This is a genomic window from Nocardia sp. PLKS1-43 (assembly GCF_059510335.1).
The window spans coordinates 227,813-282,695 of record NZ_JCAJZQ010000004.1; the positions used below are offsets into that span (position 1 = coordinate 227,813).

General features: G+C 68.2%; 57 protein-coding genes and 1 pseudogene (2 of these 58 cut by a window edge). 28 read left to right on the top strand and 30 right to left on the bottom strand.

Features of this window, described 5'->3' with window-relative positions; genetic code table 11:
• Window positions 1-1,227: the 3' portion of a phytoene desaturase family protein gene (gene crtI / locus AC5WS7_RS16580; protein ID WP_495955389.1), read on the top strand. The gene continues 312 nt to the left of window position 1, outside the view; only the last 1,227 of its 1,539 coding nucleotides appear in the window; its start codon lies beyond the left edge, outside the window; its stop codon occupies window positions 1,225-1,227.
• A gap of 10 nt (window positions 1,228-1,237) precedes the next feature.
• Window positions 1,238-2,176 carry a phytoene/squalene synthase family protein gene (locus AC5WS7_RS16585; RefSeq protein ID WP_495955390.1) on the top strand — a complete coding sequence of 313 codons (939 nt, stop codon included), beginning with the start codon at window positions 1,238-1,240 and terminating at the stop codon, window positions 2,174-2,176.
• On the opposite strand, the gene AC5WS7_RS16590 is transcribed toward AC5WS7_RS16585, so the two are convergent.
• A complete protein-coding gene (locus AC5WS7_RS16590) occupies window positions 2,166-3,638 on the bottom strand; it encodes an SDR family oxidoreductase (protein WP_495955391.1) in 1,473 nt (490 codons plus the stop codon). The genes AC5WS7_RS16585 and AC5WS7_RS16590 overlap by 11 nt on opposite strands.
• A 329-nt stretch (window positions 3,639-3,967) precedes the next feature.
• Here AC5WS7_RS16590 and AC5WS7_RS16595 point away from each other — a divergent pair, with 329 nt between their 5' ends.
• The gene (locus AC5WS7_RS16595; protein WP_495955392.1) at window positions 3,968-4,849 is read left to right on the top strand and encodes a MerR family transcriptional regulator; all 882 of its coding nucleotides are present in this window, start codon (window positions 3,968-3,970) and stop codon (window positions 4,847-4,849) included.
• Between the two features lie 607 nt (window positions 4,850-5,456).
• Here the strand turns inward: AC5WS7_RS16595 and AC5WS7_RS16600 are convergent.
• Both AC5WS7_RS16600 and AC5WS7_RS16605 read right to left on the bottom strand, forming a co-directional pair.
• Window positions 5,457-5,987, bottom strand: a complete 531-nt coding sequence (locus AC5WS7_RS16600; protein ID WP_495955393.1) for a hypothetical protein — start codon at window positions 5,985-5,987, stop codon at window positions 5,457-5,459.
• Window positions 5,988-6,626, bottom strand: coding sequence for a TetR/AcrR family transcriptional regulator (locus AC5WS7_RS16605; protein WP_495955394.1), 639 nt, complete (start codon window positions 6,624-6,626; stop codon window positions 5,988-5,990).
• Window positions 6,627-6,778: 152 nt separating this feature from the next.
• Here AC5WS7_RS16605 and AC5WS7_RS16610 point away from each other — a divergent pair, with 152 nt between their 5' ends.
• Both AC5WS7_RS16610 and AC5WS7_RS16615 read left to right on the top strand, forming a co-directional pair.
• Window positions 6,779-7,273 carry a nitroreductase family deazaflavin-dependent oxidoreductase gene (locus AC5WS7_RS16610; RefSeq protein ID WP_495955395.1) on the top strand — a complete coding sequence of 165 codons (495 nt, stop codon included), beginning with the start codon at window positions 6,779-6,781 and terminating at the stop codon, window positions 7,271-7,273.
• A 151-nt stretch (window positions 7,274-7,424) separates the two neighbouring features.
• On the top strand, window positions 7,425-7,598 hold the full coding sequence (locus AC5WS7_RS16615) for a nuclear transport factor 2 family protein (RefSeq protein WP_495955396.1): 174 nt from the start codon (window positions 7,425-7,427) through the stop codon (window positions 7,596-7,598).
• Between the two features lie 21 nt (window positions 7,599-7,619).
• On the opposite strand, the gene AC5WS7_RS16620 is transcribed toward AC5WS7_RS16615, so the two are convergent.
• Complete coding sequence (locus tag AC5WS7_RS16620; protein WP_495955397.1) at window positions 7,620-8,846, bottom strand: NAD(P)/FAD-dependent oxidoreductase; 1,227 nt, start codon at window positions 8,844-8,846, stop codon at window positions 7,620-7,622.
• A 20-nt stretch (window positions 8,847-8,866) separates the two neighbouring features.
• Window positions 8,867-9,340: an RrF2 family transcriptional regulator gene (locus tag AC5WS7_RS16625; RefSeq protein ID WP_495955922.1), complete on the bottom strand. Its 474-nt coding sequence runs from the start codon at window positions 9,338-9,340 to the stop codon at window positions 8,867-8,869.
• Window positions 9,341-9,584: 244 nt separating this feature from the next.
• On the opposite strand from AC5WS7_RS16625, the gene AC5WS7_RS16630 reads away from it, so the two are divergent.
• Both AC5WS7_RS16630 and AC5WS7_RS16635 read left to right on the top strand, forming a co-directional pair.
• On the top strand, window positions 9,585-9,902 hold the full coding sequence (locus tag AC5WS7_RS16630) for a DUF222 domain-containing protein (protein ID WP_495955398.1): 318 nt from the start codon (window positions 9,585-9,587) through the stop codon (window positions 9,900-9,902).
• Between the two features lie 156 nt (window positions 9,903-10,058).
• Entirely contained in the window at window positions 10,059-10,457 is a 399-nt protein-coding gene (locus AC5WS7_RS16635; protein ID WP_495955399.1) for a DUF4870 domain-containing protein, read from the top strand.
• Window positions 10,458-10,668: 211 nt separating this feature from the next.
• Here the strand turns inward: AC5WS7_RS16635 and AC5WS7_RS16640 are convergent, their stop codons facing one another.
• Complete coding sequence (locus tag AC5WS7_RS16640; RefSeq protein ID WP_495955400.1) at window positions 10,669-11,856, bottom strand: epoxide hydrolase family protein; 1,188 nt, start codon at window positions 11,854-11,856, stop codon at window positions 10,669-10,671.
• 103 nt (window positions 11,857-11,959) lie between these two features.
• Between AC5WS7_RS16640 and AC5WS7_RS16645 the strand changes: the two genes are divergently transcribed.
• Window positions 11,960-12,553: a CGNR zinc finger domain-containing protein gene (locus AC5WS7_RS16645; protein ID WP_495955401.1), complete on the top strand. Its 594-nt coding sequence runs from the start codon at window positions 11,960-11,962 to the stop codon at window positions 12,551-12,553.
• Between the two features lie 381 nt (window positions 12,554-12,934).
• Here the strand turns inward: AC5WS7_RS16645 and AC5WS7_RS16650 are convergent, their stop codons facing one another.
• The 3 genes from AC5WS7_RS16650 to AC5WS7_RS16660 all read right to left on the bottom strand — a co-directional run bounded on the left by AC5WS7_RS16650 (window position 12,935) and on the right by AC5WS7_RS16660 (window position 15,148).
• Window positions 12,935-13,333 (bottom strand): PPOX class F420-dependent oxidoreductase, encoded by a 399-nt coding sequence (locus tag AC5WS7_RS16650; protein ID WP_495955402.1) that lies wholly within the window; start codon window positions 13,331-13,333, stop codon window positions 12,935-12,937.
• Between the two features lie 91 nt (window positions 13,334-13,424).
• The gene (locus tag AC5WS7_RS16655) at window positions 13,425-13,901 is read right to left on the bottom strand and encodes a DUF1772 domain-containing protein (RefSeq protein ID WP_495955403.1); all 477 of its coding nucleotides are present in this window, start codon (window positions 13,899-13,901) and stop codon (window positions 13,425-13,427) included.
• A gap of 731 nt (window positions 13,902-14,632) precedes the next feature.
• Window positions 14,633-15,148, bottom strand: coding sequence for a nuclear transport factor 2 family protein (locus tag AC5WS7_RS16660; protein ID WP_495955404.1), 516 nt, complete (start codon window positions 15,146-15,148; stop codon window positions 14,633-14,635).
• Window positions 15,149-15,200: 52 nt separating this feature from the next.
• On the opposite strand from AC5WS7_RS16660, the gene AC5WS7_RS16665 reads away from it, so the two are divergent.
• Both AC5WS7_RS16665 and AC5WS7_RS16670 read left to right on the top strand, forming a co-directional pair.
• Complete coding sequence (locus AC5WS7_RS16665; RefSeq protein ID WP_495955405.1) at window positions 15,201-15,848, top strand: winged helix-turn-helix transcriptional regulator; 648 nt, start codon at window positions 15,201-15,203, stop codon at window positions 15,846-15,848.
• Window positions 15,845-16,576, top strand: a complete 732-nt coding sequence (locus AC5WS7_RS16670; RefSeq protein ID WP_495955406.1) for a hypothetical protein — start codon at window positions 15,845-15,847, stop codon at window positions 16,574-16,576. The genes AC5WS7_RS16665 and AC5WS7_RS16670 overlap by 4 nt, the downstream gene beginning before the upstream one ends.
• 25 nt (window positions 16,577-16,601) lie before the next feature.
• Here the strand turns inward: AC5WS7_RS16670 and AC5WS7_RS16675 are convergent, their stop codons facing one another.
• The 4 genes from AC5WS7_RS16675 to AC5WS7_RS16690 all read right to left on the bottom strand — a co-directional run bounded on the left by AC5WS7_RS16675 (window position 16,602) and on the right by AC5WS7_RS16690 (window position 18,870).
• Window positions 16,602-17,114, bottom strand: a complete 513-nt coding sequence (locus AC5WS7_RS16675; RefSeq protein ID WP_495955407.1) for a hypothetical protein — start codon at window positions 17,112-17,114, stop codon at window positions 16,602-16,604.
• Window positions 17,114-17,644, bottom strand: coding sequence for a GNAT family N-acetyltransferase (locus AC5WS7_RS16680; RefSeq protein ID WP_495955408.1), 531 nt, complete (start codon window positions 17,642-17,644; stop codon window positions 17,114-17,116). The genes AC5WS7_RS16675 and AC5WS7_RS16680 overlap by 1 nt, the downstream gene beginning before the upstream one ends.
• A gap of 211 nt (window positions 17,645-17,855) precedes the next feature.
• Window positions 17,856-18,071, bottom strand: coding sequence for a hypothetical protein (locus AC5WS7_RS16685; protein WP_495955409.1), 216 nt, complete (start codon window positions 18,069-18,071; stop codon window positions 17,856-17,858).
• A 454-nt stretch (window positions 18,072-18,525) separates the two neighbouring features.
• Window positions 18,526-18,870 carry a hypothetical protein gene (locus AC5WS7_RS16690; protein WP_495955410.1) on the bottom strand — a complete coding sequence of 115 codons (345 nt, stop codon included), beginning with the start codon at window positions 18,868-18,870 and terminating at the stop codon, window positions 18,526-18,528.
• A 285-nt stretch (window positions 18,871-19,155) separates the two neighbouring features.
• Here AC5WS7_RS16690 and AC5WS7_RS16695 point away from each other — a divergent pair, with 285 nt between their 5' ends.
• Window positions 19,156-20,028, top strand: coding sequence for a helix-turn-helix domain-containing protein (locus AC5WS7_RS16695; protein ID WP_495955411.1), 873 nt, complete (start codon window positions 19,156-19,158; stop codon window positions 20,026-20,028).
• Window positions 20,025-20,228: a DUF397 domain-containing protein gene (locus AC5WS7_RS16700; protein ID WP_495955412.1), complete on the top strand. Its 204-nt coding sequence runs from the start codon at window positions 20,025-20,027 to the stop codon at window positions 20,226-20,228. The genes AC5WS7_RS16695 and AC5WS7_RS16700 overlap by 4 nt, the downstream gene beginning before the upstream one ends.
• A gap of 303 nt (window positions 20,229-20,531) precedes the next feature.
• Here AC5WS7_RS16700 and AC5WS7_RS16705 read toward each other — a convergent pair whose 3' ends face one another.
• The gene (locus AC5WS7_RS16705; protein ID WP_495955923.1) at window positions 20,532-20,885 is read right to left on the bottom strand and encodes an SMI1/KNR4 family protein; all 354 of its coding nucleotides are present in this window, start codon (window positions 20,883-20,885) and stop codon (window positions 20,532-20,534) included.
• 231 nt (window positions 20,886-21,116) lie between these two features.
• On the opposite strand from AC5WS7_RS16705, the gene ispG reads away from it, so the two are divergent.
• The 3 genes from ispG (at window position 21,117) to AC5WS7_RS16720 (ending at window position 25,097) form a co-directional block, all read left to right on the top strand.
• The gene (gene ispG / locus AC5WS7_RS16710; RefSeq protein ID WP_495955413.1) at window positions 21,117-22,274 is read left to right on the top strand and encodes a flavodoxin-dependent (E)-4-hydroxy-3-methylbut-2-enyl-diphosphate synthase; all 1,158 of its coding nucleotides are present in this window, start codon (window positions 21,117-21,119) and stop codon (window positions 22,272-22,274) included.
• Window positions 22,275-22,325: 51 nt separating this feature from the next.
• Window positions 22,326-23,189 (top strand): GNAT family N-acetyltransferase, encoded by an 864-nt coding sequence (locus AC5WS7_RS16715; protein WP_495955414.1) that lies wholly within the window; start codon window positions 22,326-22,328, stop codon window positions 23,187-23,189.
• A 72-nt stretch (window positions 23,190-23,261) separates the two neighbouring features.
• Window positions 23,262-25,097, top strand: coding sequence for a penicillin-binding transpeptidase domain-containing protein (locus tag AC5WS7_RS16720; protein WP_495955415.1), 1,836 nt, complete (start codon window positions 23,262-23,264; stop codon window positions 25,095-25,097).
• A 130-nt stretch (window positions 25,098-25,227) separates the two neighbouring features.
• On the opposite strand, the gene AC5WS7_RS16725 is transcribed toward AC5WS7_RS16720, so the two are convergent.
• From AC5WS7_RS16725 to AC5WS7_RS16735, 3 genes are all read right to left on the bottom strand, one after another.
• Window positions 25,228-25,389, bottom strand: a complete 162-nt coding sequence (locus AC5WS7_RS16725; protein ID WP_495955416.1) for a hypothetical protein — start codon at window positions 25,387-25,389, stop codon at window positions 25,228-25,230.
• A gap of 205 nt (window positions 25,390-25,594) precedes the next feature.
• Window positions 25,595-26,107, bottom strand: coding sequence for a peroxynitrite isomerase (locus tag AC5WS7_RS16730; RefSeq protein WP_495955417.1), 513 nt, complete (start codon window positions 26,105-26,107; stop codon window positions 25,595-25,597).
• 140 nt (window positions 26,108-26,247) lie between these two features.
• The gene (locus AC5WS7_RS16735; protein ID WP_495955418.1) at window positions 26,248-26,706 is read right to left on the bottom strand and encodes an AMP-binding protein; all 459 of its coding nucleotides are present in this window, start codon (window positions 26,704-26,706) and stop codon (window positions 26,248-26,250) included.
• Window positions 26,707-27,268: 562 nt separating this feature from the next.
• On the opposite strand from AC5WS7_RS16735, the gene AC5WS7_RS16740 reads away from it, so the two are divergent.
• Entirely contained in the window at window positions 27,269-28,084 is an 816-nt protein-coding gene (locus AC5WS7_RS16740; RefSeq protein WP_495955419.1) for an ABC transporter permease, read from the top strand.
• Window positions 28,081-28,893 carry an ABC transporter permease gene (locus AC5WS7_RS16745; protein WP_495955420.1) on the top strand — a complete coding sequence of 271 codons (813 nt, stop codon included), beginning with the start codon at window positions 28,081-28,083 and terminating at the stop codon, window positions 28,891-28,893. Before AC5WS7_RS16740 ends, AC5WS7_RS16745 begins: the two co-directional genes overlap by 4 nt.
• A gap of 6 nt (window positions 28,894-28,899) precedes the next feature.
• Here AC5WS7_RS16745 and AC5WS7_RS16750 read toward each other — a convergent pair whose 3' ends face one another.
• On the bottom strand, window positions 28,900-29,763 hold the full coding sequence (locus AC5WS7_RS16750) for a helix-turn-helix domain-containing protein (RefSeq protein WP_495955421.1): 864 nt from the start codon (window positions 29,761-29,763) through the stop codon (window positions 28,900-28,902).
• A gap of 899 nt (window positions 29,764-30,662) precedes the next feature.
• Here AC5WS7_RS16750 and AC5WS7_RS16755 point away from each other — a divergent pair.
• Window positions 30,663-31,022 (top strand): DUF4254 domain-containing protein, encoded by a 360-nt coding sequence (locus tag AC5WS7_RS16755; RefSeq protein WP_495955924.1) that lies wholly within the window; start codon window positions 30,663-30,665, stop codon window positions 31,020-31,022.
• Between the two features lie 36 nt (window positions 31,023-31,058).
• On the opposite strand, the gene AC5WS7_RS16760 is transcribed toward AC5WS7_RS16755, so the two are convergent.
• The 6 genes from AC5WS7_RS16760 to AC5WS7_RS16785 form a co-directional block, all read right to left on the bottom strand.
• A complete protein-coding gene (locus AC5WS7_RS16760) occupies window positions 31,059-31,856 on the bottom strand; it encodes an ABC transporter permease (protein ID WP_495955422.1) in 798 nt (265 codons plus the stop codon).
• 2 nt (window positions 31,857-31,858) lie between these two features.
• On the bottom strand, window positions 31,859-32,749 hold the full coding sequence (locus AC5WS7_RS16765) for a 2-aminoethylphosphonate ABC transporter permease subunit (protein ID WP_495955423.1): 891 nt from the start codon (window positions 32,747-32,749) through the stop codon (window positions 31,859-31,861).
• Window positions 32,750-33,404: 655 nt separating this feature from the next.
• Window positions 33,405-34,583 carry an ABC transporter ATP-binding protein gene (locus AC5WS7_RS16770; RefSeq protein WP_495955424.1) on the bottom strand — a complete coding sequence of 393 codons (1,179 nt, stop codon included), beginning with the start codon at window positions 34,581-34,583 and terminating at the stop codon, window positions 33,405-33,407.
• A 23-nt stretch (window positions 34,584-34,606) separates the two neighbouring features.
• Window positions 34,607-35,659 (bottom strand): 2-aminoethylphosphonate ABC transporter substrate-binding protein, encoded by a 1,053-nt coding sequence (locus AC5WS7_RS16775; protein ID WP_495955425.1) that lies wholly within the window; start codon window positions 35,657-35,659, stop codon window positions 34,607-34,609.
• A gap of 45 nt (window positions 35,660-35,704) precedes the next feature.
• A complete protein-coding gene (locus AC5WS7_RS16780; RefSeq protein ID WP_495955925.1) occupies window positions 35,705-36,352 on the bottom strand; it encodes an HAD-IA family hydrolase in 648 nt (215 codons plus the stop codon).
• Between the two features lie 65 nt (window positions 36,353-36,417).
• Entirely contained in the window at window positions 36,418-37,533 is a 1,116-nt protein-coding gene (locus tag AC5WS7_RS16785; protein ID WP_495955426.1) for a TIGR03364 family FAD-dependent oxidoreductase, read from the bottom strand.
• Between the two features lie 273 nt (window positions 37,534-37,806).
• Between AC5WS7_RS16785 and AC5WS7_RS16790 the strand changes: the two genes are divergently transcribed.
• On the top strand, window positions 37,807-38,517 hold the full coding sequence (locus AC5WS7_RS16790; RefSeq protein ID WP_495955926.1) for a GntR family transcriptional regulator: 711 nt from the start codon (window positions 37,807-37,809) through the stop codon (window positions 38,515-38,517).
• Window positions 38,518-38,549: 32 nt separating this feature from the next.
• On the opposite strand, the gene AC5WS7_RS16795 is transcribed toward AC5WS7_RS16790, so the two are convergent.
• Window positions 38,550-39,557, bottom strand: a complete 1,008-nt coding sequence (locus AC5WS7_RS16795; protein ID WP_495955427.1) for an LLM class flavin-dependent oxidoreductase — start codon at window positions 39,555-39,557, stop codon at window positions 38,550-38,552.
• Window positions 39,558-39,680: 123 nt separating this feature from the next.
• On the opposite strand from AC5WS7_RS16795, the gene map reads away from it, so the two are divergent.
• From map to AC5WS7_RS16810, 3 genes are all read left to right on the top strand, one after another.
• Entirely contained in the window at window positions 39,681-40,544 is an 864-nt protein-coding gene (gene map / locus AC5WS7_RS16800) for a type I methionyl aminopeptidase (protein WP_495955428.1), read from the top strand.
• A 109-nt stretch (window positions 40,545-40,653) separates the two neighbouring features.
• Window positions 40,654-42,189 (top strand): cobyric acid synthase, encoded by a 1,536-nt coding sequence (locus AC5WS7_RS16805; protein ID WP_495955429.1) that lies wholly within the window; start codon window positions 40,654-40,656, stop codon window positions 42,187-42,189.
• A 343-nt stretch (window positions 42,190-42,532) separates the two neighbouring features.
• Window positions 42,533-43,096: an alpha/beta hydrolase gene (locus tag AC5WS7_RS16810; protein ID WP_495955430.1), complete on the top strand. Its 564-nt coding sequence runs from the start codon at window positions 42,533-42,535 to the stop codon at window positions 43,094-43,096.
• A gap of 240 nt (window positions 43,097-43,336) precedes the next feature.
• Here AC5WS7_RS16810 and AC5WS7_RS16815 read toward each other — a convergent pair whose 3' ends face one another.
• Window positions 43,337-44,353 (bottom strand): alpha/beta hydrolase, encoded by a 1,017-nt coding sequence (locus AC5WS7_RS16815; protein ID WP_495955431.1) that lies wholly within the window; start codon window positions 44,351-44,353, stop codon window positions 43,337-43,339.
• Window positions 44,354-44,599: 246 nt separating this feature from the next.
• Between AC5WS7_RS16815 and mqo the strand changes: the two genes are divergently transcribed.
• Together mqo and AC5WS7_RS16825 are read left to right on the top strand one after the other, a co-directional pair.
• Window positions 44,600-46,099, top strand: coding sequence for a malate dehydrogenase (quinone) (gene mqo / locus AC5WS7_RS16820; RefSeq protein ID WP_495955432.1), 1,500 nt, complete (start codon window positions 44,600-44,602; stop codon window positions 46,097-46,099).
• A 21-nt stretch (window positions 46,100-46,120) separates the two neighbouring features.
• A complete protein-coding gene (locus tag AC5WS7_RS16825) occupies window positions 46,121-46,570 on the top strand; it encodes a GNAT family N-acetyltransferase (protein WP_495955433.1) in 450 nt (149 codons plus the stop codon).
• A 42-nt stretch (window positions 46,571-46,612) separates the two neighbouring features.
• On the opposite strand, the gene AC5WS7_RS16830 is transcribed toward AC5WS7_RS16825, so the two are convergent.
• Window positions 46,613-47,362 carry an EI24 domain-containing protein gene (locus AC5WS7_RS16830; protein WP_495955434.1) on the bottom strand — a complete coding sequence of 250 codons (750 nt, stop codon included), beginning with the start codon at window positions 47,360-47,362 and terminating at the stop codon, window positions 46,613-46,615.
• Window positions 47,363-47,678: 316 nt separating this feature from the next.
• On the opposite strand from AC5WS7_RS16830, the gene AC5WS7_RS16835 reads away from it, so the two are divergent.
• The gene (locus AC5WS7_RS16835) at window positions 47,679-49,664 is read left to right on the top strand and encodes a magnesium chelatase subunit D family protein (protein ID WP_495955435.1); all 1,986 of its coding nucleotides are present in this window, start codon (window positions 47,679-47,681) and stop codon (window positions 49,662-49,664) included.
• A 400-nt stretch (window positions 49,665-50,064) separates the two neighbouring features.
• On the opposite strand, the gene AC5WS7_RS16840 is transcribed toward AC5WS7_RS16835, so the two are convergent.
• Window positions 50,065-50,913, bottom strand: a complete 849-nt coding sequence (locus AC5WS7_RS16840; protein ID WP_495955436.1) for an NAD-dependent protein deacetylase — start codon at window positions 50,911-50,913, stop codon at window positions 50,065-50,067.
• Window positions 50,914-51,167: 254 nt separating this feature from the next.
• Window positions 51,168-51,329, bottom strand: a pseudogene (locus tag AC5WS7_RS16845) (NAD(P)(+) transhydrogenase (Re/Si-specific) subunit beta); the annotation flags it as partial.
• Between the two features lie 326 nt (window positions 51,330-51,655).
• Here AC5WS7_RS16845 and cobO point away from each other — a divergent pair.
• Genes cobO through AC5WS7_RS16860 form a run of 3 tightly spaced genes read left to right on the top strand, consistent with a single transcriptional unit; the run spans window position 51,656 to window position 54,052 of the window.
• Window positions 51,656-52,270, top strand: a complete 615-nt coding sequence (gene cobO / locus AC5WS7_RS16850) for a cob(I)yrinic acid a,c-diamide adenosyltransferase (RefSeq protein ID WP_495955437.1) — start codon at window positions 51,656-51,658, stop codon at window positions 52,268-52,270.
• On the top strand, window positions 52,264-53,661 hold the full coding sequence (locus AC5WS7_RS16855) for a cobyrinic acid a,c-diamide synthase CobB (RefSeq protein WP_495955438.1): 1,398 nt from the start codon (window positions 52,264-52,266) through the stop codon (window positions 53,659-53,661). The genes cobO and AC5WS7_RS16855 overlap by 7 nt, the downstream gene beginning before the upstream one ends.
• Window positions 53,654-54,052: a cobalamin biosynthesis protein gene (locus tag AC5WS7_RS16860; RefSeq protein ID WP_495955439.1), complete on the top strand. Its 399-nt coding sequence runs from the start codon at window positions 53,654-53,656 to the stop codon at window positions 54,050-54,052. The genes AC5WS7_RS16855 and AC5WS7_RS16860 overlap by 8 nt, the downstream gene beginning before the upstream one ends.
• 48 nt (window positions 54,053-54,100) lie before the next feature.
• Here AC5WS7_RS16860 and AC5WS7_RS16865 read toward each other — a convergent pair whose 3' ends face one another.
• Window positions 54,101-54,883 carry the 3' portion of a DUF2293 domain-containing protein gene (locus AC5WS7_RS16865; protein ID WP_495955440.1) on the bottom strand. The gene runs 252 nt beyond the window's last position, so 783 of the gene's 1,035 nt are visible here — the last part of the coding sequence; its start codon lies off the right edge, out of view; the stop codon is at window positions 54,101-54,103.

Genomic DNA, 54,883 nt, shown 5'->3' on the forward strand with positions numbered 1-54,883 from the left:
GAGGTCCACAGCGACGGCGATCGGATGGCCGCCGCGATCACCGATTTCGCCGGGGCCGGACAAGCTGCGGGATACCGGCGCCTTCGCGCCTGGCTCACCCGGCTCTACCACGCCGAATTCGACTCGTTCATCGCCGCGAATTTCGATTCACCCCTCTCGGCGCTGAGTCCTGCGTTGGCCAAGCTCGCGACGATGGGTGGATTCCGTCGCTGGGACCGTGCCGTCGCCGCCCATATCACTGATCCGGATCTGCGCCGCCTGTTCACCTTTCAATCCCTCTACGCGGGCGTCGCGCCCAGCCGGGCGATCGCGGCCTATGCGGTGATCGCCTATATGGACACGATCGCCGGCGTCTGGTTTCCGCGCGGCGGCATGCGCGCGCTGCCCGACGCGCTCGCGTCCGCCGCGCGGGACGCCGGAGTGGTCATGCGCTACGGCGCCGCCACGGCGAGCCTGGAACGCACCGGGTCCCGGGTCAGCTCGGTCGTCACCGTGACCGGTGAGCGGATCCCGTGCGATGCGGTCGTGCTCACCACCGAGTTGTCCGAGAGCTACCGGCTTGCGGGCCACTCTCCGCGCCGTCCGTTGCGTCCCACCGCGGCGCCGTCCGCGGTCGTTCTGCACGTGGGCTGCGCGGCGATGCCGGGGGCGGCACATCACCATCTGCTGTTCGGGCGGGCTTGGGAGGATGCGTTCGCCGACATCATCAGCCGCGGACGCGTCATGGCCGATCCCTCACTGCTGCTCACCCGGCCCACCGCGGGGGATCCTGCCCTTGCCCCACCCGGCCGCGATCTGCTGTACATTCTCGCGCCGGTACCGAACCTCGTCCGAGGACAAATCAATTGGGACCGCTTCGGCCCTCGCTACGCTGCGGAGATACTGGACACCGTCCGCGATCGTCTGCCGGTTCCGCTGTCCGACCACCGGCTGCTCCACATCACCACTCCCGCCGACTGGGCCCGGCGCGGGATGCTGGCCGGAAGCCCGTTCGCGTTGGCGCACACCGTGACTCAGACCGGTCCCTTCCGTCCGGCCAATATGATCCGCGGACTGGCGAACGTGGTGCTGGCGGGCGGCAGCACCGTCCCCGGCGTGGGTATCCCGCCCGTGCTGCTGTCGGGTCGGCTCGCCGCCGACCGAATCACCGGGCCGGTCCCGTCTGCCCGTCCCGCGCACCGAACCGTGTCCGCCCTCGCGGCGTCGCCCGCCGCGACCATCCGCTGATCGGAAGCCCATGTCTCCCATCGCATTCGTCGATGCCACCCGCACCGACCCGCAGCTGCACCGGTCCTATCGCGCGTGCCGGGAACTCAACGCCCGCCACGGTAAAACCTTCTTCCTGGCCACCCGGCTGCTGGCTCCGGAACAACGCCCGGCGATCCATGCGCTCTACGGCTTCGCGCGCCGCGCCGACGACATCCTCGACGACATCGACCCGGCCCGCCCGGCCGCCGAACGCGCGGCGCGGCTGCACGCGCTGGCCGAGCAATTCGCCGCCGAGGACACCGCCGCCGACGCCGTCCTCCCGGCCGTCTCGCACACCGCTCGCGCCTACCGGATCCCCGCGGCACTGTTCGACTCGTTCCTGGACGCGATGCGGATGGATCTCATCGTCACCGACTATCCGAATCGACGGGCCCTGGACTGCTACGTCTACGGTTCCGCCGAAGTCATCGGTTTACAGGTGCTGCCGGTCCTGGGTACGGTGTGCCCCCGCGAGGAGGCCGAGCCCTACGCCGCTGCGCTGGGAAAAGCGTTCCAGCTCACCAACTTCCTGCGCGACGTCGACGAGGACCTGTTCCGGGACCGGGTATATCTGCCGGCCGACGAACTGGCCGTGCACGGCGTCGACCGAGATCTGCTGCAGTGGTGTCAGGCGCACCGCCGCACCGACCCCCGCGTGCGTCGCGCGCTGATCGCCCAGCACGCGTACACCCGCGACATCTACGACTACGCCCGCACGGGCATCGCCCTGCTCGCGCCGCGATCGCGGCCCTGCGTGGCCGCCGCGCTCACTCTCTACTCGGAGATACTGGATCGAATCGAATGTCTGGATTTCGATATTTTCGTTCATCGCGCCCGGGTGGGAATACCGCGGCGTGCCGCGGTGGGGAGTCGCGGTCTCGCTCGCGCCCTCTGGGCCCGGTGTGCCGTGCCTAGAGTCACGAGATGAGCTGAGCCGCAGCCTCTTCCGCGGCTCCGGTGATGTTGCGAGTCATCCCGCCGAAGATGAGGGCGTGGAAGGGAGCGATGGCCTTCCAGTACAGATGTCCGGCCAAACCGTGCGGTTCGAACACGGCACGCTGCCGGTAGATCGTGCCACGCGAGTCCGTATCGACGCTCAGCTCCAGCCACGCCCGGCCGGGCAGCCGCATCTCCGCGCGCAGCACCAGGGTATTCGGCCGTTCGATGCGTTCCACGCGCCACCAGTCGAGCGCCTCGCCGGCGTGCAGCCGATGCGGGTCGCGTCTGCCGCGGCGCAGTCCGGCGCCTCCGGCCAGGCGGTCGATCCAACCGCGCAGCGACCATGCCAGCGGGAAGGAGTACCAGCCGTGTTCACCGCCGATGGACTCGATCACCGCCCACAGTGTCGCCGGATCGGCCCGGGTGGGCCGTTCCCGTTGGTCGACGTAGAGGGACCCGCCCGACCATGCGGGATCGGTCGGCAGGGGAGAGGACGGTTCGCGACCGAGCTGGTCGGCATCGGACCAGCGGGTGGGCACGCTCGAGTCCCGGATGCGCGCCAACGCCAGTTCGACGGCCGTGCGGTAACCGGTGAGTCCGCCCGGCGGATCGGGGATATGCCGCGCGATCGCGTGGTCCGCGCAGATCACGTCGTTGACCAAGGACTCCATCAGCGGTACCGCGATCGCCTTGGGGACCGGGGTGACGAGATTGACCCATTGTGCCGACAGCCACGGGGTGAGCACCGGGACCAGGATGATCGCCCGCCGCGGCAGCCTCGCCACTGCCGCGTAATCGCGCATCATCTGCCGGTAGGTGAGTAAGTCCGGGCCGCCGATGTCGAAGGCGTCCCGCACATCCGGCGGTAGTTCGGCCGCCCGGGTCAGGTAGTACAGCACGTCTCGCACCGCGATCGGCTGGATGCGGTTGCGCACCCAACGCGGGGTGACCATCACCGGCAGCCGCTCGGTGAGATAACGGAGCATCTCGAAACTGGCCGAGCCCGACCCGATGATCACCGCGGCCTGCATCGCTATGGCCGGTACCGGCCCGCCGAGCAGGATTCTGCCGACCTCGGCGCGGGAGGACAGGTGCCGGGACAGCCGTTGCCCGGGCGGAACGATGCCGCCCAGATACACGATCCGGCGCACTCCGGCCTCGGCCGCCTGCTCGGCCACCAGTGCCGCCGCGCGCCGGTCGACATCGTCGAAATCCGTGCGTGTCAGCGAATGCACGAGGTAATAGAGCACGTCCGCGTCGGCGCAAGCCGCGGCCACATCGTCGGCGCGCAGTACGTCACCGCGGCGGACCTGCACGCTGTTGCGCCAGCGGGCCTCGTCGAGTTTGGCCGGTGTGCGGGCCAGAACCCGCACCTGGTGGCCCGCGGCCAGTAGCTCGGGTACGAGCCGGCCACCGATATAGCCGGTGGCACCGAAAACCGCACATCGCATACCGTCTCCTGATCGCCGAATCGGTTATCTGCCGGGCATTTTCACGATCGATACGGGACAGCTCGCACGATCGACGTCCGCACGCCACTGCCGGTGTATCGCCGAGCCGCCCCGACCGACGCCGCCGGGCCCATCCCTCCGCGAACGAGATTCGGGCATCCGGGGCCTGCGTTCGATGCATCCGTATTCGGCGACACGGCCATTCTATCAGCTATCGATGCGCAATCGATGCATAATGAGAGGGGCACCCCGCTTCGTCCCGCGCAGCGCGGGCGCCGTAGCGCTGTGATGTTGCGGCGCTCGCGTCCGCGAAAGGCAGAATGATCGCCATGTCCGATGACTCGCTACCCGACAACGACGCGACCGGATTCTCGGTGCGCACCGTCGCGGAGCGCATCGGCGTTCCCACCGCGACGCTGCGCAGCTGGAATCAGCGCTACGGCATCGGCCCGTCCCAGCATCAGCGCGGGCGCCACCGCCTCTACTCGGAGGCCGACATCGTTCGGCTCGAGCGTATGGTCCTTCTCGTACGTCGCGGCTCGAGCCCGGCGCGAGCGGCCGAGTCCGTGCGCGGCCCGGCTCCGGTCGCCGGTGATCAGGCCGCACTCCTCGACGCCGCCTTCGCCTCCGACCCCACCGGCCTGCAGTCGTTGCTGCTGGCCCATATTCACGCGTTCGGCGTCGTGGACACCTGGGAGCGGTTGTGCCGCCCGGCATTCGCCGAAATCGTCCAGCGGCAGGGGGCGGGCGAGGGCTGCATCGACGTCGAACATCTACTGTCCTGGTGCATTACGGCCGCACTGCATCGCGCCATCTCACCCCCGGCCGGCGCCGCCGCGGCCCCGGTACTGCTCGCCTGCACCAGCGGCGAGGCGCACTCTCTGCCACTCGAGGTGCTGCGCGCGGCACTCGCCGAGCGCGACGTGCCGGCACATATGCTCGGCCCCAACGTCCCGACACCCGCCCTGGGCGACGCCCTCGACCGCGGCGGATCGGGCTCGGCCGCTGTGCTGTGGTCACAGCAGGAATCGACCGCCCTCCTCTCGGCCGTGCGCACCTGTGCCGAGCGCGGCGCCCGAGTCCTGCTGGCAGGCCCCGGCTGGCAGGACGTACCCGTGCCGGACACCGCGGAAGTCGTTGCCGACCTCGGATCCGCACTTGCGGAGTTGCCCGGCGCCCACGCATCCTGGGGGAGCGAGCACCGGGTGTGATCGGTCGCTCGGAACGCGAAGGTCCGCAACGGTATCGTCCGCCTCGAACGCTCGTGCATAGCGGTGGTCACTGCGCGCACCTCGGACTCGTCCGGTTCGGTGGCGAGTTCCACGCCGGGCGCATCGGCCAGGGCGGCCCGCGCTCGCCGTAGTGTGCTGTTCACGGCCGCGACCGTGGTATCCGGTTGTCCGGCAACCTCGGCGGCACTGAAGTCCAGCATCTCGCGCAGGATGAGTACGCCCGCGGCGTAGCGGTAGCAGTGCATCGCCGCTGGGGGCTCAGCTGCCGGATGCTCAGAATCTGCGCCTGCGGTGCGACACCGGGGAATCCGTCGTCCGCGCTGAGCTGTCCGGCGATGATGCCCGCGACGATGGTTTCCGTGACCCTCACAGTCGGAGGTGCCGTCGGAGTTGGAGACGTAATCGCCGCCTGGCTGGCCAATCGCAGATCGTCTCTTGCCGCGGTGTCGAAACGACAGTGCACCGCATCTTCGGCCTCGTGCATCGAGCCCGACATCCGATAGCAATTCGCCTCGATGGGTTCGAGTTCGACCGGCCTGCGCTTGCGGCGTGCACGCGAGTTGTCCTGCGGGCCGGTGTTTCCCGGTCAGGGACGAGGTGCCTTCGGTCCGTGCACTGCGAGGTATTCGGCGGCGAGCCACGGCCCGAGTTCGTCGAGCAGCATGTCCAGAGCGTCCGGATCGGCGGTGGGCGTCCGGGCGATGGCGGCCGCGGTGCGCATCTGACCGGCTCGGTCGGGGTGGTAGTGGCCGAACACTTCCGCCGATCGGGCCAGGTCACTGGTCCAGCCACCCCATCGGGGCATCACCAGGGTCGGTCCCGTGCGCACGATTCGACGGGATACTCTGCGGGACAGCCGGATTCGTGACAGTTCGCGAGTATCTGCCACCCATTGCGACCGCCACCGCGGCAGTTGCGGCATCAGGTCTCCGTTGGTCTCCCGGGCCAACAGCGAACTCGGCCGGTAGCGCGGCAGGTCGGCGGCCAGGTCGTCACCCAGTAGCGGCGTCGTGATGTAGCGCGGGTCCGGCAGTCGCTCCCACGGCGACCGCGTGCGGCATGACCAACTTGTCGTGATAGCCGCATACCGAGCGAAAGCTGTTGCGGGGGCGGTCATTCACTCACGACGATGAGCGCGCTTCTGGCAGGCTGCCTTCCGTGAGGTCCCGGCGAGTGCCGGGGCAACCCAAGTGTCGAGGTAAGCGCGCAGCTCTCGGCCGCCACGCGGTGGCCGGCCGGGGTCGATGACGAAGGACTGGACGATGCGGAGCATGTGTTCGACGAGTTGATCCAGCTCGGCGCCGGTGATTCCGGCCGCGGTCCAGTCGACGGAGAAGCGTTGCAGATTCGAGCGGCCGAATGTGAGCGCGATATCGGACGTCACACCGGCTGAGAAGGCGCTTGCGCGACCGGGGGTGAGCAGCAGGTTCAGGTATTTCTCGTGGGGTAGGCGTTCGAGGGTGTAGGCAATGCCTTCCACCACGGCCGTGGCGGGGTCACGGATATCGCTCAGGTGCTCGGCCAGGACGTCGAGGAAGGCTCCGGTCTGTGCGACAGCGGTCGCGGTCAGCAATGCTTCGGCGCTGGGAAAGTAGCGGTACACGGTCTGGCGGGTGACGCCGAGGCCGCGTGCGATCTCCGCGATGGTGAACTCGTCACCGGATCGATCGATCGCCGCACGGGCGGCGCCCAAGATCCGGCCGACAGCTTCCTCGTCGTCGATCGGCGTGGCCCCTGACCAGCCATGTGTGCGCACCGAACAGTTCACCCCTTCAGCGGCGCCGTGTCGCGTCGAGGGTACCGGTGGACGCGGGCTGCGTCCGGGCACCGGTGGTATGCGACAAGTCTTGACCATACATATCATGTCAGTTGTATGGTCCAGGTAGCCCGCCGGACGGAAGGAACACCATGACCAGCGCACCCCCGCGCCCGAAACAGCTCGACTCCCCGATGCTGCCGAAGATCTTCAAATACGCAGGTGCAGTGCAGGTTTGGATCTACCGGCGCACCGGCGGACGCGTCGGCGGAAAGTGGCGTGTCGGTGCCGGATTCCGCAAACCGGTGGCGACCCTGCTGCTGGAACACCGGGGCCGCAAATCCGGAAAGTCGTACACCACGCCCCTGCTCTACATCACCGACGGTGCCGATACGGTCATCGTCGCCTCACAGGGCGGGCTTCCCAAACACCCGCAGTGGTACCACAACCTGCGTGCCGACCCGGACGTCCACATCCAGATCGGCCGTGATCGCCGCCCCGTGCACGCCATCACCGCCGACCCGCACCAACGCGCTCGCCTCTGGCCGATGCTCGTCGAGGCCTACGCGGACTTCGATACCTACCAGGCATGGGCGGATCGCGAAATTCCGGTGGTCGTCCTCCGGCCCCGCACGGCGCACGACTGAATCCGATCGACGGAGATCCGCCACCCCTCACGAAGCGGTGACCGATGCGAATTGTCTTCGGTTACACCGACTTCGATTGCAAGCCCGTAAGGGCCGCTCTGCCAACGGTTCACGTGACAGTGCGAGAGACCGGGTGATCGTCGAGGAGACGATGAGCGCGCGGCTCGCGAACGGCAACACCTACCGCAACGACTACTGCTTCGTCTTCGAGCTGCGCGACGGCCGCATCCACCGGGTTCGCGAATACATGGACACCGCGCGCGGACATCGCGATGTCTTGCAGACCGACGACCCGATTCGAACCGTGGCTTCGTCGAGCCGGTGAGTGGTTGAGCGGCTGGGGATTTCAGCCGATCGGCGACGGGGCGAGCTGTCGCACCGAGAAGCGGTAGTCGGCCTGGCGCAGCAGTTCGTCGGGGTCGTCGGTGGGCGGATAGATGAACTGCTCGTTGACCCTGCGCTTGCGTGCCTTGGCGACCGCGCCCGTGGCGACCACCCGGCGGTCCCAGCCTTTGCTGAACATGGCCTCGGTGGAACCCAGATCCAGGCAGGTGACGTACGGTTCGGCCACGAACGGGACGAGCGGAAGGCCGAGCAGCTCGGCGACGGCGTTGTGCCCGGCATATTTGCCCAGTTGCAGGGCGTGCTGGCAGCACTGCAGAACCCGGGTGCGATCGTCGGCGGCGGTCGCGGCGGTGTCTCCGGCCGCGTAAACGCCCGGAGCGTCCAGCGCTCGCAGGTAATCGTCGACACGAATGCGCCCCAGCCGATCGCGAGCACCCGGAATATCGCCGGTGAGCGGGCCGGCTTGCACTCCGGCGGTCCAGACCACGGTGGCAGCGGCGATCCTGCTGCCGTCGGACAGGGTGACCCCGTGTGGATCCACGGCAACTGCGCTCACCCCGAGACGTTGTGCCACACCGAGTTTCGCGAGAACCGCCAGAATGTGCGGGCGGGGGCCGGGACCGAGTTCGGGACCGATCTCGTCGCTTCGCTCGACCAACACGATGCGGGGAACCTCGCCCGGCGCGCGCTCGGCGATCGGCCGCAGCCGGTCCACCAGTTCGGTGGCGATCTCCAGGCCGGTGAAGCCCGCGCCGATGACGACCACGGTGAAACGCCCTTCGCCGGGCGGGATCTCCGGCAACCGGTGCAGGTGCGCGTCGAGCGCCGCCGCGGCGGGCAATGTGTCCACGTCGTGCACCAGTTCGGCGCCCGGCAGCCGCGGACGCAACAGCCTGCTTCCGGTGGCGAGAATCAGTCTGTCGTAACCCGTTTGGATGCTGCGGCCGTCTGTTCCGACGCCGGTGACCGTTCGCCGATCGGTGTCGATGCCGGTGACGATCGCGGGTATCCGGCGCACGCCGACGGGGCCCAGGATTCGGTCCAGCGGCACGCGCATGCGGTCCGGATCGGCCTCGTACAGCCGCGGGCGGATCACCAGGTCGTCACCGGGGGTGAGCATCGTGATCGACACGTCTTGCCGGACACCGTGCGCGCGGGCCAGCCGTACCGCGCTCGCCGCGCTCCAGACGCCGGCGAAACCGCCGCCCACCACGAGAATCTTCGACACCATATCTTCCTTCCGCTCGGCTAGCGGTCCATGTTTTCGAAGCCGCGCCGGGTGCGCGCCACCGAACTCGCGGGCGCGCCCGCCATCAGATCGGCGATGGTCTGTGCGGCGAGTTCGCGCCGCCAGGCGAGTTCCGCGCGACGCATCGCCACCGCGATACCGCACGCGTGGGCGAACTCGTCGACCGCCGTCGCGCCGCTGACCCCACGTCGGCGAATTTCGTTGCAGCGGAACGGATCCACACCACCTTCGACAGCAGTCACCACGTCGAGGAGGGTGATCCGCTCGGGCGGGCGCGCCAGGCTCAAGCCGCCCCGAACCCCCGGGGCCGAGGTCAGAATCCCGGCCCGAACCAAGGCCTGCAATCGCTTCTTCAGATATTCCACCGGCAGGTCGAACCAGGTCGCCAGCCGCGTGACCGACACCGGGCACTGCTCCTGCACCCAGGCCAGCGTCACACAGCAGTGCAAGCTCCACTCGACGCCCTCGCCCATCTTCACAATAGGGATATTAGATGTCCCGGTTCAATAAGGGAAGGGGAAGCGGACCGGATCGCCCGCCGCCTGATCGATTCCTTCGCGCCGACCAGCAAGGGGCACGACTGGGGTGGCGGTGATGTACGCACCGCGCATCACCACCTGAGCGGTTCCCGTCGCCCATGGCTTCGCTGTCCGAACGCGTCATATTCGCCGAACCGAATGTCGAACACTTGTTCGATGATGAGGTAGGGTGACCCGCGTGAACACACATTCGACTGCACTGGCATCGGATGCTCCGGCACGGAGATGGTCGGAACTGGCCGATGTCGATCTGCTGCGCACCCTCGTCGAAACCGAACGCCGCCGGCGTCGACTGGGTGCGGCCATGGTCGCGGCCGTCGCCGAGGCCGAGCGCCGAGGCCTCGCCGCCGACACCGGCTACCGGGATACAGCGGAGCTATTGAGTGATCTGTTGCGGATCAGTGCCTCCGAGGCGCGTCGGCGTATCCAATACGCCGCCCCGCAGGCCCGTTCACGTGCCAGAAAGGCGTGGCGGGCGGTGACGGCGGCGGGTTGAGCCGACCGCCGGCACGGTCCGCGCTCGGAGACCGGTTCGCTACTGCGCGGGTGAGAAGCGCGTCCGGCATCCCGGGGCGACTGGCCGGACCGCGACCAGTGGGTTCGGGTTGAAAGTTGGGATCGGTAGGAGGCGCGCGCGCCGTCTACTCACCCCATGACATATTCACAACCTCCCGCGAACCAACCGCAGTCCGCCGGCTTGGACAAGAAGACCAGCGCGATCCTGTCGTACGCGCTGGGGTGGCTCACCGGAATCATCTTCCTGTTCGTGGGGAAGCACGATGCCGATGTGAAATTCCATGCCTCGCAATCGATCGTCTTCTTCGGGGCGGTCTCGATGATCAATATCGTCCTGAGTATCGTCGGCTCGTTCCTCGGGGTCCTGGGGATCATCTCCAGCCTCGCCGGACTCGCGGTCGCGGTCTTCGCGGTCGTCGTCTGGATCATGGCCATGGTCCGGGCGAACAACACCGGCGGCGTCCGCGCGGAGCTTCCCATCGTCGGAAAACTCACCGCCCCTTACGCCGATCGGTTGGCCAACTCGATCGAGTAGCGGCGTATCCGAAGTCCCAGCCGCGTTCCGTCATCGATGATGCTGTCGGCCCGGTGCGTGCCGGCCGGATGCGGCAGTCCGAAGATCAACGGCCCGAGGGCATCTCGGGCCGTTGGCGTCCGCGTGGAAGATCCGGCACTGCCGATTCGGCACCCCGGTCAGGCCGGGCATTGGGCGGGCGGCTCGGCCCGAATCTCGCACCCGGCCGCGTTCACCGATCAGCGGCCAGCACTGCTGTGAGACCTTCCCGCAGGTCCTGGACGAAATACTCCGGCACCTCCAGCGACGGGAAATGCCCGCCGGTTTCGGGTGTCCGCCACCGGACGATCCGTCGGTACCGCTGCTGTGCCCAAGGGCGCGGGCACTTCTCGATGTCGCGGGGATACATGGTGATTGCCGAGGGGACGTCGACTCGAAGGTCGGGGTCGAGCGAGTTGTGGCTCTCGTAGTAGATCCGGGCCGCCGACGCGCCGGTCCGCGTCAGCCAGTACAGGGTGACGTCGTCGAGAATGCGGTCTCTGGAAATCGTTTCGAACGGGCTGTCTTCGGTATCGCTCCACTCGGCGAACTTGTCGAGGATCCAGGCGAGCAGTCCGACCGGTGAGTCGACGAGCGAGTAGCCGATGGTCTGCGGTCGGGTCGCCTGCTGCTTCGCGTACGCCGCGCGGTGGCGTCGGCCGGTGCCATGCCAGAAATCCCGGGTTTCCTCGGTCCATTTGCGTTCGGTCGCCGTCAGCACATCTGTCGTCATCCCGGGCGGTGCTTCCGCGAACAGTGTGTGGATGCCGAGCACATGCGCCGGGAACCTGCCGCCGAGCACCGTGGTGATATTGCCTCCCCAGTCGCCGCCGTGGGCGACGAACTCGCGGTAGCCGAGGCGGCCCATCAGTTCCACCCACGCGGCCGCGATCTTTTCGGTTCCCCAGCCGGTGGTGGCCGGTTTGTCGCTGTAGCCGAAGCCCGGCAACGACGGGACCACGACGTGAAACGCCGGTGTGGCAGCGTCTTTCGGATCGGCCAGCTCGTCCACCACATCGATGAACTCGGCAATGCTGCCCGGCCAGCCGTGCGTCAGGACCAGGGGAGTGGCATCGGCACGCGCCGACCGACGGTGCAGGAAATGGATTCCCAGATCGTCGATTGTCGTGCGGAACTGGCCGATTCGGTCGAGGCGCTGCTCGAACGATCGCCAGTTGTATTCGGTGCGCCAGTAATTCACGACATCGACCAGGTCGGCGATCGGAACGCCCTGCTCCCATCGGCGAGGGCCGGGCGCGGCGCGATGGACCGTCTCCGCCTCCGGTAGCCGCGCGGCGGCCAGTCGTGCGCGCAGATCGTCGAGGTCGGCGTCGGTTGCGTGGGCTTCGAATGCTTGCACGTCGTTGCTCGGACGGGGCATGAGACCTCCTGGCCATCGCGGAATCGGCTACCACCTGCTGTGAACCTGCTAAGACGGTTCTAACATGCCGCGATATTCGCCGGCAACCGGCTAAGGTGGTTCCATGCCTGCTGGGTTCCCCGACTTTCGCCTCGGCAATGTGCTGGCTACCAGCTTCACGGCGACTCTGACCGAACGCTGTGGCGACGCCGTGGAACGCATTCCCACACCGCAGCGGCTCGTCGACTGGCTGGCGGTGAGCGGCCTCGCCGTGGACTCCTGCACCCCCGCCCAGCTCGAACTCGCTCGGGAACTGAGGGAATCGATCCACGCCGCCGCGACAGCGGCCGCGATCCACGACGCCCTCCCGGCGGCCGCGGTCCGAATCATCAACGAGCGCAGCATTCAGGGTCGCGCCGCGGCCGTGCTGACTCCCGAGGGCAATCGGCGATGGCGACTCGGTTCGGCGTCCCGCGTGGAGGATGCCCTGGGCGTGATCGCCGCCGACGCGGTCAGCATCATCGCGGGTGAACGAGACGGAAAGCTGGCCTTGTGCGCATCGCCGACCTGCCGAGCGGCCTTCTTCGATACCAGCCAGAGTCGCACCCGCAAATGGTGCGATATGAACACCTGCGGAAATCGTCAGAAGAAGGCGCGCTTCAACGCCAACCAGCGCAAGAACGCCAGAGGGCGATCACATCCGACGGGTACCCGATAATGCGCTGGCCGACCGAAAACTGCTGCCCAGGGCGAATATTCGTTCGTACTGATGGGTGCGTCCGCAGCGGCGGGCCCATTCCGGCAGCACTCGCGGGTGGTTGTCGTCGGCGGCGACAGCTCGAAAAACCTGAGGGGGCAGCGTGATCCAGGTGCAGATGATCGGTCCGGACGATTGGGCGATGTGGCGTCGGCTCCGGCGGGACGCGCTGACGGACGCACCGGCAGCGTTCGGATCGGCGCTCGCCGCATGGAGCGGCTCAGGCGACACCGAAATGCGATGGAACGGGCCGCGGCTCTGCCGCAGTACGAGGCATTACCGAGCCGACATCTCCCGCCGTGCGGCGGGAGATGTCGTGGCTGGTATTTCGGGTAATGCCTGCTACTCGGCGGCGCGGCTGGTGAAGTCGAAGGAGCCGCCGTCGATGCCCCAGGAGATGATCCGGTCGGGGTGGATTCGGATGACCGCGCGTTCCTGGGGCGGGAACGGCGGCTCTTCGTCGTCGAGAGCCTCGGCGGTGCCGCGCACCTCGATGCCGCGAATCACGTAGGGCTCCACGGAAACCTGCTGGTCGACGACGAACGACACTCGGCTGCCCGCTTCGACGTTGCGGTACTTCCGGCTGGCACGCATCCGCATGCCCCCGATGTCGATAGTGCCGTCGGCGTTCACCCGGTAGCTGGTCGGGTTGTTCTGCACAACGCCGTCGGGGGACACGGTGGCCAGCCGGCCGATTCCGGCCTCGGCCAGGAACTTCTGCTCGTTGGTGGTGAAGGACATGGCGGTTACTCCTCGATGGATTCGATATCGGGTGTGCTCCCGGCGGTCGGCCGGGAGTTGTCGGGTCCGGGGCCTACCTCGTGGGCCGGGATCAGAACAGGATCAGCGCGGCGCACAGTCCGGCGATGGCGATGCCCTGCAAGGTGACCCGGTACTTCAGGATGCTGTCCCACTTGTCCTGCAGTGCACGGGCATCGGCCGGAATGATGCCGCTCTGCGCGGCGGCGGTCTGCTGGGTGTTGATCGGCTTGGCGACGCGGACGTAGAAGCCGAGCCAGGTCAGCAGTGCCGCCACCGTGATCGCCGCCGCGACGGCCGCGCCGATCTGCCCGGCCAACAGCGCGATGACCAGCGTGAGCACGGCCGTGACCACGCCGCCCGCGCCGAAGACCGGCATACGCTTATCGCCGTAGTAGTGACCCCATCCCGCACTGATGGTCACGGTCGCGTCGTCGAGCTTGCGGTACACGGACCGGGTGATCACGGCACAGGAGATATCGGTGCCGTAGACGACGGCATTGGCGAGAACGGCTACGGCGGCGATGACCTGGCCGGTGACGATGAGCATTTCGGCTCCCTTTCTTGAGAGCTAGCATCGCTAGCAACTGGAGCAACGGTAACACCGGGTCGCTATCTTGTCTAGCTCTGCTAGTTTTTCAAGCGCTGCCACCATAGGCGGCGTGATCGACGCACGGGCAGGGGATTCTGCGGGCGTCCCCGCGCGACTCGACCCCGAGGGTGAATCGCTTGCGAGAGTTGGAAATCCGCGTCCGCGCGGCCGGAACGCCGCACTGACGGCGAACGCCACAACTGTTCCGCGAAAACTCCGGATTCTCGCAGCCGGGAGCAGTCTGCCGGACACGCATGCCGATGCCGTTCCCGACCACCATCAGCGTTTTCGGCATGCCTGGGTCTCAGGCCGTAGTCGTTCATCGCCGCGGCGACGTCCGCGGGCTCGCCGTCGAACGGATTCTCCCTGGGGCGCATCACCATCGGTCGCTGGGACTCGGGCGTCGGTTACGCACCCGCTGGACAGGAAGCGCTGGCGACGTCACGGAAGACGCACCTGTCGAGCGGTAGTAAAACCGGGGTCCGCGGATGTCCGGGATTCCGAAACAGATCCCCGGCACTCGGTGTTCGACCAAGCCGACGCCGAATCGGTTGCCGCCCAAATGCGAGCCGATGCTCAACGCGCCGGCCGAGAAGTTCCCGAAGGTGGCAGATCATCTAGCCGCCGCACGAGCGGAGCTGTCAGTCGTAAACCAGGTTCCCCGAACAGATTGGGCGTCGGAGGGTCGATCAGAGAAAGGCGGGTACCACGCGGTCCGCGGTGCGCACCGCGAAGGCGAGGGGCCGCGCGGCCAGTCCCGCGATCGTGCCTCTCGTGCGCCCGCGGCGCCTGGTCGAAACCCGCGGCGGCAGTACCGCGAACAGCGTCGCGAGCGCCGGAAGCGGGCGGATGAAGACCGTGTAGTCGACGATCTGTCCTTGTTCGTCGCAGCGCACCGAGTTCATGGCTTCCAGTTCCACTCCGCGCACACGGGCGCGGAACGCGAACGACCCGGTATCTCCGGCCGCGATCGGTTCGGTGGTGGTGAGGTCGTCGAGGACGGCGAAGATGTCGCGGTGCAGCTCGGTGACCTCCTGCCGGCCCTCGAACCGCACTCGCGCCGTCATCGGGGAGTGAAAGACCACGTCGGGCGCCAGGAACTCGGCGAGCGCATCGGCGTCGCCGCTCTCTCCGGCGGTGCGCAGGGCCGCGAGCGCCGCCCGGACCGGCGAGGTGGAAACGTCAGCGGGACCGGAGGCAGACATGCGAACCCTCTCCTGGAGGACTATTCGAGGAAGCTTGATAAAATCAAGTCTCATGGAGGAAGTCAAGCAAAAGTCGGTGCGTTCCTATGGGCAGTTCTGCGGTCTGGCGCGCGCACTCGATGTGGTCGGCGACCGCTGGAGTCTGCTGATCGTGCGCGAACTTCTGCCCGGCCCCAGGCGCTACGGCGAACTGGCGGCGTCGCTGGGCGGGGTCGCCACCAACCTGCTCGCCGACCGCCTGCGAAACCTGGAGTCCTGCGGGGTGATCGAGCGGCGCCCCGGCCCCACGAGGGGTGTCGTCTACGCGCTGACACCGTGGGGCGGTGAGCTGCGTGAACCGCTGGAGGCGCTGGTGCGCTGGAGCGCCCCGCTGATGATCACCGGCCGGGGCGGCGACACCTTCGAACCTCGCTGGCTCGCCGTCGCACTCCCGGCGCTGCTGCGCGAGAAGACTGCGGAACCCCCGGCCGAGGTCGGCATCGAGGTGGGTGGCTCGGTCATGATCCTGCGGATCGACGCGCACGGCCCGCACGTGGCCGTCCAGCCCGACCGACGCCCCGACACGATTCTCGAGGCGGAGCCGGAGGTGGTTCTCGCGCTGGCCGCCGGGGCGATCACGGTCGAGCAAGCGCTGGCCCAGGCGAACGTGCACGGCGATCGGCGCGTGCTCAGCACGGTGCTGGCGGGAGCGCGGGAATGAGCGGACTGCTCGACGAGGTCCTCACCGCCCACGGCGGCCTCGAACGATGGCGGGCCGTCACGGCCCTGACCGCGCACGGCAGATTCGGCGGTCTCCTGCGCTCGCGCTTCCCCGGAAACCGACTGGCCGAGGTGGAGGTGCGGGTGCGATTGGCGCAGCAGCACGCGGTTTTCCGCGGCTTCCCGCAGGCCGACCGGCAAACGGTATTCGATCGAGGCGACGTCCGAATCGAGACTCGCGATGGTGAACCGATCAGCGCCCGGCGCAACGCCCGCGCCTCGTTCACCGGCCTCACCGGACTCCGCCGCAACCTCCGCTGGGACGCTCTCGATGCCACCTACTTCGCCGGATACGCGTTCTGGAACTATCTGTCGCTACCCCTGCTGCTGACCCGCGACGGCATCACCCTCACCGAGGGCGACATCCGGTCGGAAGGCGGCGAGCGGTGGCGACGTCTCGAAGTCGCCTTCGCGCCGCATGTGCATACCCATTCCGCACGACAGACCTTGTATATCGACACCGGCGGCCTCGTCCGTCGGCACGACTACGTTGCCGAGCGCGTCGGCCGGTGGGCGCGCGCCGCGCACTATTGCGGCGAGCACCGACGGTTTGCCGGACTCACCTTTCCCACACGGCGACGGGTGTACCCGCGAGGTCCGGGCGATCGGGCTCTGGGGCATCCGATCCTCGTCGCGCTCGACATCGACGACATCGAGGTCGAGACCTGACGCAATTCATGCGGGTCGGAGCTGGTCAACCCATCCGAGGGGGTACCGCGGGCCCGACATCCCCGGCGTTTCCGCTCGCGGTCTGCTCGATGCCGTCGATCGTGCGAGTCAGGCGCGGCACAGCCTCGTCGAGGTCGTGCGCGGACAAGGCCTGGTTGATGATCAGCCAGTCCGCGATGTCGTCCCCGCGGACGTATTTGCGAAAGCAGTTGTAGATCGCGTAATAGGCGAACTCGACCGGGTCGGGGAAGGCCAAGTCGTCGTCTTGCATCGCGGTGATCGGCTCGCTGTAGCGGCTGTTGACATCCGCGAGATCCGCACCGGCCCGGGCGGAGCGAAGGGCATCGGCCGGAAGCTCGACGTCCACGTGGTGCCGCAACCCCACAATCGAATCGAGGTAGCGAAGCGAAGCGGGTTCTCCCTGGGCGTAACTGGTCCAGGTCGGCAGGGCATCCTCGCACAGTGATAGGTGAATCTGTCGTCTGTGATCAGCTTCCAGCCGGAAGAAGCGTTCGCTCGGCGTATGAGCTGGTCGCATCAGTCGAGTTCTTTCACCAGGAAACGGTCGATCTCCACCAGGTCGTGTCCGACCCCCGATTCGTCCCACCAAGTGTATTCGGTAGTCGAGGTCAGCCCGGTGTCGTCATATCCGAGTCTTCGGTAGAGGCGCGCGGCGTCCGGATTGGCGGTGTCGACGCGCAGGCCGACACGAGATATGCCGCGAGCGATCGCGCGTTCTTCGGCGGCGGCAACGAGCGCTGTGCCGATCCCCTGGTCGCGTGCCCGAGGGGGCACTTGGAGAAAACACAATTCTGCACAGTCGGGAAATGTGGCGCGCACATCGCGCTGCGTCGGACCAGCCCAGTTGACGACACAAGTGCCGCAGGGGATTTCGTCGACCCACGCGATCAGCAGGGTCCATTGCCCGTCACGCTGGCGTTGGAAGTGTGCTGCATGCGCGTGGTTGTGACCGGTGGGCAGATGTCGTTCCAGCGACTCGATATCCTGCTCCTCGCACTCGCGTATCACCACACGATCGAGGCTATCTCGGGGCCGCCGGCTCGGCATGCCTCGTCGATACCACTCATGTCGCATGCCGCGCGAAAACAGCTGTGTAGGGCCGATATCCGTGCTGCGAGTAACCGGGTGGTCGGGTGCGCCGAGAGGGTTCGGCGTTTGCCCGGGCTGGACTTCTGCGCAGGCCGGTGTGGTGGGGCCGCGCGGCGCACGGAGTGCCGGCCGACGCGGTTCGCTGTGGTTTCCGTTGGTCGAGGGGAGGCTATGTGTCGAGCCAGGTTTCGATGTCTTCGAGGGTGTCCGCGGTGTAGACGACGGCGTTGTCGGTGAGGTCGAGTAGTTGCCATTTGTAAGGGGTCGGGTTGTTGCGGACGAGGCGATAGCCCAGGGTGGTGGCGCGGGCGGTGAGTGCTATCGCATCGAGCCAGAACGGGACGAATGCCGCCGGCGTCTCGGGGATTTCGAAGTTCTCGGTCATGACCGGCGGGGTCGGCTGGAGTCGGGGGTGATGCGTCCGGCGGCTACCAGGGCCGCGAAGGCGGCGCGTTTGCGGGCGCAGGTGTGGTCGCGGTGGAGTTGCATGTCGCGGTGGGCGTCGGCGAGGCCGAACGGTTGCGCGGGAGGGCTGCACGACGAGAGTGCGAAGGGGCCCGGCCGCGCCGCTGAGGCGAGCCCGCCGGTCGCCCCGGCAGGAAGCTGCGGAATGCAGCGGTGTGTGGTCGAAGTCCGGGATGGGTTGGGACAGCGGCAGTTCGGCATAGCGGCGCGGCTCGACGGCGCGGGCTGACGCAGTGCTCGCGCGTGCCGGGCGTACGACGGCCGGCGGTCCGGACGGGGAGTTGGCCACAGGCAGCCGACGGCGAGTACGGCTGCCGCGGACCCCGCGATGACGGTGACGATGCTGGACAGTTCATCCCACGCGGACATCGGGTTCACGGGGCATCACCGTGCCCGCGCAACTCCCGGGCGAGCCGGTCGAGACCGTCGAGGATCTTCCGAAACGGTTGCGGCTCGGTGATATTCGGTGCGCGCTGACCGGTCACCTCGGCGGGCCAGGCGAGGCCGCGGCGATGCGCTCGCTCGTGCGGACCGGTGAGCGGCGGGACGACGCGACCGTGGTGGACGAGCGTCGCGTAGGCCACCCGCTTCCAGGCGCACCTGTCGATCCGGCAGTCCAGGTGCCGCTGCATCTGCGCGTGCGCGAGGCCGAGTTCGGCGTGTTCACACACTTGCGACGGGATGACGATGGTCTCGCCGGTTCTGGTGTAGTAGAGCATGTTTCCATTTCTTCTGGTCGACGGATTGGCTGTCGGTTCGGGAATACGCAATGCGGAAAAACATTGCGGCATCGGCAAAACGGACCACCGACCGACGAGATTCGGTGGCCGCGGACGTATGCCAGTAAATCACCGAACGGGTACTGTGGGGGTCCGCCGTCGGATTTCGCCTGAAAATGAAATCGCTCCATATGGTTTGGAATGTTTGGAACATTCCAATTGAACTGGAATGCATCCGAATGCAGTACATGACGGTGGTCCCGCAAATGAAAGGTAGGTCTTTCAGTGTCCGACGAACCGCACAACAGTTCTCTGCCGCGCCGCGAACTCGGTCGCCGCCTGCGTGAGTTCCGGGAGAAGCGCAAGATGACCCGCACCACCGCCGCTCGGCGGTGCGAGATGGGCTCACAGACGTTGTGGCGGTTGGAAACCGGACGCAGTAGCACCATCAAGCGTGTGACGGTCAATCTGCTGTGTGACCTGTACGAGGTCACCGACGAGGACCGTGAGGTTCTGCTCTGGCTCGCGGCCGAGTCGCGGAAGGATGGGTGGTGGCAGTCGTTCGCTGGAGGATTTGAGCCGTGGGTTGAGCTGTATATCGGTCTCGAGGCGGCTGCCTGTAGTTACTCGACCTGGCAATCGAGCGTTTTGCCGGGACTGCTGCAGATTCCGGAGTACCGGCGACCGTTGTGGGGGCTGCGGGAGAAGCCCGGAGATGTCGATAGCGAAATCGGTTTGCTGTCTAAACGGCAAGAGCGGCTTGCTGATTCGAGCTTTATGTTGAAAGCATTCTTGAACGAGTCGGTGCTGCATCAGATTGTCGGCGGAGAGGAGGTTATGGTTCGGCAACTGCGTCATCTCCACGAGGTCAGCCAGTTGGAGAACGTTTCAGTTAAGGCAGTTCCATTCGATGCGTCGGTGCACCTCGGATTGCATAGCAAAGACTTTGTCTTCCTTGAATTCTCTGAACACCTGAACCCTGCTCTGACGGAGCCGCCGGTCATATATATCGAAAGCTCAGCTGGTGCCCTCTACCTGGATAAACCGGCTGAGATCGCGATCTATCGCACTACTTGGTCCGACCTCGAGCGAGTAGCCTTGAGCGAGAACGACACCCGCAGCCTCATCGAGGCGAGGCAGAAGGAGTTTCGATCATGATCGTCGATCTTTCGGGTGCGCGATGGTTCAAGAGTAGTCGCAGCGTTGGTGGCGGAGAATGTGTCGAGGTAGCCCATCTGCACGGAGGTGCGGTCGGTGTCCGCGACTCGAAGAATCCGTCCGGTCCGGCACTGATCTTCGGTTCGGCCGAGTGGGACGCGTTTACCGATCGACTCGCGGAGGGTGGGTTCGATCGATGAGCTGTGTTCGTCGGCCATCGGATCGACGTGGCTGATCGATCGGTCGGGCACGGCCCGTGAGTTCGCTGCGCGGGAGGTCCGGGATCGGGAATAGTGTGGGGGCGAATCGAATTCGGCGATCGTCATCCGGCCCCGTCAGCAGAACGCCCGGCAAGCAAACCCGCCGCGCGTGATCTGGAATTCCAGCGGTGCTCGGCCCGGTCGATCTTTTTACGAGCGCGGCGGCGCTGACCAGTTCGCGCAGCTCGGTATGCGGTACGAGCGGATGTCGGTCCGAGCGCCTCCCCTGCCGGGCGGCTTACCCTATTGTGACGCGCATGCGGTGCGGGCGCCGAAGTCCGCCCAGGGCGGCATGTCGGGTCCGTCGAGAGCCCTGTGGTACCAACCCGTGCCGTCGAGCCAGGCGTTCAGCCAGTCGGCGAGGCTCGGGGCGTCTACGTACCATGCGCGGTCGGGATCGCCTGCGTTCGGTTCGAAGAGCAGGACCGGGGCTCCCGGCGTCAGGCAGTCGACGCAGGCATACATCGAGCAGCCCCAGTGTGATATCGGTAGAACTCCTTCTGGCCATGGCCAGGCGGGGTCCCGTCGGGGAGGGGCGTCATCTGCTTGCGTTCGGCCGTCTGGGGGGTGAACGACGCCGAGCCGAGACTGTGTGATCGGTCACAGCAACATCGCGGTCGGGGGCCGGTCGCGCGGGCGATCCAGGTGTGAAACCTGTTGCACCCAACCACGCGTCGTCCTGCGTCGAATACCTTGTGTACGGCTCAATCCCTGCCGCAGGCCGTCCGGCCTGCCCGACATCGAGGCTCACACAGCGCCCGCCGATTCGGCGGCACTAGACTCGGCAACAGATCCGGTGGAGCAGATATGGAAAGTAGGCAGCCGAACGTGACCAGTGCCATCGCATTGGGTATGCCCGCCGCACCAGCGGCGGTCCTCGCACCGCGACGCAAAACGCGCCAGCTCATGGTCGGCACTGTGGGGGTGGGCAGCGACCACCCCATCTCGGTGCAGTCCATGACCACCACCAAAACCCACGACGTCAACGCCACTCTGCAACAGATCGCGCAGCTCACCGCCTCGGGCTGCGATATCGTGCGCGTGGCGTGCCCTCGGCAGGAAGATGCCGACGCGCTGGCCACCATCGCCGCCAAATCCAAGATCCCGGTGATCGCGGACATCCACTTCCAGCCGCGCTACATCTTCGCCGCCATCGACGCGGGATGCGCTGCGGTGCGGGTGAATCCGGGCAACATCAAGGAATTCGACGGCCGCGTCAAGGAGGTCGCGAAGGCGGCCGCCGCCGCGGGCATCCCGATCCGCATCGGCGTCAACGCCGGTTCGCTCGACAAGCGGATGCTGGAGAAGTACGGCAAGGCCACCCCCGAGGCGCTGGTCGAATCGGCGCTGTGGGAGGCGAGCCTGTTCGAGGATCACGGCTTCGGCGATATCAAGATCTCGGTCAAGCACAACGATCCGGTGGTCATGGTCGAGGCCTACCGGCAGCTGGCCGCGCAGAGCGACTATCCGCTGCATCTGGGCGTCACCGAGGCCGGTCCGGCGTTCCAGGGCACCATCAAGTCGGCGGTGGCGTTCGGCGCGCTGTTGAGCCAGGGCATCGGCGACACCATCCGCGTCTCGCTGTCCGCGCCGCCCGCCGAGGAGGTCAAGGTCGGCGACCAGATTCTGCAGTCGATGAATCTGCGGCCGCGCAAACTCGAGATCGTGTCCTGCCCGTCCTGCGGGCGCGCGCAGGTCGACGTCTACACCCTCGCCAACGAGGTCACCGCCGGGCTCGACGGGCTCGAGGTGCCGTTGCGCGTGGCCGTGATGGGTTGTGTCGTCAACGGCCCGGGTGAGGCGCGCGAGGCCGACCTGGGCGTCGCCTCGGGCAACGGCAAGGGCCAGATCTTCGTGAAGGGCCAGGTCATCAAGACCGTCCCGGAGCATCAGATCGTGGAAACCCTCATCGAGGAGGCCATGCGCATCGCCGAGGAGATGGGTGAGGGCTCCGGTTCGGGCGAGCCTGTTGTCACCGTCGGGTAATGACCGGCGTAAATCTCCGCACGGCCCGGCTGTTCGTGGCAGGCTGTGATCGTGCGGAGCGTGCTGGAACCCACTCGACGGAATCGGTTGTCCGGTGCGCGTCAGTTGGTCAATCGCGACTTGTCCCGGGTGTTGCAGGTCCTGGACGCCGATCCGGTCGCGTCCTGCATGGTCGTGGCGAGACTGCAGGAATACGGGATCGAGACCCGCAGCGGGCTCGGTGAGGTCTGGAGCCGGGGTGGCCCGGCGAAGTCGCTGTGCTTCTCCGGCGCGAACCTGATTCCGCTGCGCGGCGGTCCCGACGATCTCGAGGCGTTCGCCGATCGTGCGGCGCGCTGGCCGCGGGTGTGTTCCTCGGTGGTGGGGCGTCAGGAGTTGGCGCTGCCGCTGTGGGAGCTGCTGAGCCGCCGGTGGGGGCCGCCGCGCGAGGTGCGGCCCGAACAGCCGCTGCTGGCCCTGGAGGGGCCGTCGGCGGTACTCGCCGATCCAGCGGTGCGCCGCGTGCGCACCGATGAGATCGACCGATATCTGGTGGCCGCCGTGGCGATGTTCACCGAGGAGATCGGAGTCGATCCGCGCGCGGGGGACGGCGGGCGCGGCTACCGGCGGCGAGTGGCGAGTCTGATCCAGTCCGGCCGGGCCTGGGCGCGTTTCGAGGACGGAGAGGTCGTCTACAAGGCCGAGGTGGGGGCTATCTCCCGGCGCACCGGGCAGATTCAGGGCGTGTGGGTGCACCCCGATCGGCGCGGGCAGGGGTTCGGCACCACGGGCACCGCCACGGTGGCCAATTCGGTGGTGGCGTCCGGGCGCACCGCGAGTCTGTACGTGAACAGCTACAACGAGGCTGCCCGTCGCGCGTACGCGGCCATCGGATTCCGGCAGATCGGCACATTCGCCACAATTCTGGTGGACTGACCGGCGCGTACCGCCGGTCGGCGCCGTGTGTCGCCCGGTTGGCCGGGCATCGGCTGGATACCATTCCACCCGATGGTGAAACCGCGAATTGCGCTGTCACCGCGCAACTGTGGGCATCCGCGCCGCCGGACCGGTGTGGTGTTGACGGCCGTGGTGGTCGCGGTATCCGCGCAGGCGTGTGCCGCAGGGCCGAAGGGGCCGCTGGCCACCGCGGCCGATTTCGTCGCCGACTTCGCCCGGCACGATGTGCGAGCGGCGGCGGGCCTGACCAATCAGCCCGACCGGGCCGCCCCGGCACTGGCCGCGGCGTGGGACAACCTGGGCGCGCGGACGATGTCGGCACATACCGGATCGGCCCGGGTCAGCGGCGATACCGCCACCGTCGACTACACCTACGAATGGCATCTGGCGAAGAATCGCGTCTGGAGCTACACCGGGCAGTTGCGGATGGGGCGCGTCGACGGCGGCTGGCAGGTGCGGTGGACCGCCTCGGATATCCATCCGCAGCTCGGCGACACCCAGACGATGGCGTTGCGGGAGACGCCCGCGCCGCGCGCCCGCGTCAACGAGCGTTCCGGCACCGATGTGTTGATTCCCGGTGTGGTGCACCGGATTACGTTCACCCTGGCGCAGGCCACCGATCCTGGGTACAGCACCGGTACGCTCGCCGCGGCATTGCACCGGTTCGACGAGAGCCTCACCGCGAACGGCATCGCGGACGCCGCGCGCAAGGCCGGCGGCGCGTATACCGTCGCGCTGCTGACCGAGGTGGAGTTCAACCAGGTCAGCGGGGATCTGCTGGGACTGCCCGGGGTCACCACCGCGAAGGAGTGGGATATGGTGCCCACCGATCGCGGATTCGCCCCGGACCTGATCACGCAGGTCCACAAGACCGTCATCGACGAGGTCGACGGCAGGGACGGCTGGGACGTGGTCACCGTCAATGCCAACGGCGTGGATACCGACGTGCTGAAAGAGATTGCGCCGCAACCTGTCCCGTCGTTCGCGCTGAGTCTGGACCGGGCCGTGCAGAACGCCGCGCAGCGGGCCGTGGACGGGCGGCCGGACAAGACCGTGATGGTCGTCGTACAACCCTCCACCGGCGCGCTACTGGCTGTGGCGCAGAACGAACCGGCCGATGCGGACGGGCCGATCGCGATGTCGGGGTTGTATCCGCCCGGATCCACCTTCAAGACGGTGACCGCCGCCGCCGCGCTGGCCTCGGGGATCGCCACACCCGATACGGTGCTGCCGTGCCCGGGACGAATTGTCATCGGGGAGCGCACGATTCCGAACTACGACGAGTTCGCCCTGGGCGATGTGCCGATGACACAGGCGTACGCGCGCTCCTGCAACACCTCCTTCGCGAAACTGGCCGGCGCCCTGCCGGCCGACGCGCTCACCACGACGGCCACGAAATTCGGTGTGGGCCCGGACTATTCGATTGCCGGGCTCACCACGGTCTCCGGTTCGGTCCCGCCGACCGGCAACCTCACCCAGCGCACCGAGAACGGCATCGGCCAGGGCCGGGTCCTGGTGAGCCCGTTCGGTATGGCTCTGGTCGCCGCGACCGTGGCCCACGGCGCCGCGCCGGTGCCGTATCTGCTGTCCGGCCACCCCACCAAGGTCTCCGCCCCGCGCCCGGCCCCCGCCCCGGCGGTGATCGACGGGTTACGCCTGATGATGCGCCAGGTCGTCCTGAACGGCACCGCCACCCGCATCGCCGACCAGGGCGAGGTGTACGGCAAGACCGGTGAGGCCGAGGTCGAGGGCGGATCGCACTCGTGGTTCATCGGTTATCGCGGCGATATGGCCTGGGCGACCCTGCTCGTCGACGGCGGCAGTTCCGACAACGCCGTCGAGGTCACCCGGGATATGCTCGCCGCGCTGCCGCCCGGCGAGGCGTGAGTGCGAAACCGCTACTGGGAGAAGAATTTTCGGCAGATGTCCGCTGCTCGGGGTGTGGCACGGGTGTGCGGCGGATGGAGTTGCCGCGTGTTTGTCGTGCGTCCTGCCCGGGACGGACCGCGCCGAGGACTCAGCGCTGGGAAATGGGTTTCAGGTCGCCGTGCGCGGCCGCGGGGGCGGTGTTCTGATCGGGGGTGGGGGAGCTGACCGAATAATCGCCGAGGATTTCGACGGCGCCGGTACCTGCCAGGATCATGCCCGCCGTGATGACGGCTAATGTCGACCGCTTCATGGGCTTCTCCCTTGTCGATGAGGGTTTTTCCCGTGGGGGCGTACGAGATCGAAGAACCCGGAACTGTGATCGCCGGTTGTTAGCTGGTCACGAAACGGTAGAACGGGACGCTCCGCGCCGACAACCCCCCAATCAGGGAAAAGCCGTCGAAACTCACCCGCTGCGCAGGTCAGTGCACGGGTCTCGATTTGATCTCGCTTCGGTCCTACTCCGCGCGTCGCAGGCTGGCGGCGAGGTGATGCTGTTCCGGCTGGCCGACCGCGGCCATGCGCAGGGTGTAGTCGATCGTGTCGCCGGATACGCGGAAGGTGCGGGCCAGTGCGGTCACCATCTTGGCCGTGGTGGTCCGGCCGATCGACGTGGAGCCCATGTCCAGGTGCAGGCCGTCGTCGTCCACCGACAGCGTGCCCTCGCAGATCTCGGTGATGCCGGTCGGGTGCGCGAGGATCAGTTCGATCCGATCCGGGCCCGCGCAGCGCAGGTAGCCGGTTTCCGCGTGCAGCGAGCGGCCGTCGGTGGCGTGCCGGGTGCGCTGGCGATACGTGAGGAACGGACGGCCCACGTGCCCGAAGTGGATCTCCTCCTGATAGTCGAAGGAGTCGATGGTCGGGTACTCGCCGTGCCCGGAGCCGCGCCAGACGCCCAGCAGAGGAGCGAGCCGGGCGATGTCGGGGTGGGGCGCGACGGGGGCGTTGGGTTCGGACACGGCGGTCAGCATAGTGCGCGCCCGAGTGCCAGGTGCGCACTCACCGTGCTGATTCGTCACAAGGGCCGTTCGGGGGCTTGACAGCGCGGCGGTCGCGAGAGGCGGATCGCGGGCCGCTTGCGCGGCGGTTGCCGGGTGTGCGCGACAGGGGCTCAGCGGGCTCGGTGCCTCTCGTCGCGTTCGACGTCGGTGATCGGTGCGTCCGAACCGGTCAGGTAGCGCACCAGGGTGGCGTGATCGTCCAGCACCAGCCAGGTGATGTCCTCGGACAGCCCGGGGCGGGCGGCCTTGATCGTCACACCGAGGTGCGCGCGGCCGCGAGTGTCGGTGCACACCGCCGGGGTCGCGGTCGCGCCGATCTTGGCGATGGCGCAGCGGGTGACCGCGCGTTCGAGCGCGGGCAGGCCGGCCGTGACGATCCAGCTGCCGGGGCAGGCTCCCTGCTCGACCAGCATCCGGGCCAGCCGGTTCGACCACCGATCCAGCTCGTGCGGGTCGGGCGCGTCGACACCCGCCACCGCCGGGCGGTGCCGTTGCCCGGCGGGAGCGAAGGGGTGCTGCGGCCGGGTGGGACGGCAGCTGTCGCCGGACGGCGTGATCGGCTTCGTCATCGTCATCTCTCCTTGGGATCTGAGCACCCCCGCGTTCGCGGTATCTCAACTCTCGTTTCCGGCAACGAGTTTCGGCAGCGACCCCAGTGCTGCGTGTGCGCCCCGCAGGGTGCGGTGATTCGCACCCTGGGTGATCGCGCCCGCTGGGACGGTGGCCGCGATGCGGTCCGGTTGCCGTCGTCGAGCCGATCTCCGCGCCGAGCCGACGTGGCTCCGGATGCGTTCGGCTCGGGGTGCGTTCCGCGTGAGAAGGTCTCCGGGTTGCGGGGTCGGATCGGCCGGGTTGGCGGCAGAGGAGGTATTCGGCGGCGCGGAGTGTGCTGGGTAAGGGGCTTGTGATGTTGTTCCGCTGGAGGTGAGTACCGTCAGGGGGAGCCTGATGCGGGGAAGTCTCGAGCCGCGGTGAACCCGCGCGGCGGCAGAGACGTGTTCTGAGCGATAGCGAGGGCCGGGTGCGCGAATCGGTGCATCCGGCCGGTCATGTCGGTGCGCTGTTCAGGATGTTCGTCTGGTGAGATGAGGGCTCATCCGGTCGGCGCGTGAGTCGGAACGAGGTGCGGCGATGCAGGCGTACACCGCGGTTGTGGGTCACGGCCAATCCGCGTCGGTGCCGTCCGTGACCCGGCAGTGGTGGGTGTTGACGCTGCGTATGGTGCGGGCGTCGGTGCGCAACGGGGAGCTGGTGACGGCGCTGTTGGCGCCCAGCGTGTTCACGCTGGGTTTCTATGTTCCGCTGAACCGGGTGATGACGTTCGGGCACGGATTCGGCAGCTACGCGCAATTTCTCATGCCGATGATCGTGATGCAGGCGGTCTCGTTCTGCGCCGGTGCGGCGGCGTTGCGGGCGGCCACCGATGCCCGCGACGGGCTGGACGACCGGTTCGCCTCGATGCCGATGCCGGTCGTCACGCCACTGGCCGCCCGCACCACCGCGACGCTCTACCGCATCGTCGTCGCGGTATCGGCGGCGATCGTGTGCGGGTACGTGATCGGCGCTCGATTTCGTGGGCCTGCTTGGCACACAGTAGGTTTCGTCCTCTTCTCGCTGTTGGTCGGGCTGTTGCTGGGCCTGCTGGGTGATCTGCTGGGCGCGTTGACGCGCAGTCCGGAGGCGACCACGCAGGCGTTGGTGCTGCCGCAGCTGATCCTGGGCATGGTGTCCACCGGATTCGCCCCGGCCGATCAATTCCCGGGCTGGATCCAGGGTTTCGCGCGGAATCAGCCGGTGTCCGGATTCGTGAACGTGATGCGGGTGCTGTCGAGTGACACGGATACGGTGACCTGGTCGGTACTCGGGCCGGGGTTGCTGTGGTTGCCGGCCGGGCTGGTGCTGCTCGGCGTCGCCTCGGCGGTGGTCGCGGGACGGAGGCATCGATGACAGCCGTCACGGACCTGCCCCAGGTGGCCGGTCACACCGAGATACTGCGGAACCTGGTGCCGCAAACCATGATTCAGACCCGGCGGCTGCTGGTGCGGTGGCGTCGCGATCCGGTCACGATGGTGCAGTCGCTCGGCTTCCCGGCGCTGCTGCTGGTGATGATCAATACCGTTCTGGGACATCAGGTCACGTCGTTCTCCGGGGCGAGCGCGCTCTACGGTTCGGTGCCGATGGTGACGTTGGTCGGGGTGATGTCGGGTTCGCTGGCCGGGGCGATCACGCTGGGCCGGGAACGGGATGCGGGGCTGCTGGCCCGGCTGTGGGTGCTGCCGGTGCACCGCGCCTCGGGCCTGATGGCGCGAATCGTGGCCGAGGCGGTGCGGATCCTGACCTGCACCGTGGTGCTGTTCACGGTGGGCGTGGCGCTGGGATTCCGCTTCCGCCAAGGGATTCCGGCCGCGATCGCGCTACTCGGCGTGCCCGTGCTGTACGGCCTGGGCTTCGCCACCCTGGTCACCGCCGCGGCTGTGTTCACCGCCAAATCCGGTCTGGTGGAGGTGATTTCGCTGGGATCGTCGCTGATGATGTTCTTCTCCACCGGATTCGTGCCGCTGGCGGCTTACCCGGGATGGGCCCAGCCCATCGTCGCGCACCAGCCGATGACGTACGCGATCGAGGCGATGCGCGGATTGTCCCTGGGCGGTCCGGTCGGGTCGCCGCTCGCGGCCACCGTGGCCTGGTCGCTGGGCGCGGTCGTCGTCTTCGCGACACCGGCCGTGGTCGGCTACAACCGCGCCAGCCGGGCCTGACACGGCTCAGCGCAGTTGCGCGGCGGCCTCGGCGACCAGGACGGCCGAATCACGCGGACTCAGAGCCATCGCGCGGAGTTGGTCGAACATCACCCCGAAACGGCGAATCTCGTTGTGGCCCTCCACGATGTCGTCACCGGCGATGCCCTCGACGTAGACCAGTTCCGGGTCGGCGGGTTCGTGGAAGTCCAGCACCACGAACGAGCCGACCATCGCCGGATGGGCGCCGGCGTCGAAGGGCAGCACCTGCAGGATGACGTTGCGTTTGTCGGAGTACTCGCCGAGCCGTTCGAGCTGTTCGCGCATCACGTCCCGCCCGCCGACGACGCGACGGATCGCGGCCTCGTCCAGTACCACCCACAGCTCGAGCGGATTGCCCTCGCGCGCGAGCACCTTGCCGCGCTCCACGCGGGCGCGCAGACGCTGCTCGATCACCGAGGCCTCGACCTTCGGCATCGCGGTGTCCAGCACCGCCCAGGCATACCGCTCGGTCTGGAGCAGGCCCGGGATGAACGACGTCTGGAACAGCCGCGCCGAGAGCGCTTCGGTCTCGAAATTGATGTAGGCGGCGTACACTTCGGACACCGCGGCCTCGAACGGGCGGGACATGCCGGGCTTGAGCGCCTCGGACAGGAGCTTGAGGGCGTCGTTGCGGCGTTCCTCCTCGACGCCGTACAGGTCGAGCATCGTCATCAACGTGCGGCGTTGCGGGCGGGCCTGCGCGGTTTCGATCCGGTACAGCGTGGTGACGTTGATCCCGGTCTGGGAGCTGACCTCCTCCTTGCTGATCCCGGCTTCCTCCCGCATCTCCTGCAGCAGTACCGCCAGCCGTCTGAGCTGGACCGTCAGCACAGTGCGCTTACCTGCCATCGCGCCCTCTCCCGTGTGCACTCGTCGGAATGCGCTCGTGCGTTCCGCATGCGTCGATGTGTCTGTGGCAGAGCCTATTCGCCTTGCGCGCCGGGCGGGGCACGAACCCGGCCATCTGCGGATATCGGCGGTTGCCGATCCTCCGCAACCGGCACGCAACGATACGGATCGGGCATCGATGCGATATGCGGTTCGTGACCTTCCGGATGTTCCGGGCGTCGGGACGGAAGTGCGCGATGCGTGGCGATATCCGCGTGTTGCCGCAGGTGGATGATCATGATCGACGGGCGATTCGGGCCGGACGCGGTACGGCGAGAGGCGAGTTCGCGAAGTCGGGAATGCCGGGTTCGGTCGCGGAGCCGGCGCTCCGAGCGTGATCGGGATATCGGACCGTCCGCCCGGGTTGGTCCGCCGAGCTATTTCCGATGTCTTTTCAGCATACTTTCAGCGACCTTTTGTTGCGGCGCAGTTTATTCCGGCTGGAATCGAGTCCGCGGCGTTGCCGGATACCGCTGCCGGACAATCCGTACCGCGCGGTCTGGCGATGACGTGTCCAGTAAAAGTTCCGAAACCGGGCGGCCGGTGTGCTTTCGGAGCGGAAAGCCGATGTCGCTCAGGCGATCCTTGCGCAGGTAGAAGGTAACGGAGGTTGACCGAACCGATGCGGATGCAATCTTGCGTTCTTGCATTTGTGCGTGCATGATTCGAGCTAACCTAGTCGTGTTCCACCGATCCGATGACCGGTACAACTCAATCCGGAGACCAATTATGTTGGTGCAAATATTGGTGCAGTCCCGATTTTTCGGGGTGCGGCAATGACGATGTCGATAGCTGGTGTGCTGCCGACGGCGCCGCAATTGTTGTGCGCGTTTCAGGGACGACGCTTCGATGACCAGGTACTGCTGCGGTCGGCGCGGGCGCTGGCCGAGATGCATGCCCGCCGGGTGCGGCTGCGCGATCCCTTGATGGCCGCCGAGATCGACTGTGAGCGCGGCATTCTCGTAGACGACATCAACGGCTGGGTCGAGCGGGTAATGCCCCAGCATCGGAACGGCGCGTCGCTGCACACCGAAAGCCTCGGCGCGGTGATCGACCGGATGGCGCGCAGTTGGGTCGAGGCCAACCAGGCCATCGACCGTGAGGGTGCGCGCAGCGACACCACCCACAAGCACTGGTATCACCTGGCCGAACTCGTCGACGGGTACACCGATCTCGTCGTCGACGTGGCCGGAGGCCGTCGCCGGCTGCCCGAGCAGTGATCGCATGATCTGCGGTTCGGCGTAATACCTTCCAGCTCAACGTAAGATCGCACGGCCGCGCACCCGGCCCAGAATCAGCAGGACCACCAGAGTCACCGCCACCAGCAGTGTGGTGCCTGCCGCGGCATCGAAGACCCGGCCGCGATCCGTATCGGCGAAGATGCTGATCGGCAACGTCTTCCAGGTGGCCGGATACACCATCACGGTCGCCCCCAGCTCGCCCATGGACAGTGCGATCGCCAGACCGGCGGCCGCGCCCAGTGCGGGCAGCAGCAGAGGCAGGGTGATCCGCGTCAGCACGCGCGCCGGACTCGCGCCGAGGGATTCGGCGGCCTGGCGGAAACCCGGATCCAGCCGGTCCAGCGCCGCGGCGACCGCGCTGAACGCGTAGGCCAGTACCAGTACCGAATGTGCCACGATCACAATCCATTTCGTGCCGCCGAGCAGGATGGGCCGCTGGTTGAACGCGATCAGCACACCGAGCCCGATCGCCACCGACGGCACCGCGATCGGCAGGTGGAATACCGCGTCGGTCAGCCGCCGCCACCAGGCCGGCGCTTCCCGGGCCGACAGCGCGGCCCAGGTGCCCAGAATCAGCGAGATCGCGCCCGCGAGCAGGGCGGTCTGCAGGCTCACCGACAGGCTCGCGGCCTGTTCGCCGGACAGTTCGTGGCGGAAATTGCCCAGGCCCAGCCCCGAAGGCAGCGCACCGGTCCATCGGCCCGCCAGCGCCGCGGCCATCACCGTGTCGATCGGGGCGGCGAACACCACCAGAACCACCAGCGCGAAGACAGCGAGCACCAGCGCGCGTCCGCGACGGGTCCACACCAGCATGATCAGCTCTCCTGGGTCGTGCGCGCGGCGGCGAACCGCGCGAAGACGAGGCGGTAGGCGATGTACAGAGCCAGCGACAGCGCCACCTGCACCGTGGCCAGCACCGCCGCTCCGGGCAGGTCGAAGGTGACGATGCCGCGGGTATAGATCAGCGCGGGCAGGGTTATGACGCCCTTCGCCCCGGTGAACAGCACGATCCCGAATTCGTTGAGCGTCAACAGCAGAACCAGGCTGCCGCCCGCCGCCAGCGCGGGCCACGCCTCGGGAAGCACGACGCGTCGCAGTACCCGCCACGGCGAGCCGCCCAGGCTCGCGGCCACATCCAGCTGCTCACGCGGTAGCTGGGCGAACGCGGCAAGCAGCGGCCGGACCACGAACGGGGTGAAGTAGGTGATCTCGGCGAGCACGACTCCGGTGGGCGTGCTCAGGAAATTCAGTGCGGGGGAGCGGTTTCCGGTGAGTCCGGCGATCAGCGCGTCCAGCGCGCCCGCGGTGCCGTAGAGGAAGGTGAACGCCAGCGTGATCAGGAAGGACGGCAGGGTCAGCACCGTATCGATGAGCCGCCCCACCGCGCCCGAACCCGGAAAGGGGATGAAGGCCAGTACCACCGCGACGAACGAGCCGAGCACCAGGCATCCGGCGGTCGAGCAGACCGCGATGGAAACCGTGCGCCACAACGCGTTCCGGAACGACTCGGAACCGAGCACCTGAGACCAGGTCCCGGACTTCGCGGTGGATTCGGTCAGCACCCGCACCACCGGGTACACCGCGAACAGCAAGACCACCAGCAGCGGCGGTGTCGAACAGGCTATCGGCCGCCAGTTGCGCTGTCCCGCCGCATGTTCGGAGGTATCTGCCACCGCGGACGGTTCGACGGCGAGCGAAGTGCTCATCGGGTCCGCTCCCTTCCGACGCGCGTCGTACGGCCGGCTACCCGGTCCCCCTCACGGACCGGGTACCCGGCCGACGAACCGGCCGGTGAATATTGTCGCGCCGCAACCACTCTCGTGGTGCGAGTGCGTCTCACGCGCGCCCTCTCGGCATCCGGTCGCCCTCGGCTGGGTCGCGTGTGCCTGCTTGATCCGAAGGGCGCGCGGTGACGAGTTTGCCGAGTGCCGAGGGGCCGCGAACTCACCGCGCGGGGACCGGGTACGTGGTCGGTCCGTGGTGTCGCGGTTGGGTTCTGTTGCGCTGGGGCCGATTCGGCGGTGTAAGTGCGGATCATGCGGCTGTTCCCGGCATCCTGCCGTCCGCGATCGCTGCGCACGTGTATACCGGACCAGGCGGGTGTGCGCAGATGGCCCTGTCTGGTGTCGAGTGGCTGTTTGGCTCTGTTCGTGGGGTGGGTATCCGCATATGCCTTGGTGCCGAGCTGTTTTGGATGGGGTCGTGTGTGCGTGTTGGGTGTGGCCGATATGCGGTGGTGAGGTGGTCTGGTGGCGAGTGGCCGCGTGCTCCGCTGTGCTCGGGCGTGGGGTGCGCGTTCGGTTCGTGGTGTTGCGGTTGGACTCGGTAGTGCTGCGGCCATTTCGGCGATTCGCGGGCGGGTCATGTGAGTGCTCCCGGTGTCGCGCCGACCGCGGTGGGGATGAGTGTGCCCGCGGGGTCGGGGAGGCGGACGCCGATGACGGCGCCGTCCGCGATGTCCAGCGGGCCGGGGACGTCGGCGGTGAGTTCGATCGGCAGGCCGGTGACGTCGAGTTGGAGTCGGCTGGTGGCGCCGCGCCAGACGCTGGAGACGATGGTGGCCAGGACGGCGTCGCGCTCGTTGGTGGAGCAGATCTGCACGGTGTGCGGGCGCATGCACAGCAGACCGTCGTCATCGGGCTTCCAATCGAGCTGCCCGACACCGGGTTTCGGTGCCTGCGCGCGCAAGGTGCGTTCACCGCACTGGACCAGTGCGGTGTCGCCGGCGATATGTTTCACCGTGCACGGCAACAGATTCGCCCCGCCCAGGAACGCCGCGGTGAAGCTGCTCGGCGGTCGTCGCCACAGGTTCTCGGCGGTGTCCACGTCGACCAGGCGGGCGTCGCGCATCACCGCGATCCGGTCCGCGAGGGCCAGCGCCTCGGACTGGTCATGGGTGACGTACAGCATCGCCATGTCCGGCAAGGCTTTTCGCAGCTGCTGGAGTTCGGCCAGCATGGCCTGACGCAACTGCGCGTCCAGGGCCGCGAGCGGCTCGTCCAGCAGCAGCACCGAGGGGCGGATCGCCAGGGCGCGCGCGATCGCGACCCGCTGCTGCTGCCCGCCGGACAGCTCGCGCGGCAGCCGCTGCGCGTAGTCGGCCATGCCGACCATCTCCAGCACCTCGCGCACCCGATCGCCGATCTGCCTGCGCGGCACCCGATGTGAGCGCAGGCCGAATGCGACGTTCTCGAATACCCGCATGTGCGGGAACAGTGCGTACGACTGGACGACCACACCTATACCGCGCTTGGCCGGCGACAGATCGGTGACATCGCGGCCGGCCAGCCGGACCGCGCCCGAGGTGGGCCGTACGAATCCGGCCAGCGCCCTGAGCGCGGTCGATTTCCCGGAACCGCTGGGCCCCAGGAGCGCAACGGTCTCGCCGGCCGCCACCCGCAGGGTGAATTCGGCCAGCGCGGTCGTGGCCCGGCGGCCGCGACCGTAGCTGACGCCGACCCGATCGAAGACGATCGCGGGTTCGGTGGAAGTTCCGGTGGCGGAGTTGGTGCCGGTGGCGGAGGTCGCCGGTGCGAACATGCTGCGCTCCTCGGGGTTTCGGTCTAGCTGCCGGTGGCCTTCTGGTGCGCGGCGACATCGCCGTCGAGATCGTGCAGGACCTTGTTCCAGTCCGGCGTCACGACGGTGACGTCCTTCAGATACGAAGCGGGCGAAGGAGTTCCCGCAGGGGCGTCCTTCAGGTCCGTGCGTGCCGAGACCGCCATCGCCTCCGGGCCCAATGTCTTCTGCACATCGGCCGAGAGCAGGAAGGTCATCAGCTTGGCGGCCGCGTCGCGGTGCGGTGCGCCCTTGGCCATCCCCATGACGTACGGCAGGGCGACCGTGCTGCGCTTGCCGTCGACGGTGGCCGGATAGAACAGGGCGAACTTCGCCCCGTTGTCCTTGATCTCGGTGAGGTTCATCTGGATATCGCCGTTGGCGACCAGCAGCTCACCCTTGTCGACCTTGGTCTGTAATTTGCCGGTCGAGGAGGACGGGCCGACGTTGTTGGCCTGCAACTTGCCCAGGTAGTCCAGTGCGCCCTGTTTCCCGTAGAGCTGTTGCAGCAGAACCAGTACCGCGGTGCCGTCCCCGGCCTGTCCGGGCGTCGAATACTGCAGCTTGCCTTTGTATTCGGGCTTCAGCAGATCGTCCCAGGTGATGCCCTCGGTGTGCACCGCCGGGTTCGCGATGAAGGCCAGGTAGTTGCCCGCGAGGGTGACGTACTTGCCGCCGGGATCCTTGTCGGCGGCGGCGATCGCGCCGGTGTCGACGCCGCTGTCCTGCAGCAGTCCCTGTTCGGCGGCCTTCTGGATGAACGGCGGCAGGGTCACCACGAGATCGGCCTGCGGATTGGATTGCTCCTTGTCGATCCGGTTCACCACCTCACCGGAACCCGCCTCCACGTAGTTGACCGAAATGCCTGTCTGCTTGGTGAATTCGGCGAATTCGGGCTTGTACCAGTCGGCCATGCCGTCGGCGGAGTACACGGTGACGGTCTTGCCGTCGCCCGCGCTCGTACCGGTGCCGCCGCACCCCGCGACGGACAGGGCCAGGGCGGCGGCGGAACCGAGGGTCAACGCGGTGCGTGCGAGGCGGGAGATCGGAATACGCACGATGACTGCAACTTTCGTTCAGAGCGGAGGAGAAGATGTGGAGGGTCAGGAGTTTTCGGCCAGCAGCAGGTCGGCGAATTCGACCACCGAGGGCACGATGTGGGTGGCGCCGGCCGCGCGGAGCCGGTCCTCGGTGTGCGCGCCGGTGAGCGTGCCCGCCACGACGCGCGCGCCCGCGGCCAGACCGGTTTCGATATCACTGGCCGTATCGCCCAGTACTGCGACCCGATCCACCGCGTCCGCGCCCAGGCGCAGCAGTGCGGTGAGCACCATGTCCGGATAGGGACGGCCACGTCCGGCGTCGGCGGGGCACAGGGTCAGGTCGGCGATCTCGTGCCAGTCCAGCGCGTCCAGCAGCCGGTCCTGGGTGCCGCGACTGAAACCGGTGGTCAGCGCGACCTTGATCCTTGCCTCGCGCAGACGCGTGATCGCCTGTGCCGCACCGGGAATCGGGGCGGCCTCGGCAGCGAACTCCTCGTAGGCGGCCTCGAAGGCGCGATTCGCCCGCTGGGCGCGGTCCTCGTCGCCGAGGATCGCGCGGAATACCGCGATCTTGGACTGGCCCATCGTGCGCACCACGTACTCGGTGGCCGCCTCGCGTTCGGGCCCGTGGGCGGGAATGCCCGCCGCGGTGGCGGCGGCGTCGAAGGCGCGCAACACCAGGCCGCCGTCGGCGACCGTGGTCCCGGCCATGTCCAGGACGGCCAGCTCGATGCGTTTGTCGGGCACAGTATTTCCCTTCGCGGGGGTGGATATCTTCAGAGGTTCAACAGGTCGGCGGTTTCCTCGCCGATGGCGGGGCCCAGGGTCATGCCGCGGCCGCCGGGACCGGTGATGACCCACACGTCGTCGGCGGCTCGCGCCCGGGTGACGATGGCGTCCGGGTCGACGCTCTGGCTGTAGACGCCTGCCCAGCGGCGCACGATCGGGGGCAGCCGGCGGCCGAGGAATTCCTCGGTGACGGCGGTGAGGTGTTCGTACGGCGCCTCGTCGACGTCGAAGCCGAACGGCTCGTCGTATTCGTGGGTGTCGCCGATGGTCAGACCGCCGTGCAGCCGCTGTACGCAGAGCAACTGCATGCGGTGCTGTGCGGCGGTGAACGCCTGCGCCTCCTCCAGTCGCAGCCGTTCCAGCGCCTCGCCCGCGAAACCCGGGTAGTAGCGGAAGCTGTCGCCGTCGGCGATGGCGGTGGTGAGCGGTTCGCCCAGCGGTGCGGTCTGCATCATCTGCAGCCGGACGCGCCGAACGGGCATGTCGCCCACCAGTTCCCGGGTCAGGCCCGAATGCGCCGCCCCCGGGCAGACCAGGATCAGATCGGCCTCGAAGCGGCGGCCGTGATCGTCCACCACGACTCCGCCGCTTACCGTGCGGGCCTCGGCTCCGGCGTGGAAGGTATAGCGGCCGGTGCGTTCCATATACGCGCGCAACGCGGGCATGGCCTGGCGTGACTCCACCGCGGCATCGGCCGAACAATGCAGTCCGGCAAGGAATTTGCCACGCAGGGCCGGATTGATTTCGCGCACGCGCCCGGGATCGAGCAGTTCGAATCCGCGCTCGCCGGCGCTCGGACCCGCCGCTGCGGCCTCGGCGACCGCGAGTTCGGCATCGGTGCGGATCAGCGTGATCGAGCCCGCCGCGCGGAATCCCACTCCGGCGACCCGGCCGCCGATCTCCTCCCACAACCGGCGTGAGCGCAGCGTCAACTCCAATTCGCCTGCGCTGCGGCCCGATACCCAGACCAGGCCGAAGTTGCGGACCGTGGCGCCGCGCGCCTCGGGCTCGCGTTCGAGCTGGACGACCGTGTGCCCCCGACCGATCGCGACCAGGGCATGTGCGGTGCCGAGGATTCCGCCGCCGATGATGACCAATCGCATGGGGAAAATCATGCGCAATGGTCTAGACCTTAGGGTGATTCCCGCGCCAACAGTGGGTTAACAATTGGTATAGACCAATTGCGGTATGCTGTGGGCGTGAATGCGAGGGACACCGGACGGCACGGTCCGCCGCGCGGTCCGGCGCGGCGAGGGGCCGGTGTGCGCGGCGAGACAGGCATTGCCGACAATCATGGCGTGAGCGATCTCGCGAGCGAGCCACGAGCAGTGCCGGGTCCGCAGGCCGCGGCATCCGCGGATGCCGAGATGTCAAGTGTGAGCGCCGATTTCGGTCGGATGTCCAAAGCGTACCGAGTGCGGACCGAGATCGAGGCCATCCTGGATCGGCTGCGCGAGGGCGATCCGGTGCCGCCGGAACGCGAACTCGCGGCACGATTCGAGGTCGCGCGCGAGACCGTCCGGCAGGCGCTACGAGAGTTGCTGGTACAGGGCCGGATTCGCCGTCAAGGCCGGGGCACGGTGGTCTCCCGCCCGAAGATGGTGCAGCCCTTGTCCTTGCGCTCGTACACCGAAGGCGCGATCGGCCTGGGCCGGCGCCCCGGACGTCTGCTGGTCGGCTGGGACGACATTCCCGCCGACCCGGAAACCGCTGCCGCGCTGGATATTCCGGCCGGTGCGACGGTGATGCATCTCGAGCGCGTGCTGCTGGCCGATGACGAGAAGGTCGGTCTGGAGAGCACCTACCTCACCCCGGCCCGGTTCGGTTCGCTGCGGGCGACCTACGACCCGACCACCTCGCTCTACGCGGCCATCCGAGCCTCGGGCGTCGTCTTCGGCTCGGCCGTCGAACGCATCGAAACCGTCCTCGCCTCGCCACGGGAGGCGGCTCTGCTGGAATGCACGACCGCCCTGCCGATGATCCTGCTGCACCGCCGCACGATCGACGCCGACGGGGTTCCGATCGAACGGGTCCGCGCTCTGTATCGCGGCGACCGCATGGCCTTCGAAACCCGTCTGCGCGAATGAGGTTCGGGTAGCGGGGTTCGGGCCGCGCGGCGTCAGCGCACCTGCGGAGCGACCTTCTCGCCGAGCAGTTCGATCGTGTGCAGAACGCGATCGTGCGGCAGGGTGCCGACGCTCGGGTGCAACATGAAGCGATCCAGGCCGAGGGTGTCCCGAATTCCCGCGATCTTCTCCGCGACCCGGTCCGGCGTGCCGACGAACAGCGATCCGGCGGGTGCGCGCAGCGCTTCGAACTGGTCGGGAGTCATTGCGCCCCAGCCACGTTCGCGCCCCAGTCCGCTCATCGCCGCGGCGTAGGGCTGGTAGAAGCCGGCCACGGCCTGTTCGTCTGTGTCGGCGATGTAGCCGTGCGCGTGTACCGCGATCGGCTGCGGTTCGTGACCGCCCTGCTCGAGCGCGCGGTGGTACAGGTCGACCAGCGGGCGGAATCGGGCGGGCTGACCGCCGATGATGGCGATTGCCAGGGGCAGGCCCAACAGGCCGGCCCGCGCAACCGACTCGGGACTGCCGCCGACCGCGATCCACACCGGCAGCGGCCGGTCGGTGCGCGGCTGCACGACGGTGTCGTGCAGGGCGGGACGGAATCGGCCGGACCAGTTCACCGGCTCATCCGCCCGCAGTCGCAGCAGCAGCGCGAGTTTCTCGTCGAACAGGTCGTCGTAGTCGGCCAGGTCGTAACCGAACAGCGGGAAGGATTCGGTGAAGGAGCCGCGGCCGGCCATCAGTTCCGCGCGACCGTCCGACAGCAGGTCCAGCGTCGCGAATTCCTGGTACAGGCGTACCGGGTCCGCCGAGCTGAGCACGCTCACCGCGCTGGTCAGCCGGATGCGCTCGGTGCGCCCGGCGATGGTCGCCAAAACGACCGCGGGCGCCGACGCCGCGAAGTCGTCCCGATGGTGTTCGCCGACGCCGTACACGTCCAGACCGGCGCGTTCGGCCGCGACGGCCTCCTCGACGACCTGTCGCAGCCGTTCGCCCGCACTCGGCGCCGGCCGATCGCCGACCGCATGCCGTTCGGCGAAGGTCGTCAGTCCCAGTTCCATAGTCGTTCCTCCCGTGAAGCCGATGTCGACAGCCTAAACGGACCGTGGTCCGGATAAATTCCGCCGGGGTCGGCGTCGCGGAGTGCCGGGATTATCGGGCGCGGATACCGATACTCTTGTTCCATGGCAGTCCGCACTCGCAAGCCGCTCTTCCCCGGCGTCCAGTCCCCGATCCGTGAAGTTCCGCGATCGATCGCGCGTCCGGAGTACGCGTGGAAGAACACGGTCAACGAGGGCCACGAGCCATGGGTGCAGACGACCGAGACGATCGAGAAGATGCGCGTCGCGGGCAAGATCGCCGCGCAGGCACTCCAGGAGGCGGGCAAGGCCGTCGCGCCCGGCGTGCTGACCGACGATCTGGACCGCATCGCCCACGAGTACATGTGCGACCACGGCGCGTACCCGTCGACGTTGGGCTACAAGGGATTTCCCAAGTCCTGCTGCACGTCGCTGAACGAGGTGATCTGCCACGGCATCCCGGACTCGACGATCATCGAGGACGGCGACATCGTCAACATCGACGTCACCGCCTATATCGATGGCGTGCACGGCGACACCAACGCGACCTTCCTCGCCGGTGATGTGGACGAGGAGGCGCGGCTGCTGGTCGAGCGCACCCACGAGGCGACCATGCGGGCGATCAAGGCGGTGCGGCCGGGCCGGGCGCTGAACGTCATCGGCCGCGTCATCGAGTCCTACGCCAACCGCTTCGGCTACGGCGTGGTGCGCGACTTCACCGGGCACGGCGTCGGCCCCACCTTCCACAGCGGCCTGGTCATCCTGCACTACGACCAGCCCGCCATCGAATCGGTGATCGAACCGGGCATGACCTTCACCATCGAGCCGATGATCAACCTCGGCGGCGTCGACTACGAGATCTGGGACGACGGCTGGACCGTCGTCACCAAGGACCGCAAGTGGACCGCGCAGTTCGAGCACACTCTCGTCGTCACCGACACCGGCGCGGAAATCCTCACCCTCCCGTGAGCGGGCGCGTCCCGGATTCGCGCACCCGGTGCGTGGCCGCGCTCGGGCACCGGGCGTACGGCGTCGACGGCTACCCGCGACGAACGCGCCGGCGGCGTGCGGTGGCACGGTGAAGGGCGCGCTGCTGGTCGCCGGGACCACCTCGGATGCGGGTAAGAGTGTCGTGGTGGCCGGGTTGTGCCGGATGCTGGCGCGGCAAGGGGTGCGGGTCGCGCCGTTCAAGGCGCAGAACATGTCGAACAACTCGGTGGTCGCGCTCGACGGCGGGGAGATCGGTCGGGCGCAGGCATTGCAGGCGCGCGCGTGCGGGCTGGAGCCGAGTGTGCGGTTCAATCCGGTGCTGCTCAAGCCCGGAAGTGATCGGCGTTCGCAGCTGGTCGTCCGGGGCCGGGCCGTGGATACGGTCGGGGCGCGGGACTACTTCCGGCATCGGCGGCAGCTGCGTGCGGTCGTCGCCAGTGAATTGGCCGCCCTGCGTGCCGAATTCGATGTGGTGATCTGCGAGGGAGCCGGATCGCCCGCCGAAATCAACCTGCGGGCAACGGATCTGGCGAACATGGGTTTGGCGCGCGCGGCCGCCCTGCCGGTCCTGCTGGTCGGCGATATCGATCGGGGCGGCGTGCTCGCGCATCTGTTCGGCACCGTGGCGATTCTGGAACCCGAAGACCAGCAGCTCATCTGCGGATACATCGTGAACAAGTTCCGCGGTGACGTCGAGTTGCTGCGCCCCGGACTCGATACGCTGACCGAACTCACCGGCCGGCCCACGCTCGGCGTGCTGCCCTTCGCCGAGGATCTGTGGATCGACGCCGAGGACTCGCTCGGTACCGTCGCCGACGCGCCGGTCGGTCGTCCGCGGCCGCCGCTCGGGACCGAATGGCTGACCGTCGCGGCGATCCGATTGCCGCGCATCTCCAACTCCACCGACGTCGAGGCGCTGGCCTGTGAGCCCGGAGTGTCGGTGCGCTGGGCGGACGACCCGTCCCGGCTGGCCGACGCCGACGTGGTGGTGCTGCCGGGCAGTAAATCCACCGTGAGCGATCTGGAATGGTTGCGCCGCAACGGAATCGCCGACGCGCTGTGCGCTCGCGCCGCGGCCGGACGGCCGATCCTGGGTATCTGCGGCGGATATCAGATGCTGGCCCGGCGCATCGTGGACCGGGTCGAATCCAGCGCGGGCGAGGTGGCCGGACTCGGCCTGCTGGATCTGGATATCGAGTTCGCCGAACCGAAGGTGCTGCGCCGCACCACCGGCCGGGCGGCCGGTTCCGGAATCCCGTTGAGCGGCTACGAGATCCACTACGGCCGCGCCCGCCGTACCGGCGACCCCGCCTGGCTCGAACTCGGCGACGGGCGTGCGGAAGGCAGTGCGCGCGGGGCGGTCCGGGGCACGCATCTGCACGGCCTGATGGAGTCCGACGACTTCCGCCGGGCCTGGCTGCGCGAGGTCGCCGCACAGGCCGGACGCTCCGGATTCCGTGTCGCCGAGGATGTTTCGGCCGTCGCGGAACGCGACTCCCAGCTCGACCTGCTCGCCGATCTGATCGAGGAGCATCTCGACACGACCGCGCTGGAAAGCCTGATCACCACCGGCGTTCCGTCCGGGCTGCCCACTCCGGCGACGTCGCGGACACCGAAAGCCTGACTGCGCCAAACATATTCGTTCCCTCCGGACCGTAATGTGCGAGTGTTGCCCGGGCAACTTCGGTTCGCTCGCACTGATGCGCCGCAGCGGTCGATCGCGTGGTCGTCGCCGGGCTTTGCCCGGGTGGCGGGGCCTGGCCGCGTCGTGGAGTCCGGACGCGTTCGCGGCCGATCCCCGCCGCCGGGTGCCGAGGCCGCGTGCGCGTGGGAACAGCTCTCCGACCGGCCGCGACCGGGTTTGCGCGACGATTCGCCGACGGCCCGTGGCGCAGCTCTCGGCGGACGTCGAGGCGTGGTCAGCGACACGAGGTTCACCGCCGCTGAGCCGTGTAGCGTGGGGCGGCATGGAAACACGGCGGATCGCGGTCGGTGACCGCGCTTGGACCGTTCGAATCGATGGTTCCCAGTTCCGGCACACGGTCGTCCTGCTGCCCGACGCCGGCGCTCCGGTCGATGTCTACGATGCGGTGTGCGCCCGCCTGCACACTTCGGACCTGCGCACAATCGTGCTGGAATCGATCGAGGGGCTCGACACCGCGGGGGTCTACGCGATCCTGGACGACATCGGTGTCCCGTGGGCCAACCTCGCGGGTTACGGCGCGGGCGCCGATCTCGCGTGGCAGTTGGCCGCCCGCGGCTTCGGCCGATTCATGGGCCTGGTCGTCGCCGGACGGGGACATCCGGCCGCTCCCGGCGCGGACGACACCGTCGCCGACGCGAACTGCCCGGCCGTGGAGATTCCCACCACCGTCGTCGCGACCAAGAACCTGTCGCGCGCGGACGCCGAGGCCGCCGCTCGCCACGTCTACGGAGAATTCCGCGTCGCGCAGGTCGATGTCACCGATCCGGCCGCAGAAGCGGCGCAGGAATTCGCCACCGAAATAGTGCTCCGCAGCGGCCAGTGGTGAGGGGTTGAATTCTCGGCCCCCGCTCTGTCGGTTCGCTGAGTCGATGGCCTCCGCCCCGCTGCGGAGTTTCGCGGCGGAGCGAAGACTCACCGCGCGGCCCCGCGGCGGGCACTCGTTCCTGGCGCCCGCCACGCGTCCGGGCTGCAAGCCCGCGCTGCAAACCAGGTGGCGGCAAGCTCACGCCGCAAACTTGGTGATGGGGTGGCGGAACCGGGTGTCAGGGGCGAGCGGAACGAACCGTCAGGCGTTGTGCCCGGCGAGCCAGCGCAGCCACGAGTCCAGTTCGGTGAACGCCTCTCGCCGGACCGCCTCCGAGGACAGGAACACATCGTGCCGGGCGCCCTCGATCGGCACGATGTTGGTGCGTTGCCCCAGGCAGCCGGACCAGCGTTGGATCTGGCGCACGTCGAGCACGGTATCGGCGACGTCGGCCGCGGGGCCGTACGCGCGCATGAATTTGGTCACCTTCGAGCGCAGGATCAGGGCGGGGACGCCGACGTCGAGGCCGTGATGCAGCTGGGCGTGCCCGCGCCGGATCGCACGCAACCAGCCGAAGTGCACCGGGAATCCGCTCAGTGGCTTCCAGTCCAGGTCGTAGTCCCACTCGCCGGACGCGCTCCGGTGCAGGCTGTCGCCGTAGGTGGTGACCTTCTGCCCGGGCAGGGTCGCCATGGCGCGCAGGCGTCCCAATCCGCCGATCACGGTATTGCCGACGATGGTCCGGTAATAGGCCGGGCCTTGCAGATCGAACCAGGGGCTGTTCAGTGCCAGCCCGGTAATCCCCTGTGCCGCAACGCCTTCGGCAGCCTGCAGCCGATCCAGCCAGAGCGAGGTGACCAATCCGCCGGTGGAGTGGCCCATCACCAGCACCGGCAGGCCGGTCTCCTCGCGCACGATGCGCAACGCCTCGTTCAACTCGGCGTCGTACATCGCCAGATCGGTGACGTAGTGCGGGGTCTGCCCCGGGCGCAGCGAACGCCCGCACTTGCGCAGATCCAGCGCGTAGAAGCGGTGGCCCTGGGCGGCCATGTGTTCGGCGAGGTGCCGCTGGAAGAAGTAGTCGGTGAATCCGTGGACGTACAGCACCGCGGCGGTCGCCTCGGTCGTCGCCAGATGCCGGACCAGGGTGGCCTCCACCGTGCCCTCGCCGTCCGGGTCGGCCCCCAGCGGTATCGGGCGCTGTTCGTAATCCTCGCCGAGGACATCGGCCTGCCAGGAGTCGGTCCGCGGTCCGGCCGACGGCGTCTCGTTCGTCACAGCGAACACGATATTCGACCCGCTCAGCGGCGTCTCGGCACAGGTAGCCCGCTCACCGGAGGTGTGGCGGTTTCGGAAACGGGCATGCCGAGGGGCAGAATCAGGTTGAAGTGAACGGCGGGTAACCTCGAACTCGTCGTATTCGCCGGAATTCCGGTGACGCACAACACAATGCCCAGGTTGGTCCGCCCGGGGGCGACCGCGCACAAGGACAAGGAAGTCGATCTACCCGTGCCGAACGCTGCGATGACTGAAAAGACCGATGTAGTCCTCATCGGTGCCGGCATCATGAGTGCCACTCTCGGCGCGCTGCTTCGCCAGCTGCAGCCCGACTGGTCGATCACGATGTTCGAGCGCCTGGACGCCGCCGCTCCGGAGAGCAGTGACCCCTGGAACAACGCCGGTACCGGGCATTCCGCGTTGTGTGAGCTCAACTACACCCCGCGCACCGCCGACGGCGGCGTCGACGTGTCCAAGGCCGTCGACATCAACGAGCGGTTCCAGGTGTCGCGGCAGTTCTGGTCCTACGCGGTGGAGAACGGCGTGCTGAGCACGCCCTCGGACTTCATCAACCCGATCCCGCACGTCAGCTTCACCCACGGCGCGGACGGCGTGGAGTACCTGCGCAAGCGGTACGAGGCGCTGGCCCGGCACCCGCTGTTCGAGGGGATGGAGTTCATCGACTCGCCCGAGGAGTTCTCCCGGCGGTTGCCGCTGATGGCCAAGGGCCGCGACTTCGCCGAACCGGTGGCGCTGAACTGGAGTTCCAAGGGCACCGATATCAACTTCGGCGCGCTCACCAAGCAACTGCTGGCCTATCTGGGCCGCTCGGGCGTCGACATCGCATTCGGCACCGAGGTGCGCAACCTGTCCAAGCAGTCCGACGGCAGCTGGATTGTCAAGGTGCGCAACACCCGTACCGGTTCGACCCGTACGGTGAACGCGAAATTCGTCTTCGTCGGCGCGGGCGGTTACGCGCTGCCGCTGCTGCAGAAGGCCGGTATCCGCGAGATCGCGGGCTTCGCCGGATTCCCGGTCAGCGGCCAGTTCCTGCGCTGCACCAACCGCGAACTGGTCACCCGGCACGACGCCAAGGTGTACGGCATGGCCGCGGTCGGCGCGCCGCCGATGTCCGTGCCGCACTTGGATACTCGCGTCATCGACGGTAAGCGCGGACTGCTGTTCGGTCCGTACGCGGGCTGGACGCCGAAATTCCTCAAGGACGGCAAGTACGGCGATCTGTTCAAGTCGATCCGCCCGGGCAACCTGACCCCGATGCTCGGCGTCGGCGTGACCGAGCTGGGCCTGGTCAAGTACCTGGTCAGCGAGCTGCTGAAGTCCCCGGCGGGCAAGGTGAACGCGATGGAGGAGTTCATCCCGCGCGCCGACGGCCACGATTGGGAGCTGATCACGGCCGGCCAGCGCGTGCAGATCATCCGCCGCAAGGGCGTGGGGGGTGTACTCGAACTCGGCACCGCGGTCATCACCGCCGCCGACGGTTCCATCGCGGGCCTGCTCGGCGCCTCGCCGGGCGCGTCCACCTGCGTCTCGGCCATGCTGGACGTGCTGCAGCGCTGCTTCCCGCGCGAGTACGCGGACTGGACCCCGCAGCTCAAGGCCATGGTTCCCTCGCTGGGCGTCAAGCTGTCCGAGAACCAGGCGCTGTACCACGAGGTCTGGGACTGGTCGACCAAGGCGCTCGGTCTCGACCAGAACACACCGGCGGCAGAACTCGCGCAGAGCTGAGCGATGTGATAGCAAGACGCGATGATGTCAACGGTTGCTCTCAAAAGGTCGTGGGCCGCGGATCTGGACACCGCGACGCTCTACAAGCTGTTGCAGTTGCGCGTCCAGGTGTTCGTCGTCGAGCAGAAGTGCGCCTATCCGGAGCTGGACGGACTCGACCTGCTGCCGGAGACACGGCACCTGTGGCTCGACGACGAGGGTGAGGCGATCAGCACGCTGCGCCTGTCCGAGGAACACGAGAACGGGGTGAAGTCGTTCCGCATCGGCCGGCTGTGTACCACGCCGCATGCCCGCGGCCACGGTTACACCACCCGGCTGCTGCAGGCCGCCCTCGCCGAAACCGGTTCGGCCACAGTGCGGCTCAATGCGCAGACGTACCTGATCGACATGTACACCAAGCACGGTTTCGTCACCGACGGCGAAGAGTACATCGAGGACGGTATCCCGCACGTCCCGATGCGGCGCGGTTGACCTGCGGGTCCCGCAGCCCGGAAGTGGTTGCGGGACCGCCTGTCAGGCGCGAGGCGAGATCGGCTCGCCGCGCACCTCGCGGGTGAGCAGGGTCGCGCCCGCCACCGCGCCCGGCATCAGCACGATCGCGACGAAGGGCACCAGGAACGCCGCCGCGAGCGGAATTCCGAAGCCCCACACCAGCATTCGGCGTGAGCGCAGTAAGCTGAGCTGTTCGCGCAGCGAGATTCCGCGGCGTTGCATGGAAACCGTGGTCAGTTCCCGCACCAGGAAGAATCCGGTGACCCCGATGCCCACCACCGGCACCACGGTCTGCCCCACCACGGGCAGGAATCCGGCGGCGAACAGCGCCGCGCCCCACACCGCGGCTCGCAGCACCAGCGCGATGCCGTCGGCGAACATTCGCCACACCGGCAGACCCGGCCCCGGCGGCGCCTCGCCCGGCGACTGGCTCCGGTCCACGTGCTCGGCGAGTGCCTCGTAGAACGGTTGCCCCAGCGCCAAGGTCAGCGCCGTGAACGTGATCACCGCCAGGAACAGGCACAACACCAGCAGCAACACGTCCAGGAAGCCGCGCAGCACCCCCGGCCACGGCGAGGCCCAATGGTCCGCGAACGGCGTCGCCCACGCGACGACGTCTCCCGCGAACCACGCCACCGCCCCGATCGCGACCAGATACAGCAGTAGCGCGATGAGCCCCGGCACCAGCGCGTACCCGAACCGCCGCCGATGCGTCGCCACCCACCGCTGCCCCTGCAACAGATACCCGAACCCCGCAGCCAGATCCCGCACGCGCGCAGTCTATTCCGGCGCAGCCGGGAACCACGTACGGGTCACAGGTTCCGAAACTGCTGGGCGTTATCGCTTCTCAGGTTGCGGCAGGGACACCGCAACTATCGGTTCGAGGAAATCCTCGCCCTCGAGCAACAGCGGCTCCCCGCTCACCTTCGACAGGGGAATACGAAAAGCAGTCGCCGAAATTCAATGCCGCAGGGCAGCGTCCTTTCCGAATTCCCGATCAGCTGCGTTTCCGTGCAGGATCGCGTGGTGAAGCCGATCGCGGGAGGGGGCGGCGAGGGGCGCTGCCGGTGGGCAATACAGTTGGGTCGTGTCCGAATCCACTGTCGACGTCGCCGTAACCTCCGTATCCCCGTCCGGTGAGGCCGGGTTTCCGTTCTCGGCTGTGGTCGGGCAGGAGCAGTTGCAGCTGGCGCTGATTCTGTGTGCGGTGCATCCGGGGATCGGGGGTGTGCTGGTGCGCGGGGAGAAGGGCACCGCGAAGTCGACCGTGGTTCGGGCGCTGGCGCAGTTGTTGCCGCCGGTCGCCGACGAACGCGGTGCACAGCGGCCCGCGCGGCTCGTGGAGCTGCCGGTCGGGGCGACCGAGGACCGAGTGGTCGGCTCGCTGGATCTGCAGCGCGTGCTGCGCGACGGGGAGCAGGCGTTCCGGCCGGGTCTGCTGGCGGCCGCGCATCACGGCGTGCTGTACGTGGACGAGGTGAATCTGCTGCACGACCATCTGGTCGACGTTCTGTTGGACGCGGCGGCGATGGGCCGCGTGCATATCGAACGCGACGGGGTGTCCCATTCGCATCCGGCGCGGTTCGTGCTGGTCGGGACGATGAACCCGGAGGAGGGGGAGCTGCGTCCGCAGTTGCTGGACCGGTTCGGGCTGACCGTCGACGTGGCCGCCTCCCGCGATGTGGACGTGCGCATGGCCGTCGTGCGTCGCCGCCTGGACTACGAGGCCGACCCGAACGGATTCGCCGGCCGGTACGCCGAGACCGATCGGGAGATCGCCGACCGTATCCTGATCGCCCGCGACCTGGTCGGTGAGGTGGAGCTGGACGATGTGGAATTGCGCAGGATCGCGGCGCTGTGCGCCAGCTTCGACGTGGACGGCATGCGCGCGGATCTGGTCGTCGCCCGCACCGCGACGGCGCATGCGGCGTGGCGCGGAAGTCGTTGTGTGACAGCCGATGACGTGCGTATCGCCGCGGAACTCGCACTGCCGCACCGGCGTCGGCGTGATCCGTTCGACGAGCCGGGCATCAGCGAGGAACAGCTGGAGGAGGCGATGCGGCAGGCCGCGGCGGAGGCCGAACCGAACTCCGCTGAGAACTCCGGCCCATCGAGCGAATCCGAGCGTTCGTCGTCCGACGACCCCGCGCCCGAGCCGAGCGATTCCGAACGGCCCGAGGGGCCCGGCGACGATCCGGACGGCGGTCCCGATACGCCCGGCGGCGGTGGCGGTGCGCCCGAGGGCCGGGCGGGCGCACCGGCGAATTCGACTGCCCGACCGCCTCGTTGGGAGGTGCGGGGCGTCGGTGAGGGCGCACCGGGACGGCGTTCGCGGGCGAGCACCCGGCACGGACGCGTCGTGCGAGCGGTACCCGATGCCGCGGCCGGACTGCACCTGCTCGGCACGGTCTTCGCCGCCGCGCCTCGGCAACGTGCCCGCGGCCGGTTCGAAGGGCCGCTGGCCCTGGAACCGGAGGATCTGCGCGGCGCGTATCGCGAAGGGCGCGAAGGCAATCTGGTGATCTTCGTGGTCGACACGTCGGGTTCGATGGCTGCCCGGGATCGGCTCTCGGCGGTCACCGGTGCGATCGTCGCCCTGCTGCGCGATGCCTATCAGCGGCGCGACAAGGTCGCGGTGATCACCGTGCGCGGCAGCGAGGCCGAACTGGTGTTGCCGCCGACCTCCTCGGTGGATATCGCGGTGCGGCGTCTGGCGGGCCTGCGCACCGGCGGTAAGACCCCGCTGGCGCGCGGTCTGGTCGAGGCGCGTGAGGTGGTTCGGCGCGAGCGCGTGCGCGATCCGCAGCGCCGCGCGATGGTCGTCCTGCTCACCGACGGCCGCGCCACCGGAGGCGCCGACCCGCTTCCGCGCGCCCGCGCCGCCGCGCGCGTGCTGGCTCGTGACGGCGTCACCGGCGTCGTGGTCGACTGCGAACGCGGCATGATCCGTCTCGGCCTGGCCGCCGACCTCGCCCGCGACCTGCGCGCCACATACATCCGCTTGGCCGAGATCACCGGTGATGCCGTGGCAGGGGTGGTGCGGTCGCAGGTCTCGGGAGTCCGTGCGGCCTGATCGGTTTCGCCGGGTGCGGTTGCCGACCGTCGTGCGGTTTCGCGAGCACGGCGTGAACAGCTCAGCTCGGCCTGCGGGTCTGCGTCCGTTCGGCCGGTGTTCCGTGGCGGGCGGCAGGTAGCGCGGCATGGCCGCGGTGTGCCGGCTGAACGGCGCTGCGCCTGGAGCAATACGGATCGATCCGCCTGGCGCTGGGCGAGTTTGCGCCGCTCGGGTCTCCGGTGTCATGTGGCGCGATCGGCGATCTGCCCGCGCTCGCGGCCGGCGGAACCATCCGGCCGCACCACCGACGAGTGCCGCGACCTCCCGTGCCGGTGTCCGCGGATCTGCCGGCCGGACCCCGGTGATGGGAGTGGCCGGCGAACGTGATCACCGCTGGATGCGAATTGCCCCGAGCGAGCTATTGCGCAGTGGCCGTGGTGAATTGGTCGGCGAGGGCGGTGAGCAGTTCGGAGCAGCCCGCGTCGACGGTGAGGGTGGCAAGCGGGTCGCCGCGGGTGTGGCCGCGGTTCACGATGACGACCGGACGAGCGGTTCTGGCCGCGTGCCGCACGAAACGCAGGCCGGACATGACGGTGAGCGAGGAGCCCGCGGTCAGCAATACTTCGGCGGACTCGAGCAGGTCGTACGCCTCCGCGACACGGTCCTTCGGGACGTTTTCGCCGAAGTAGACGATGTCGGGTTTGAGCATTCCGCCGCACTGTTCGCAGTCGACCATGCGGAAGTTCGCGGTGTCGGTGACCACGGCGTCGGCGTCGGGGGCGACCTCGAGGCCGTCGGTGACCGATTCGGCGAAGCCGGGATTGGCGGCCTCGAGCCGGTCGGCCAGGCGCATGCGGGAAATCAGTGCCGAGCAGTTCAGGCAGCGCACTCGCGCGTAGGTGCCGTGCAGATCGATCACCCGGCGACTGCCGGCCTTGGTGTGCAGCAGGTCCACGTTCTGGGTGATCAGGCCGCTGACGACGCCCGCGCGCTCGAGCCGCGCCAGCGCACGATGTCCCGGATTGGGCCGCGCGGCATCCATCCGCCGCCAGCCGACATGATTGCGGGCCCAATACCGTTGCCGGAACACCGGATCCCCGACGAACTGCTGATAGGTCATCGGATTGCGCGGCGGCGAACTCGGCCCCCGATAATCCGGAATCCCGCTGTCGGTGGACAACCCCGCCCCGGTCAACACCGCCACCCGGCGGCCCGCGACGATGTCGAGCACCCGATCGACAGCGCTCACGGTCAGAAGTTCCGGCATGGATCCAGCGTACGGCTCGTCGACGGGCTCGCCCTTGGGGAGCTGGCCGCGGCCACGTGCCGAGGAGCCGACCAACAGGAGGAGCCGATGGCTGCCGCAGGCTCGAACTCGGCGATCCTCGCTGCGACCGGCTGTGTGAAGCAGTGCCGCGGGTCCCACTCGTCTGTCGCGTGAGGCAGACGCCGCGCCGGATAGGCGTTCAGCGCGGGCGGGCGTGCGGCGACGCAGGTAACAGGGTCGAAAGCAGTATCGACCGTGTGGTCGGCGTAGAACAGCGGGTTGTCGATTCCGGCGAATCCCGGGTTCACCGAGCGCTTCAACATGATCACACTGTGCGCCTGATCCACGTTCAGCACCGGCATCCCGTAGATCGGGCTGGAGGAGTCCTCCCGCGCGGGATTGGTGACATCGTTCGCTGTCCTCGATTGCCGTCGCCGGTTGGCTGCGGGCGGCTGTGATGCCGCAGAGCGGGCCGACGGCGAGGGTGCGGACCATCGCCCGGCGCCCACCGCCCACCATGGGTGTCCCGGCCGCCGGAGCCTCGAGCGCGGCCAGGCCGAACATCTCGTGCGGTCCGGGAGTCATCGAGACATCGGCGCCGACCGGCCGGGTGCGTTCGGCGATGTCGGCCGGCGTCGGCAAGCCGGCCGCGCTGCCGCGGCGCAGCCCGGGGCGGGAGCCGGGGGGTCGAAGGGGTGTGGCAACGTGGAGCAGCAGTTCATGCGCGGAAGGAGCGGTGTCGATGCCCAGGGGTGTTCCCGAGACGGTGCCCGATGACGGGTTGACCACTCGGCAGCGGCGTAATCAGCCCGTTCTGGCGGTGCATACCGGCCCCGGCAAGGGCAAGTCGACCGCGGCGTTCGGGATGGCGCTACGGGCCTGGAATCAGGGGTTCGACATCGCGGTGTTCCAGTTCGTGAAGAGTGCGAAATGGAAGGTCGGGGAGGAGGCGGCATTTCGCACCCTCGGCCGGTTGCACGAGGAGACCGGTGCGGGCGGCCCGGTCGAATGGCACAAGATGGGTGAGGGCTGGTCCTGGACCCGCAAACAGGGCACCGAGGATGATCACGCCGCGGCCGCGCTGGCCGGTTGGCACGAGATCGCCCGCCGTCTGGCCGCCGAACAGCACCGGTTCTACGTCCTGGACGAATTCACCTATCCGCTGAAATGGGGATGGGTCGACGTGGACGAGGTGGTCGAGACCCTGCGCGCCCGTCCCGGCAATCAGCACGTGGTGATCACCGGCCGGGACGCGCCGCAGGCGCTGATCGATGCCGCCGATCTGGTCACCGAGATGACCAAGACCAAACATCCGATGGACGCGGGCCGTAAGGGCCAGCGCGGCATCGAATGGTGAGCACACCGGCGGTGGTCATCGCCGCACCGGCCTCTGGAAGCGGAAAAACCACTCTCGCAACGGGTTTGATCGGCGCGCTGCGCCGCGCGGGACATACCGTCGCGCCGTTCAAGGTGGGCCCGGACTATATCGACCCCGGATATCACGGTCTGGCCGCCGGACGTCCGGGCCGGAATCTGGATCCGGTGCTCGTGGGCGCGCAGCGGGTGCCGCCGCTGTACCGGCACGGGACGCGGGGGTGCGATATCGCGGTCGTCGAGGGTGTGATGGGCCTGTTCGATGGTCGCATCGACGAGAATCAGGCGCAGCCGGTCGCGGAAGGTTCCACCGCACAGGTCGCGGCGCTGCTGGGGGCACCGGTCGTGCTGGTCGTGGACGCGCGCGGGCACAGTCAGAGCCTCGCGGCCCTGTTGCACGGATTCGCCACCTACGACAGCGAGATCCGGCTCGGTGGCGTGATTCTCAACCGCGTCGGCAGTGCACGACACGAACAGGTGCTGCGCGCCGCATGTGACCGGGTCGGTCTGCCGGTGCTCGGCGCGCTGCCGAGGATGGCCGAATTGGCCGTTCCCTCACGGCATCTGGGCCTCATTCCCGCGGTGGAGCACGGCGATGCGGCGCGGTCGGCGGTCGACGCGATGACCGAACTCGTCGCCGCCCATGTGGATCTGGCCGCGATCGCCCGATTGGCGCAAGCGCGGGTGCCGGGGCCGGACTGGGATCCGGAAGCGGAATTGCGCGCGGTCGGCGGCTCGCCCACGGACGGACCGGTGATCGCCATGGCCGGTGGTCCGGCGTTCACCTTCGGCTACGCCGAGCATCGTGAACTGCTGGCGGCGGCGGGCGCGCGTGTGGCGGTCTTCGATCCGCTGTATGACGACTTGCCCACCGGCACAGCGGGTGTCGTGCTGCCGGGCGGATTTCCCGAGGAGCATGCGGCGGAGCTCTCGGCGAACGACGCGCTGCTCGACGCGGTGCGTGCCGCGGCCCGGGCCGGTATGCCGGTGCACGCCGAATGCGCGGGACTGCTCTATCTGACCCGAAGTCTGGACGGACATCGCATGGCCGGCGTGGTCGACGCGGCCGCCGAGTTCGGGCCGCGATTGACGCTGGGCTATCGGGATGCGGTGGCGCTGACCGATTCTCCGCTCTGGACCGCCGGGCAACGGGTGCGCGGACACGAATTCCACCGCACCAGACTCATTTCCGCCACCGCCGACGCCCCGGCGTGGGCATGGCGCGCCCCGGATGGCGCCACCGTGCGCGAGGGCGCGGTGACCCATCGAGTGCACGCCTCCTACCTGCACATCCATCCCGCGGGAAATCCCGCGACCATCGCCGGATTCGTCGCGGCCGCGGCCGATTACGCCGCCGTGCGCGCAGATGTGTGAACCACGTTCCGGCAGCGGCGAACTCGTCGTCGGAGTGGGGTGCCGGCCGGCGACCGTCGCGGCGGAAATCGTGCGTGCGGTGCGCGCGGTGCTGGGACAGGAGAAGTTCCGCTGTCTGGCGACGATCGACCGCAGAGCGGCCGAGCCGGGATTTTCCGCGGCCGCAGCCGAATTCGGTGTTCCGGTGGCCGCGTTCACTCCGGACGAACTCGCCGCGGTGCACGTCCCGAACCCCGCGGCGCGAACCAGAGCCGCTGTCGCCACCTCCAGTGTCGCCGAGGCCGCGGCCTTGCTCGCTTCCGAGAAGTATTGCGGTACAGGGTATCTCGTGATACCGAAGACCTCCCGGGGCTCGGTGACGGTCGCGGTGGCCCGCTGCGAATCAGGTTGACCGGTCCGCGAAACGGCCACCACCGAGCCGGAGCGCGATCGGCTCGCCCTACTGCCCCCGCCAGGCTTCGAGGACCCGGTCCAGCGCGGGGCGGATCTTCGCACGCGCCTCCTTACGGGGCATACCTGCCATCAGCAGCCGGTCGTAGTCGGTGTCGAGATGACGGATCGAGGCGATGACCGCGAGCGTCACAGCCTCGGCGGCAAGGACTTTCGCGGCCGCGCTGCGGCCGACGCGCCCGCTGCCGCGCACCGCGGCGTGATCGGCGATCTCGGTGGCGCGCTCCGGCGGGCAGTTCGGGAACAGCCGCTGTATTTCGGCGGCCATCCGCAGCTGGAACTCGACGTCCTGTGCCGCGCGCCGGGCGGTGTCGCGTTCGCGGCGGCGCAGCCGCGCGTCCTCGTCGGCCAGGCATTGTTCCTCCGCGCGGGCCAGGGCCTGTTCCTCGACCAGGATGCCGACGCGTTCGTGGCGTTTGCGCCGGGCGTTGAAGCGCACCACGACCGCGGCCAAGGTGCTCTCCTTCTTGGCGCGGCGGCTCAGGGCCGCGTCCCCGGCGGGCAGGAATTCCAGATGGTCGAGATCCGCGCAGGTCAGGCACAGCGGCCCGGCGTCGGACATGATCTGATACGGCCCGGTGTCCGAACATTCCGCGCACGTCCAGTCCCCGGCGGCCGCGACGACCGTGAGATCGGGCGCCTTGTTCTGGCGCTGCCGCATCTGCTCGCGGCGGGCCGGGGTGAGGTCGGGGGAGAGCCAGTGCGTGCGGAACACCGCCTCGTCCTCGTCGCCGACGAAGATCAGCGGCGCACGATCGCGGCTACCGGACAG

Coding starts and splice junctions, on each gene's coding strand:
- AC5WS7_RS16765 (WP_495955423.1), bottom strand. CDS start 32,749: ATGAGCACTTCGCTCGCCGTCGAACCGTCCGCGGTGGCAGATACCTCC.
- AC5WS7_RS16585 (WP_495955390.1), top strand. CDS start 1,238: ATGTCTCCCATCGCATTCGTCGATGCCACCCGCACCGACCCGCAGCTG.
- AC5WS7_RS16750 (WP_495955421.1), bottom strand. CDS start 29,763: ATGGCAGGTAAGCGCACTGTGCTGACGGTCCAGCTCAGACGGCTGGCG.
- AC5WS7_RS16735 (WP_495955418.1), bottom strand. CDS start 26,706: ATGACGAAGCCGATCACGCCGTCCGGCGACAGCTGCCGTCCCACCCGG.
- AC5WS7_RS16825 (WP_495955433.1), top strand. CDS start 46,121: ATGATGTCAACGGTTGCTCTCAAAAGGTCGTGGGCCGCGGATCTGGAC.
- AC5WS7_RS16635 (WP_495955399.1), top strand. CDS start 10,059: ATGACATATTCACAACCTCCCGCGAACCAACCGCAGTCCGCCGGCTTG.
- AC5WS7_RS16700 (WP_495955412.1), top strand. CDS start 20,025: ATGATCGTCGATCTTTCGGGTGCGCGATGGTTCAAGAGTAGTCGCAGC.
- AC5WS7_RS16690 (WP_495955410.1), bottom strand. CDS start 18,870: ATGCTCTACTACACCAGAACCGGCGAGACCATCGTCATCCCGTCGCAA.
- AC5WS7_RS16840 (WP_495955436.1), bottom strand. CDS start 50,913: ATGCCGGAACTTCTGACCGTGAGCGCTGTCGATCGGGTGCTCGACATC.
- AC5WS7_RS16680 (WP_495955408.1), bottom strand. CDS start 17,644: ATGCCGAGCCGGCGGCCCCGAGATAGCCTCGATCGTGTGGTGATACGC.
- AC5WS7_RS16795 (WP_495955427.1), bottom strand. CDS start 39,557: ATGGAACTGGGACTGACGACCTTCGCCGAACGGCATGCGGTCGGCGAT.
- map (WP_495955428.1), top strand. CDS start 39,681: ATGGCAGTCCGCACTCGCAAGCCGCTCTTCCCCGGCGTCCAGTCCCCG.
- AC5WS7_RS16595 (WP_495955392.1), top strand. CDS start 3,968: ATGTCCGATGACTCGCTACCCGACAACGACGCGACCGGATTCTCGGTG.
- AC5WS7_RS16600 (WP_495955393.1), bottom strand. CDS start 5,987: ATGACCGCCCCCGCAACAGCTTTCGCTCGGTATGCGGCTATCACGACA.
- AC5WS7_RS16770 (WP_495955424.1), bottom strand. CDS start 34,583: ATGTTCGCACCGGCGACCTCCGCCACCGGCACCAACTCCGCCACCGGA.
- AC5WS7_RS16645 (WP_495955401.1), top strand. CDS start 11,960: ATGCCTGCTGGGTTCCCCGACTTTCGCCTCGGCAATGTGCTGGCTACC.
- AC5WS7_RS16725 (WP_495955416.1), bottom strand. CDS start 25,389: ATGAAGCGGTCGACATTAGCCGTCATCACGGCGGGCATGATCCTGGCA.
- AC5WS7_RS16640 (WP_495955400.1), bottom strand. CDS start 11,856: ATGCCCCGTCCGAGCAACGACGTGCAAGCATTCGAAGCCCACGCAACC.
- AC5WS7_RS16610 (WP_495955395.1), top strand. CDS start 6,779: ATGACCAGCGCACCCCCGCGCCCGAAACAGCTCGACTCCCCGATGCTG.
- AC5WS7_RS16590 (WP_495955391.1), bottom strand. CDS start 3,638: ATGCGATGTGCGGTTTTCGGTGCCACCGGCTATATCGGTGGCCGGCTC.
- AC5WS7_RS16615 (WP_495955396.1), top strand. CDS start 7,425: ATGAGCGCGCGGCTCGCGAACGGCAACACCTACCGCAACGACTACTGC.
- AC5WS7_RS16780 (WP_495955925.1), bottom strand. CDS start 36,352: ATGGCCGGGACCACGGTCGCCGACGGCGGCCTGGTGTTGCGCGCCTTC.
- AC5WS7_RS16860 (WP_495955439.1), top strand. CDS start 53,654: ATGTGTGAACCACGTTCCGGCAGCGGCGAACTCGTCGTCGGAGTGGGG.
- AC5WS7_RS16745 (WP_495955420.1), top strand. CDS start 28,081: ATGACAGCCGTCACGGACCTGCCCCAGGTGGCCGGTCACACCGAGATA.
- AC5WS7_RS16670 (WP_495955406.1), top strand. CDS start 15,845: ATGAGCGGACTGCTCGACGAGGTCCTCACCGCCCACGGCGGCCTCGAA.
- AC5WS7_RS16855 (WP_495955438.1), top strand. CDS start 52,264: ATGGTGAGCACACCGGCGGTGGTCATCGCCGCACCGGCCTCTGGAAGC.
- AC5WS7_RS16740 (WP_495955419.1), top strand. CDS start 27,269: ATGCAGGCGTACACCGCGGTTGTGGGTCACGGCCAATCCGCGTCGGTG.
- AC5WS7_RS16720 (WP_495955415.1), top strand. CDS start 23,262: ATGGTGAAACCGCGAATTGCGCTGTCACCGCGCAACTGTGGGCATCCG.
- mqo (WP_495955432.1), top strand. CDS start 44,600: ATGACTGAAAAGACCGATGTAGTCCTCATCGGTGCCGGCATCATGAGT.
- AC5WS7_RS16660 (WP_495955404.1), bottom strand. CDS start 15,148: ATGTCTGCCTCCGGTCCCGCTGACGTTTCCACCTCGCCGGTCCGGGCG.
- AC5WS7_RS16760 (WP_495955422.1), bottom strand. CDS start 31,856: ATGCTGGTGTGGACCCGTCGCGGACGCGCGCTGGTGCTCGCTGTCTTC.
- AC5WS7_RS16785 (WP_495955426.1), bottom strand. CDS start 37,533: ATGCGATTGGTCATCATCGGCGGCGGAATCCTCGGCACCGCACATGCC.
- AC5WS7_RS16650 (WP_495955402.1), bottom strand. CDS start 13,333: ATGTCCTTCACCACCAACGAGCAGAAGTTCCTGGCCGAGGCCGGAATC.
- cobO (WP_495955437.1), top strand. CDS start 51,656: ATGCCCAGGGGTGTTCCCGAGACGGTGCCCGATGACGGGTTGACCACT.
- AC5WS7_RS16810 (WP_495955430.1), top strand. CDS start 42,533: ATGGAAACACGGCGGATCGCGGTCGGTGACCGCGCTTGGACCGTTCGA.
- AC5WS7_RS16665 (WP_495955405.1), top strand. CDS start 15,201: ATGGAGGAAGTCAAGCAAAAGTCGGTGCGTTCCTATGGGCAGTTCTGC.
- AC5WS7_RS16685 (WP_495955409.1), bottom strand. CDS start 18,071: ATGACCGAGAACTTCGAAATCCCCGAGACGCCGGCGGCATTCGTCCCG.
- AC5WS7_RS16625 (WP_495955922.1), bottom strand. CDS start 9,340: ATGGGCGAGGGCGTCGAGTGGAGCTTGCACTGCTGTGTGACGCTGGCC.
- AC5WS7_RS16675 (WP_495955407.1), bottom strand. CDS start 17,114: ATGCGACCAGCTCATACGCCGAGCGAACGCTTCTTCCGGCTGGAAGCT.
- AC5WS7_RS16730 (WP_495955417.1), bottom strand. CDS start 26,107: ATGCTGACCGCCGTGTCCGAACCCAACGCCCCCGTCGCGCCCCACCCC.
- AC5WS7_RS16655 (WP_495955403.1), bottom strand. CDS start 13,901: ATGCTCATCGTCACCGGCCAGGTCATCGCCGCCGTAGCCGTTCTCGCC.